Source organism: Kitasatospora sp. NPDC088861 (genome assembly GCF_044750105.1).
GTDB lineage: Bacteria > Actinomycetota > Actinomycetes > Streptomycetales > Streptomycetaceae > Kitasatospora.
This window is the reverse complement of the sequence record NZ_JBIVJF010000002.1, coordinates 649018-703194: the sequence shown is the minus strand read 5'-3', so window position 1 is coordinate 703194 and position 54177 is coordinate 649018. Positions and strand designations below refer to the sequence as shown.

49 protein-coding genes (1 of these 49 only partly in view) are annotated in these 54177 nt (G+C 73.8%); 19 read left to right on the top strand and 30 right to left on the bottom strand.

Going from position 1 to position 54177, the window contains the following annotated elements; all coding sequences use genetic code 11:
• The 3 genes from ACIP37_RS06800 to ACIP37_RS06790 all read left to right on the top strand — a co-directional run.
• Positions 1-408: ABC transporter ATP-binding protein (locus ACIP37_RS06800; protein WP_400843460.1), on the top strand; the 408-nt coding region annotated here is incomplete at its 5' end.
• 59 nt (positions 409-467) lie between these two features.
• Positions 468-3032, top strand: coding sequence for an ABC transporter permease (locus ACIP37_RS06795; RefSeq protein ID WP_400802640.1), 2565 nt, complete (start codon positions 468-470; stop codon positions 3030-3032).
• A gap of 145 nt (positions 3033-3177) precedes the next feature.
• Entirely contained in the window at positions 3178-3450 is a 273-nt protein-coding gene (locus ACIP37_RS06790) for a hypothetical protein (protein WP_363629893.1), read from the top strand.
• A gap of 94 nt (positions 3451-3544) precedes the next feature.
• Here the strand turns inward: ACIP37_RS06790 and efeU are convergent, their stop codons facing one another.
• From efeU to ACIP37_RS06770, 4 genes are all read right to left on the bottom strand, one after another.
• Complete coding sequence (gene efeU / locus ACIP37_RS06785) at positions 3545-4378, bottom strand: iron uptake transporter permease EfeU (protein ID WP_363629891.1); 834 nt, start codon at positions 4376-4378, stop codon at positions 3545-3547.
• Between the two features lie 35 nt (positions 4379-4413).
• Positions 4414-5736 carry an iron uptake transporter deferrochelatase/peroxidase subunit gene (gene efeB, locus ACIP37_RS06780; RefSeq protein ID WP_363589518.1) on the bottom strand — a complete coding sequence of 441 codons (1323 nt, stop codon included), beginning with the start codon at positions 5734-5736 and terminating at the stop codon, positions 4414-4416.
• 107 nt (positions 5737-5843) lie between these two features.
• Complete coding sequence (gene efeO, locus ACIP37_RS06775) at positions 5844-6992, bottom strand: iron uptake system protein EfeO (protein WP_400802645.1); 1149 nt, start codon at positions 6990-6992, stop codon at positions 5844-5846.
• A 190-nt stretch (positions 6993-7182) separates the two neighbouring features.
• A complete protein-coding gene (locus ACIP37_RS06770; protein WP_363589514.1) occupies positions 7183-8007 on the bottom strand; it encodes an ATP-binding cassette domain-containing protein in 825 nt (274 codons plus the stop codon).
• Positions 8008-8213: 206 nt separating this feature from the next.
• Between ACIP37_RS06770 and ACIP37_RS06765 the strand changes: the two genes are divergently transcribed.
• A complete protein-coding gene (locus ACIP37_RS06765; RefSeq protein ID WP_400802649.1) occupies positions 8214-8930 on the top strand; it encodes an AMP-binding protein in 717 nt (238 codons plus the stop codon).
• Between the two features lie 37 nt (positions 8931-8967).
• On the opposite strand, the gene ACIP37_RS06760 is transcribed toward ACIP37_RS06765, so the two are convergent.
• A complete protein-coding gene (locus ACIP37_RS06760) occupies positions 8968-10296 on the bottom strand; it encodes a hypothetical protein (RefSeq protein WP_400802652.1) in 1329 nt (442 codons plus the stop codon).
• A gap of 209 nt (positions 10297-10505) precedes the next feature.
• On the opposite strand from ACIP37_RS06760, the gene ACIP37_RS06755 reads away from it, so the two are divergent.
• Entirely contained in the window at positions 10506-12101 is a 1596-nt protein-coding gene (locus ACIP37_RS06755; protein WP_363589508.1) for a M4 family metallopeptidase, read from the top strand.
• A gap of 74 nt (positions 12102-12175) precedes the next feature.
• Here ACIP37_RS06755 and ACIP37_RS06750 read toward each other — a convergent pair whose 3' ends face one another.
• Positions 12176-15199 carry an FAD-binding and (Fe-S)-binding domain-containing protein gene (locus ACIP37_RS06750; RefSeq protein ID WP_400843457.1) on the bottom strand — a complete coding sequence of 1008 codons (3024 nt, stop codon included), beginning with the start codon at positions 15197-15199 and terminating at the stop codon, positions 12176-12178.
• Positions 15200-15236: 37 nt separating this feature from the next.
• Positions 15237-16403 carry a pyridoxal-phosphate-dependent aminotransferase family protein gene (locus ACIP37_RS06745; protein ID WP_400843454.1) on the bottom strand — a complete coding sequence of 389 codons (1167 nt, stop codon included), beginning with the start codon at positions 16401-16403 and terminating at the stop codon, positions 15237-15239.
• 98 nt (positions 16404-16501) lie between these two features.
• Between ACIP37_RS06745 and ACIP37_RS06740 the strand changes: the two genes are divergently transcribed.
• Together ACIP37_RS06740 and ACIP37_RS06735 are read left to right on the top strand one after the other, a co-directional pair.
• Positions 16502-17248: an IclR family transcriptional regulator gene (locus ACIP37_RS06740; protein WP_400843451.1), complete on the top strand. Its 747-nt coding sequence runs from the start codon at positions 16502-16504 to the stop codon at positions 17246-17248.
• A gap of 234 nt (positions 17249-17482) precedes the next feature.
• Positions 17483-19078 carry an L-lactate permease gene (locus tag ACIP37_RS06735; protein ID WP_400843448.1) on the top strand — a complete coding sequence of 532 codons (1596 nt, stop codon included), beginning with the start codon at positions 17483-17485 and terminating at the stop codon, positions 19076-19078.
• 105 nt (positions 19079-19183) lie between these two features.
• On the opposite strand, the gene ACIP37_RS06730 is transcribed toward ACIP37_RS06735, so the two are convergent.
• Both ACIP37_RS06730 and ACIP37_RS06725 read right to left on the bottom strand, forming a co-directional pair.
• Complete coding sequence (locus tag ACIP37_RS06730; protein WP_400802668.1) at positions 19184-20152, bottom strand: D-2-hydroxyacid dehydrogenase family protein; 969 nt, start codon at positions 20150-20152, stop codon at positions 19184-19186.
• Between the two features lie 132 nt (positions 20153-20284).
• On the bottom strand, positions 20285-21031 hold the full coding sequence (locus ACIP37_RS06725; protein WP_363584848.1) for a rhomboid family intramembrane serine protease: 747 nt from the start codon (positions 21029-21031) through the stop codon (positions 20285-20287).
• Between the two features lie 225 nt (positions 21032-21256).
• Between ACIP37_RS06725 and ACIP37_RS06720 the strand changes: the two genes are divergently transcribed.
• The 4 genes from ACIP37_RS06720 to ACIP37_RS06705 all read left to right on the top strand — a co-directional run bounded on the left by ACIP37_RS06720 (position 21257) and on the right by ACIP37_RS06705 (position 24878).
• Positions 21257-22189 (top strand): aldo/keto reductase, encoded by a 933-nt coding sequence (locus ACIP37_RS06720; RefSeq protein ID WP_400843444.1) that lies wholly within the window; start codon positions 21257-21259, stop codon positions 22187-22189.
• A 104-nt stretch (positions 22190-22293) separates the two neighbouring features.
• The gene (locus tag ACIP37_RS06715) at positions 22294-22947 is read left to right on the top strand and encodes a histidine phosphatase family protein (protein ID WP_400843440.1); all 654 of its coding nucleotides are present in this window, start codon (positions 22294-22296) and stop codon (positions 22945-22947) included.
• A gap of 95 nt (positions 22948-23042) precedes the next feature.
• Positions 23043-23636 carry a TetR/AcrR family transcriptional regulator gene (locus ACIP37_RS06710; protein WP_400843437.1) on the top strand — a complete coding sequence of 198 codons (594 nt, stop codon included), beginning with the start codon at positions 23043-23045 and terminating at the stop codon, positions 23634-23636.
• A gap of 153 nt (positions 23637-23789) precedes the next feature.
• Complete coding sequence (locus ACIP37_RS06705) at positions 23790-24878, top strand: SDR family oxidoreductase (RefSeq protein WP_400843434.1); 1089 nt, start codon at positions 23790-23792, stop codon at positions 24876-24878.
• A gap of 135 nt (positions 24879-25013) precedes the next feature.
• On the opposite strand, the gene ACIP37_RS06700 is transcribed toward ACIP37_RS06705, so the two are convergent.
• A complete protein-coding gene (locus ACIP37_RS06700; RefSeq protein WP_400843431.1) occupies positions 25014-25844 on the bottom strand; it encodes an alpha/beta fold hydrolase in 831 nt (276 codons plus the stop codon).
• A 57-nt stretch (positions 25845-25901) separates the two neighbouring features.
• On the opposite strand from ACIP37_RS06700, the gene ACIP37_RS06695 reads away from it, so the two are divergent.
• Positions 25902-26375, top strand: a complete 474-nt coding sequence (locus ACIP37_RS06695; protein WP_363584836.1) for a MarR family winged helix-turn-helix transcriptional regulator — start codon at positions 25902-25904, stop codon at positions 26373-26375.
• Between the two features lie 43 nt (positions 26376-26418).
• On the opposite strand, the gene ACIP37_RS06690 is transcribed toward ACIP37_RS06695, so the two are convergent.
• The 3 genes from ACIP37_RS06690 to ACIP37_RS06680 are packed head-to-tail and all read right to left on the bottom strand — an operon-like array spanning position 26419 to position 27846.
• On the bottom strand, positions 26419-27087 hold the full coding sequence (locus ACIP37_RS06690) for a class I SAM-dependent methyltransferase (protein ID WP_400843428.1): 669 nt from the start codon (positions 27085-27087) through the stop codon (positions 26419-26421).
• On the bottom strand, positions 27084-27590 hold the full coding sequence (locus tag ACIP37_RS06685) for a hypothetical protein (RefSeq protein WP_400843425.1): 507 nt from the start codon (positions 27588-27590) through the stop codon (positions 27084-27086). Before ACIP37_RS06685 ends, ACIP37_RS06690 begins: the two co-directional genes overlap by 4 nt.
• 25 nt (positions 27591-27615) lie before the next feature.
• Positions 27616-27846: a hypothetical protein gene (locus ACIP37_RS06680; protein WP_063350865.1), complete on the bottom strand. Its 231-nt coding sequence runs from the start codon at positions 27844-27846 to the stop codon at positions 27616-27618.
• Between the two features lie 143 nt (positions 27847-27989).
• On the opposite strand from ACIP37_RS06680, the gene ACIP37_RS06675 reads away from it, so the two are divergent.
• Positions 27990-28613 carry a hypothetical protein gene (locus ACIP37_RS06675; protein ID WP_400802684.1) on the top strand — a complete coding sequence of 208 codons (624 nt, stop codon included), beginning with the start codon at positions 27990-27992 and terminating at the stop codon, positions 28611-28613.
• Between the two features lie 91 nt (positions 28614-28704).
• Here the strand turns inward: ACIP37_RS06675 and ACIP37_RS06670 are convergent, their stop codons facing one another.
• The 5 genes from ACIP37_RS06670 to ACIP37_RS06650 all read right to left on the bottom strand — a co-directional run bounded on the left by ACIP37_RS06670 (position 28705) and on the right by ACIP37_RS06650 (position 35158).
• A complete protein-coding gene (locus ACIP37_RS06670) occupies positions 28705-30852 on the bottom strand; it encodes an acyltransferase family protein (protein WP_400802687.1) in 2148 nt (715 codons plus the stop codon).
• Positions 30853-31049: 197 nt separating this feature from the next.
• On the bottom strand, positions 31050-32777 hold the full coding sequence (locus ACIP37_RS06665; RefSeq protein WP_363584825.1) for a cellulose synthase catalytic subunit: 1728 nt from the start codon (positions 32775-32777) through the stop codon (positions 31050-31052).
• Positions 32778-32976: 199 nt separating this feature from the next.
• Positions 32977-33567: a GNAT family N-acetyltransferase gene (locus ACIP37_RS06660; protein ID WP_363584823.1), complete on the bottom strand. Its 591-nt coding sequence runs from the start codon at positions 33565-33567 to the stop codon at positions 32977-32979.
• 233 nt (positions 33568-33800) lie between these two features.
• Positions 33801-34430: a maleylpyruvate isomerase N-terminal domain-containing protein gene (locus ACIP37_RS06655; RefSeq protein WP_400843421.1), complete on the bottom strand. Its 630-nt coding sequence runs from the start codon at positions 34428-34430 to the stop codon at positions 33801-33803.
• Between the two features lie 98 nt (positions 34431-34528).
• Positions 34529-35158 (bottom strand): TetR/AcrR family transcriptional regulator, encoded by a 630-nt coding sequence (locus ACIP37_RS06650; RefSeq protein ID WP_363584819.1) that lies wholly within the window; start codon positions 35156-35158, stop codon positions 34529-34531.
• A 207-nt stretch (positions 35159-35365) separates the two neighbouring features.
• Between ACIP37_RS06650 and ACIP37_RS06645 the strand changes: the two genes are divergently transcribed.
• From ACIP37_RS06645 to ACIP37_RS06635, 3 genes are all read left to right on the top strand, one after another.
• Positions 35366-36124, top strand: coding sequence for an SDR family oxidoreductase (locus tag ACIP37_RS06645; protein ID WP_400802694.1), 759 nt, complete (start codon positions 35366-35368; stop codon positions 36122-36124).
• A 95-nt stretch (positions 36125-36219) separates the two neighbouring features.
• Complete coding sequence (locus ACIP37_RS06640; protein WP_400843479.1) at positions 36220-36978, top strand: SDR family oxidoreductase; 759 nt, start codon at positions 36220-36222, stop codon at positions 36976-36978.
• The gene (locus tag ACIP37_RS06635) at positions 36975-37946 is read left to right on the top strand and encodes an NADPH:quinone oxidoreductase family protein (RefSeq protein WP_363629873.1); all 972 of its coding nucleotides are present in this window, start codon (positions 36975-36977) and stop codon (positions 37944-37946) included. The genes ACIP37_RS06640 and ACIP37_RS06635 overlap by 4 nt, the downstream gene beginning before the upstream one ends.
• Positions 37947-37992: 46 nt before the next feature.
• Here the strand turns inward: ACIP37_RS06635 and ACIP37_RS06630 are convergent, their stop codons facing one another.
• From ACIP37_RS06630 to ACIP37_RS06620, 3 genes are all read right to left on the bottom strand, one after another.
• Positions 37993-39282 (bottom strand): alpha/beta hydrolase family protein, encoded by a 1290-nt coding sequence (locus ACIP37_RS06630; RefSeq protein ID WP_400843417.1) that lies wholly within the window; start codon positions 39280-39282, stop codon positions 37993-37995.
• Between the two features lie 137 nt (positions 39283-39419).
• Positions 39420-40631: an acyl-CoA dehydrogenase family protein gene (locus ACIP37_RS06625; RefSeq protein ID WP_400843414.1), complete on the bottom strand. Its 1212-nt coding sequence runs from the start codon at positions 40629-40631 to the stop codon at positions 39420-39422.
• A 3-nt stretch (positions 40632-40634) separates the two neighbouring features.
• A complete protein-coding gene (locus ACIP37_RS06620; RefSeq protein ID WP_363629869.1) occupies positions 40635-41663 on the bottom strand; it encodes a phosphotransferase family protein in 1029 nt (342 codons plus the stop codon).
• A gap of 286 nt (positions 41664-41949) precedes the next feature.
• Between ACIP37_RS06620 and ACIP37_RS06615 the strand changes: the two genes are divergently transcribed.
• Positions 41950-43059 carry a hypothetical protein gene (locus tag ACIP37_RS06615; protein WP_363629865.1) on the top strand — a complete coding sequence of 370 codons (1110 nt, stop codon included), beginning with the start codon at positions 41950-41952 and terminating at the stop codon, positions 43057-43059.
• Positions 43060-43075: 16 nt separating this feature from the next.
• On the opposite strand, the gene ACIP37_RS06610 is transcribed toward ACIP37_RS06615, so the two are convergent.
• From ACIP37_RS06610 to ACIP37_RS06585, 6 genes are all read right to left on the bottom strand, one after another.
• Positions 43076-43975 (bottom strand): Gfo/Idh/MocA family protein, encoded by a 900-nt coding sequence (locus ACIP37_RS06610; RefSeq protein ID WP_400843409.1) that lies wholly within the window; start codon positions 43973-43975, stop codon positions 43076-43078.
• A gap of 34 nt (positions 43976-44009) precedes the next feature.
• Positions 44010-44678: an O-methyltransferase gene (locus ACIP37_RS06605; RefSeq protein ID WP_363629861.1), complete on the bottom strand. Its 669-nt coding sequence runs from the start codon at positions 44676-44678 to the stop codon at positions 44010-44012.
• A gap of 108 nt (positions 44679-44786) precedes the next feature.
• Positions 44787-45452 (bottom strand): DedA family protein, encoded by a 666-nt coding sequence (locus tag ACIP37_RS06600; RefSeq protein WP_363584801.1) that lies wholly within the window; start codon positions 45450-45452, stop codon positions 44787-44789.
• 202 nt (positions 45453-45654) lie between these two features.
• Positions 45655-46467 carry a class I SAM-dependent methyltransferase gene (locus ACIP37_RS06595; RefSeq protein WP_400843405.1) on the bottom strand — a complete coding sequence of 271 codons (813 nt, stop codon included), beginning with the start codon at positions 46465-46467 and terminating at the stop codon, positions 45655-45657.
• Between the two features lie 155 nt (positions 46468-46622).
• Complete coding sequence (locus ACIP37_RS06590) at positions 46623-47417, bottom strand: spermidine synthase (RefSeq protein ID WP_400843476.1); 795 nt, start codon at positions 47415-47417, stop codon at positions 46623-46625.
• 83 nt (positions 47418-47500) lie between these two features.
• Positions 47501-48502 (bottom strand): alpha/beta hydrolase, encoded by a 1002-nt coding sequence (locus ACIP37_RS06585; RefSeq protein ID WP_363629859.1) that lies wholly within the window; start codon positions 48500-48502, stop codon positions 47501-47503.
• 247 nt (positions 48503-48749) lie between these two features.
• Between ACIP37_RS06585 and ACIP37_RS06580 the strand changes: the two genes are divergently transcribed.
• Positions 48750-50156 (top strand): selenium-binding protein SBP56-related protein, encoded by a 1407-nt coding sequence (locus ACIP37_RS06580; protein WP_363584795.1) that lies wholly within the window; start codon positions 48750-48752, stop codon positions 50154-50156.
• 60 nt (positions 50157-50216) lie between these two features.
• On the opposite strand, the gene ACIP37_RS06575 is transcribed toward ACIP37_RS06580, so the two are convergent.
• The gene (locus ACIP37_RS06575; protein ID WP_400843402.1) at positions 50217-51458 is read right to left on the bottom strand and encodes a globin domain-containing protein; all 1242 of its coding nucleotides are present in this window, start codon (positions 51456-51458) and stop codon (positions 50217-50219) included.
• A gap of 178 nt (positions 51459-51636) precedes the next feature.
• Positions 51637-52524: a helix-turn-helix transcriptional regulator gene (locus tag ACIP37_RS06570; protein ID WP_363584791.1), complete on the bottom strand. Its 888-nt coding sequence runs from the start codon at positions 52522-52524 to the stop codon at positions 51637-51639.
• A gap of 158 nt (positions 52525-52682) precedes the next feature.
• On the opposite strand from ACIP37_RS06570, the gene ACIP37_RS06565 reads away from it, so the two are divergent.
• The gene (locus tag ACIP37_RS06565; protein WP_400843399.1) at positions 52683-53777 is read left to right on the top strand and encodes an NAD(P)-dependent alcohol dehydrogenase; all 1095 of its coding nucleotides are present in this window, start codon (positions 52683-52685) and stop codon (positions 53775-53777) included.
• Positions 53778-53874: 97 nt separating this feature from the next.
• Here the strand turns inward: ACIP37_RS06565 and ACIP37_RS06560 are convergent, their stop codons facing one another.
• On the bottom strand, positions 53875-54177 hold the 3' portion of the coding sequence (locus ACIP37_RS06560; protein WP_244293257.1) for a DUF6114 domain-containing protein. 228 nt of this gene lie beyond the right edge of the window; 303 of the gene's 531 nt are visible here — the last part of the coding sequence; its start codon lies off the right edge, out of view; its stop codon occupies positions 53875-53877.

The following is a 54177-nucleotide window of genomic DNA, read 5'->3' as shown; positions in this document are numbered from 1 at the left end:
GACATCGCCGGCCGCAAGGTCGACAAGGCCTGGCTCGACCGCGTCGTCGACACCGTCGGCCTCTCCGGCCGCCTCAGCCACCGCCCCTCCCAGCTTTCCGGCGGCCAGCAGCAACGCGTCGCCTGCGCCCGCGCCCTCGCCGGCAAGCCCGACATCATCTTCGCCGACGAACCCACCGGAAACCTCGACTCCCGCTCCGGCGCCGAAATCCTCTCCTTCCTGCGCAACTCCGTCCGCGAACTCGGCCAGACCGTCGTCATGGTCACCCACGACCCCGTCGCCGCCTCCTACGCCGACCGCGTCGTCTTCCTCGCCGACGGCCGCATCGTCGACGAACTCCACCACCCCACCGCCGACACCGTCCTGGACCGCATGCGCCGCTTCGACGCCAAGGGCCGCACCAGCTAGAGCGTCCCGCTGGCCCCGGCGCCCCCGACCTTCGAGAACCCCAGGACTGACACCCCCTCATGTACCGCACCGCTTTGCGCAACGTGCTGGCCCACAAGGGCCGACTCCTCATGACGATGCTCGCCGTGCTGCTCGGCACCGCCTTCGTCTCCGGCGCGCTCGTCTTCACCGACACCCTCGGCGACGCGCTCAGGACCCAGAGCTCCAAGAGCTACACCGACATCGCCGTCACGGTCAGCGACCGCGACGCCGTCGGCCGGGGCTACGACCACACCGGCCGGACCTCCTCCGGCGCGGCCCTCACCGAGGACACCCGCAAGGCGGTCGCGGCGCTGCCCGGCGCCGCCGAGGCGCGCGGCGTGGTCAGCGGCTTCGCCGGCATCGCCGACAAGAAGGGCGCGCTGATCGGCGACGGCTTCTCCACCACCGGCACCAACTACGTGCCGGGCGCCGACGGCACCGACCCGCGCTACCCGCTGGTCGACGGGCGCGGCCCGCGCACCTCGGGTGAGATCGCGCTGGACGCCAAGACCGCCGAGAAGGGCGGCTACAAGGTCGGCGACACCGTCCGGGTGGCCGTCAACGGCCCGGTGATGGAGCTCAAGCTCACCGGCACCCTGCACACCAACGACCCGCGCGTGCTGGCCGGCGGCTCGCTCGCCGCCTTCGACACCGCCACCGCCCAGCAGCTCTACCTCAACCCGGGCCGCTTCGCCGAGCTCGACGTCAAGGGCAAGCCGGGCGCGGACGACACCGCGCTCCTCGCCGCCGTCAAGCAGGCCGTCCCGCAGGACGACTCGATCGAGGCCAAGACCGGACGCGCGCTCGCCGAAGAGCAGGACCGGATGATCGCCCAGGGCACCAGGGTCCTGAGCACCTTCCTGATGGGCTTCGCGGCCATCGCGCTGTTCGTCGGGATCTTCATCATCGCCAACACCTTCACCATGCTGGTCGCGCAGCGCACCAAGGAGCTCGCCCTGCTGCGCGCCGTCGGTGCCAGCCGCAAGCAGATCACCCGCTCGGTGCTGGTCGAGGCGCTGCTCGTCGGCCTGACCGCCTCGGTGGCCGGTCTGCTCGCCGGCATCGGCATCGCCGCCGGGCTCCAGGCGCTGCTGAACGGCCCGGTGGACGCCAACCTCCCGGACGGCCCGCTGGTGGTCAGCCCCTCCACGGTGATCGCCTCGATCAGCGTCGGTGTCCTGGTGACCGTGCTGGCGGCCTGGCTGCCCGCCCGCCGGGCCTCCCGGATCGCGCCGGTGGCCGCGATGAGCTCGGTCGAACAGCCGGCCACCCAGAAGAGCCTGCGGATCCGCAACACGATCGGCCTGCTGTTCACGCTGGCCGGCGCGGGCGCCCTGGCCGCCGGTGCGGGCGGCAAGGAGGTCAAGCTGGTCGGCCTCGGCGCGGGCGTCCTGCTGATCGGCGTGTTCGTGCTGACCCCGCTGCTGGCCCGGCCGCTGATCGCGCTGTTCGCCCCGCTGCTGCGCAAGCTCTACGGCACGCCGGGCAAGCTGGCCCAGGAGAACGCGATCCGCAACCCGCGCCGGACGGCGGCCACCGCCTCGGCGCTGACCATCGGCGTCACCCTGATCACCGCGCTGACCGTGGTCGGCGCCTCGGTGAACAAGGCCGTCGACGCGGCGACCGCGAACGACCTCAAGGCCGACTTCACGGTCGCCATGCAGAACGGCTCGATGCTCTCCCCCGACGTCGCCGGCCAGATCGCCAAGGCGCCCGGCGTCAGCGCGATGAGCGTGACGCGCAGCGTCCCGGTGGAGACCGGCCGGGGAGAGTCCGACCGCGAGTGGCTGACGGCCGTCGACGCCGCGACCATCGACCAGCTGGCCACCATCAAGGTCAAGGACGGTTCGGCGGACGCCCTCAAGCAGGGCCGGCTGATGGTCAGCTCGGGCACCGCCGAGCGCAACGGCTACAAGGTCGGCGACGCCGTCACGGTCACCTACCCGGACAAGACCAAGGGCTCGCTCACCGTCGGCGCCGTGCTGGAGGCCAACACCGCACTGGCCGGCATCGTCGCCCCGGACAACGTGGTGGGCCCGCACGCGCTGCCCGGCGCCGGACCGGACAAGGTCCTGGTGAAGGGCGTCCACGGCGCGGACGAGAAGCTGAAGCAGGCGCTGCGCGACGCGACCGGCGGCAACCCGCTGATCGCGGTCAAGGGCGAGAAGGACATCAAGGCGGAGAGCCGCAAGCTGGTCACCGACATGCTGAACATGATGTACGGGCTGCTCGGGATGTCCGTGGTGATCGCGGTGCTCGGCGTGGTCAACACCATGGCGATGTCGGTGTTCGAGCGGCGCCGGGAGATCGGCATGCTGCGGGCGATCGGCCTGGACCGGATCGGCATCCGCCGGATGGTCCGGCTGGAGTCGCTGCTGATCGCGCTGTTCGGCGGCGCGGTCGGGATCGGGCTCGGGATCCTGGTGGCCTGGGCGGGCAACCGCACGATGGCGGACTCGTTCAAGAACATGACCACCGTGGTGCCGCCGCTGCAGATCGTCGGCTTCCTGGTCGCGGCCGCGGTGATCGGCCTGCTGGCCGCCCTCTGGCCGGCCCACCGGGCCGCCCGGATGGACATCCTGGGCGCGATCAAGAGCGAGTAGACGCCCCCCCGCAAGCGCGCCGGAGCCCCGGACGGTCGAGGACCGTCCGGGGCTCCGGCGTATCCCGGTCCCACCGGGGTACGGCTGTCGGTGGTGCGTGCAAGGATGCTCGCGCGCACAGGGGCGAGGCGAAGGGGGCCAAGGCATGGAGACCAGCCGGTTCACGGGCGAGGACCCGCACGGGCACCAGCACGCGGTGAAGGTCGTCTCGGGGCGGAACAACACCCGGCGCGTGGTCTGCGAGAGCTGCGGCTACCGCAGGTCGGCGACGTTCGGCGCGCAGGCGAAGGCCTCCGAGCACCTGTCGCAGACGCACGACGCCGGGTACGTCCGACAGGAGTTCGCGCCGGGCCCGTGGATCGCCGCGGCCGTCGGGCTGGTCGCCTTCATCGTCTTCCTCTGCGTGTACGGGATATAGCGCCGCGTGCCTGTGCGGGACATAGCGCCGCACACGACACCGCCCCGCCCGGCGGGGTGCCGGACGGGGCGGGGCGGTTCGCCGAACGGAGGGGTCAGGCGGCCGGCTTGGCGGCGACGGGCTTCGCCTTGCCGCCGAACAGGCCGAAGAACACGGCGAGGGTCGGCACCAGGTAGAGCAGCCAGACCACGAGCTGCAGCACGGTCGGGTCCGGCTGGAAGTTGAACACGCCCTTGAGCAGGGTGCCGTACCAGCTGTCCTTGGGAATGGTGCTGCTGATGTCGAAGGCCACGCTGTGCAGGCCCGGCAGCCAGCCGGCCTCCTGGAGGTCGTGCACGCCGTAGGCGAGCACGCCGGCCGCGACGACCACCAGCATCGCGCCGGTCCAGGTGAAGAACTTGGCCAGGTTGATCTTCAGCGCGCCGCGGTAGAACAGCCAGCCGAGCACCACCGAGGTGAGCAGGCCGAGCGCGGCGCCGATCAGCGGGTTGTAGCCGTCGTTGGTGGCCTGCACCGCCGACCAGATGAACAGCGCGGTCTCCAGGCCCTCGCGGCCGACCGCCAGGAAGCAGGTGACCACCAGGGCCGTGGTGCCCATGGCGATGGCCGCGTCCAGCTTGCCGTGCAGTTCGGTCTTCAGGTGCCGGGCGGTGCGGCGCATCCAGAACACCATCCAGGTGACCAGCCCGACCGAGATGATCGACAGCGAGCCGCCCAGCGCCTCCTGGGCCTCGAAGGTGAGCTGCGAGGAGCCGAACTGCAGCACGGCGCCGAAGACCATGCTGAGCACCACGGCGGATGCGACGCCGATCCACACCGGCGGCAGCTTGTCCCTGCGGCCGGTCTTGACCAGGTAGGCGATCAGGATGCAGACGACCAGGCTGGCTTCGAGGCCTTCGCGCAGGCCGATCAGGTAGTTGCCGAACACGGCACTCTCCTCGGGGGGTTGAACGGGGCGGGGGATCAGCCGAAGAGCGCTTGGCCCCACCACTCCCCGGGCTTGCGGACGCCCGCCGGGCAGGCGAAGTGGGCGGAACCGACGTGCTGGATGTACTCGTTGAGCTTGTCGCCGGCCGCGAGCCGCTGCTGGAGCGGCACGAAGGCCTTGCGGGTGTCGCGCTGGTAGGCGAGGAAGAACAGGCCGGCGTCCAGGCGGCCGAGGCCGTCGGTGCCGTCGGTGAAGGAGAAGCCGCGGCGCAGGATCATCAGGCCGTTGTTGGCGTCCGGGTGGGCCAGGGCGACGTGCGAGCCGGCGGGCATCGCCTTGAGGTCCGGCGCGTCGTGCTCCTTGGCCTTGCCGTAGGGGGCGCCCTCGCCCTTGGTGCGGCCGAAGGTGTCCTCCTGGTCCTTGAGCGAGGCGCGGTCCCAGGTCTCGATGTGCATCCGGATCCGCCGGGCGACCAGGTAGGAGCCGCCGGTCATCCACTCGGGGCCGTCGCCGGGGGCGGCCCAGACGTGCTCGGCCAGCCCGGCGCCGTCGGTGCCCGCGATGTTGTGGGTGCCGTCCTTGAAGCCGAGCAGGTTGCGCGGGGTCTGGGCGTCCGGCGTGGTGGAGGACGTCTTGCCGAAGCCGAGCTGGGACCAGCGGATGTTCACGGTGCCCATGCCGATCCGGGCCAGGTTGCGGATCGCGTGCACGGCGACCTGCGGGTCGTCGGCGCAGGCCTGGACGCAGAGGTCGCCGCCGCTGCGCAGCGGGTCGAGCTTGTCGCCCTTGAAGTTCGGCAGGTCGATCAGGGCCTCGGGGCGCTTGGCACGGAGGCCGAAGCGGTCGACGCCGTCCTGGTCGAACAGGGTGGGGCCGAAGCCGATGGTGAGGGTGAGCCGGGAGGCGGGCAGGCCGAGGGCCTCACCGGTGTCGTCCGGCGGCGCCTCGGGCAGGCCGTCGGCGGCGCCGGTGCCGACCTCGCGGCCACCGGTCATCGCGGCGGCGGCCTTGGTCCACTCCTTGAGCATCTTGACCAGCGACTCGCGGGTCGCCTTCTCGGAGACGTCGAAGGCGGCGAAGTGCAGGCGGTCCTGGACCGGGGTGGCGATGCCGGACTGGTTCTCGCCGTAGAAGGGCACCTCGGCGCCGGTCTGGGCGGCCGCCGCCGGGGCGGGGTCGTCCTGCCGGGTGGCGGCGGCGACCGAGCCGACGGCGGCGGCGCCGAGCGCGACGCCCGCGCCGGCCCAGCCGATCACGGCCCGTCGGCTGACGGCGCCCCCGGCGGCAGCGGCGGGGGCGTTCGCGGTGCCCTCGGGGTTCTCGGGGTTCTCGGTGCCCTTGGCGTTCTCGGCGTCCATCGGCGGGCGGATCCTTCTCTGTGCTGACTCGCCGATGCCGTGGCGGCCGCTTCGGGCCGCCACGGCGTCGGTGGGGTGGGGACGGTGCTCGGGTGGGGCCGCGGTCGTTACTTGACGACCACGGCGGCGGCCAGCTTCGACAGCGGCTCGCCCAGCGAGTTGACCGCGTCGGAGAAGGTCTTGCGCTCGGCCTCGGTGACCTTGTCGTAGGAGGTGAAGGTGCCGTCGGCCTGCTTGTACTTGGCGAGCAGGGCCTGGATCGCGGTGAACTCGGAGTCCAGGGTCTTGGCCAGCTCCGGGTCCTTCTCGGCGGCGACCGGCTTCAGCAGCTCGTAGGCCTTCTGCGCGCCCTCGACGTTGGCCTGGAAGTCGGCCAGGTCGGTGTGGCTGTAGCGGTCCTCCTCGCCGGTGATCTTGTTGGTGGCGACCTCGTCCAGCAGCTCCTTGGCGCCGTTGGCCATGCTGGTCGCGGTGATCTCGGCCTCGGGGATCTTCTTCTGCCAGTCCTTGAGGTCGTTGACCAGCTGGTCGGCGAGCTTCTTCTCGTCGTCGCCGATCTTGGCGTCGGCCCAGAGCGACTTCTCCAGCTTGTGCCAGCCGGTCCACTCCTGGCCGGCCTCCAGCTTGTCCTCGCGGGTGTCGGTCTTGGGGTCGACGTCGCCGAAGCTCTCGGCGACCGGCTCGGTGCGCTCCCAGCCGGTGCGCGACGGCGCGTACAGCGACTTGGCCTTCTCCACGTCGCCGGCCTTGATCGCGGCGGCGAAGGCCTCGACGGCCGGGATGGTGGCGTCGGCCTGCTGCTGGGCGTACGTGCGGTACGCGTCGACGGCGGCGGTCAGGCGCGGGTCGGCGGCGGCGGCAGTGGCGCCCTCGCCGGTCACGGTGATCTTCTGGCGGATACCGTCGCCGACCATGCCGGGCTTGCAGGCGATCTCGTAGGAGCCGGCCTTGATCTCGGCGTTGATGGTGGCCTTGGTGCCGGGGCCGATGTTCTCGCGCTCGGTGATGATCTTGTCGCCGGCGCCGTAGACGTAGACCTCGGTGGTCTTGGCGCCCTTGTTGCTGATGTCCAGGACGACGTGGCCGGCCGGGAAGCTGGTCTTGGAGACCTCGCAGGCGGTGTCGGTCGCGTTGATCTTGACCGCGTCCGCGCCGCCCGCCTTGTCGTCCTTCTTCGCCGCACAGCCCGCCAGGGCGGCGGTCGCCACGGCGAGGGTGAGCAGCACGGCTGCGGTGGAACGGCGACGGGCGGACATGCGGGCTCCAACGGAAAAGGGCATGGGTGTGCCAGGGCGGGGCAGGGCTGAGCACCGGTGGGGGCGTCGAACCAGCGACAACCCCGCCTTAGCTAAGGCATACCTTACGTAAAAACTTTTTTACGTCCATACCCGCCCCCGTCGGAAGCGGGCCGACCGCCCAGCCTGCCCACGCCCCGACCGGGACCCGTCAGCGCCCCGGCGTACGCCGCGCGGCCGCCCGGGCCGTCCACCGGCCCTCGTGCCGGCTGATCCGGATCGGGTGGCCGAAGGTCACGCTGATCAGCTCGGTGGTCATCACCTCGTCCACCGGCCCGGCCGCCACGCACTCCCCGTCCCGCAGCAGCAGGGCGTGGGTGGTGCTCTCCGGCAGCTCCTCCAGGTGGTGGGTGACCAGCACACTGGCCAGCTCCGGGTGCTGGTGGCGCAGCAGGTCCAGACTGTCCAGCAGCAGCTCGCGGGCGGTCAGGTCCAGCCCGGTGGCGGGCTCGTCGAGCAGCAGCAGGCGGGGGCTCGGCATCAGCGCGCGGGCGATCAGGGCCCGGCCGCGCTCGCCCTGGGACAGGGTGGTCCACGCCGACTCGGCGATCGCGCCCATGCCGAGCGTCTCGATCAGCTGCTCGGCCCGCTCCAGCACCTCGGGGCCGGGCTTGCGGTGCAACTCCGGCTCGATGGTGTTGGTGTGCCCGGTGAGCACCACCTCGCGCACGCTCAGCGGCGAGCGCAGCGGGTGCCGGGGGTTGACGTGTCCGAGGTGGGCGCGCAGCTCGCGGATGTCCACCCGGCCGAGCCGGCGGCCGAGCACGTCCACCTCGCCCCGGGTGGGGTGGGAGACCGCGCCGAGCAGGGCGAGCAGGGTCGACTTCCCGGCGCCGTTGGGGCCGAGCAGCGCCCAGTGCTCGCCCGGCTCGATGGCGAGGGTGATCCCGCGCAGCAGGTGGCGGCCGTCGCGTACGACGTCCACGTCCTGGGTGCGCAGCAGCGGGCCGTCGAAGGACGGGACGGACGAGCTCATGGGGGCGGACCTCCGAGGTGCGGCGCCGGACAGGGCGCGGGCGAAGCGCCGTACCTGACGGGCCGGCGCCGACCGTCTGCGTGCAGAGTACAACCGTCACCGCACGCGGGTCCGGGCCGTCCGAGGAGTGGACGCTCCAGAACCCTGTCACCCTGCGGGAGTTGGGAGGATGATCTGGGCATTCGGAGGGGACGAGGGGAGCGCCGATGCCGACCGACGGGGAAGCGGCCGAGGACCGGGCGGCCGACACGCTGCACGGGCTGGTCGAACTGCGGGCCGGGCAGGCACCGCAGGCGGTGGCCGTCCGCTGCGGCGATGCCGAGCTGACGTACGGGGAACTGGACGCGCGGGCCGACGCCCTGGCCCGCCACCTGGCGGCGCGCGGCCTGGCCCCCGGCGGCCGGGCGGCGGTGGCCCTGGGCCGCGGCACGCAGGTGTACGTCGCGCTGCTCGCGGTGCTGAAGGCGGGCGCCGCGTACGTGCCGCTGGAGCCGAGCGCGCCGGACGCGCTGCTGCGGCACATCCTGACCGACGCCGCCCCGAACCTGGTGGTGACCGAGGAGAGCCACCGGGTGCGGCTCGCCGACGCGGGCCCGGCGCGGATCGTCTGCCTGGACACGGCCGACCTCACCGAAGAGCCGTCCGACCCACCGGGGGCGCCCGCCGGCCCGACGGACCTCGCCTGCGTCCTCTACACCTCGGGCTCCACCGGCCTGCCCGCCGGGGCCCTGGTCGAGCACCGCAACCTGCTGTCCGCGTACCGGGGTTGGCACGAGGTGTACGGGCTGTCCCCGGCGGACCGGATCCTGCAGACGTCGAGCCTGGAGTTCGACGTCTTCACCGCCGACTGGGTCCGCGCGCTGGGCTCCGGCGCCACCCTGGTGGTCGCCCCGCGCAACCTCACCCTGGACCGCCGGCGGTGACGGCCGCTCGGCGGTGACGGCCTGCGCTGACGACCGGTCAGCGCAGCGCCTCGAACATCCCGGCCAGCCCGTGGTGCGCGGCCGTGAGCAGCGCCTGCGCGGCGTCCAGCGCCTCGGTGCTCGGCCCGGCGAGAGCGAGGCCGACGGCGGGCTCCGGGTCGTGGCCCGCCGTCGGGATCAGCGGCAGGAGGGTGACGTCGAGCCGGGCGCAGCGCGGCCGCAGCCGGTCGAGGTGGTCGTGCAGCGCGCCCGGGGCGAGCCGGGCGCCGAGCGGCATCGTGTCCAGGGTGCGGACGAGGTGGCCCGGGCCCCGCACCTGGTCGAGGCGGGCCCGCAGCATGAAGGCCACGGCCGGGCCGGTGAGCCGCAGGTTGATCTCGGTGGGGGCGAGCCGGCGCCGCCGGTCGGTGACGAAGTCCACGTCGTACCAGCCTCGGTAGCCCTCGGCGGCCAGCCGCTCCCCCACCGCGAGGGCGAACCGGCGGGCCGTCGCGGCGGCGCCCCGGGGCACCGCGTCGGGGCCGACGGTGACGCCCTGGTAGCGGGTGCCGGTGACGCGCATGTCGCCGGCGCCCACCGGGTGCACGGCTCCGTCGGGGCCGACCAGCGCGTCGTAGGTGAGGTCGCGCAGCCGGGCGGCCGGGCCCGGGTCGACGTGCTCCTCCAGCAGCAGGCCGCCCTGGGCGGGCAGGAGTTCGGAGCGGACCAGGCGCCGCAGCAGAGCCCGGCCGCCGCCGGCGGCGAACAGGTCGGCCGGCTCCACCACGACGGTGCCGTAGCCGCCGACGCCGTGCGGGCTCTTCAGCACGGTGGTCAGCCCCCGGGCGGCGCGGGCGGTCAGCCGGCGGGCCGCCCGGCCCCGGCCGGCCGGGCGTTCCTGCCGGGGGACGACGACGCCCGGGTGGTCGGGGGCGAGTTCGGCGAACAGGTCGTGGGCCGCCGCCTTGGACTCGTAGCGGTGCACCGCGGCCAGTTCGGGGCCCTCGCCCTGGGCGGCGGTGCGGCCCCAGGTGACCACCGGCCGGCCGAGGGCGGCGATCCGCGCGGCCAGGGCCGGCCGTTCGGCGAGCGCCCGGGCGACCGTCCGCTCGGGCGCGACGCCGCCGTGCACCTCGACCGGGCCCCACTCCAGCTCCCGGGCCAGCCAGTCGGTCCACTCCGGGCCGACCTCGGCGGGCAGCACCAGCAGTGCCGGTTCGGGGCTGTAGCAGGTGGCCAGGCAGGCGTAGTGGTGTGCCTGCCGCAGCCGTCGGGCGCGCTGGGCGGCGTCCATGCCCGGGGCGAAGAACTGCTCGTTGAAGTCCGCGACGTTGCCCACGTGGACAGCCGCCCGACCGCCGGTCCAGGCCCCCACCCATCCGTCCATGGGGGCGAGCCTAGGGCCTCGTCAGGTCGTGCGTCATGCGTCGGAACGCGATCGGCCATATGCGGCACGGGTGTTGATTTCTGCTCACTTTTGATTTGAACAGGACACAACTTGGCAAAGATATGACCATTCCTCTAGCTCTACCTGACTGATCGCCGTCAATGTCGGTCGCAGCTCTTTTCCCTGCAGCTACCCCGACTGGAGTCCGAGTGAGCCCCACCTCCTCCTCCCGCCGCCCCCTCGCGGCCGGAGCCATCGCGGTCGTCGCCGCCCTCGTCGCCGTCGCCGTCCCCACCGGCACGGCCTCCGCCGCCCCCGGCATGCGCGAGGCCGCGATATCCCAGGCCCGCGCCAACGTCACCCACAACGCGGGGGTGTTCGGCTTCGGCGCCGGCCAGGACCTCGTGGTCAAGGACGTCGTCCTCGACGCCGACGGCACCCAGCACGTCCGCTTCGACCGCACCTACCAGGGCCTGCCGGTGGTCGGCGGTGACCTGGTCGTCCACCAGGACGCCCGCGGCCGGCTCAAGGACTCCTCCCGCGCGGCCGCCCACGACGCCGCCGTCGGGTCCACCGTCCCGAAGGTGCCCGCGCAGGCCGGCGCCTCCGCCGCGCTCACGGCCGCCCCCGGCGTCCAGGACGCCACCAGCACGCCCGAACTGGTCGTCTGGGCCGCCGACGGCACGCCCCGGCTCGCCTGGCGCACCACCGTCGAGGGCACCGGCGAGCACGGCCAGCCGGCCGGCAAGGTGGTCGTCACCGACGCCACCACCGGCGAGCAGATCGAGACCTACGACGCCGAGCACCAGGCCTCCGGCACCGGCCACTCCGAGTACACCGGCGACATCACGATCGACACCACCGCCCAGAGCGGCGGCGGCTACACCCTCAAGGACTCGGTCCGCGGCCACGTCACCAAGGACGCCAACAACGTCGCGGCGAGCGCGCTCAAGGCCGGCTCCGGCACCGCGTTCACCAGCACCACCAACGTCTGGGGCGACGGGAAGAAGTTCTCCACCGACCGCTCCACCGCCGCCGTCGACGCCCACGCCAACACCGCCTGGACGTACGACTACTACAAGAACACCTTCGGCCGGAACGGCATCAAGAACGACGGCAAGGGCGCCACCGTCTTCGTCCACGTCGGCACCAACTGGGACAACGCCCAGTGGTCCGACAGCTGCTTCTGCATGATGACCGGCGACGGCGACGGCAGCACCGACCCCGAGCAGGTCGACCTCGACACCATGGGCCACGAGATGACCCACGGCGTCACCAGCGCCACCGCCAACCTGCGCTACAGCGGCGAGTCCGGCGGCCTCAACGAGTCCACCAGCGACATCTTCGGCACCATGGTGGAGTGGTACGCCAACAACAAGGTGGACACCCCCGACTACCTGTTCAGCGACCAGTCCACCCCGCCGTGGCTGCGCCGCTTCGACAAGCCCTCGCTCGACGGCCGGTCGGCGGACTGCTGGAGCAGCTCGGTCGGCAAGCTCGACGTGCACAACTCCTCGGGCGTCGGCAACCACTGGTTCTACCTGGCCAGCGAGGGCAGCGGCAGCAAGACCATCAACGGCTACACCTACAACAGCCCCACCTGCAACAACTCCACGGTGGCCGGCATCGGCAACCAGAAGGTCGCCAAGATCTGGTACCGCGCGCTGACCGTCTACATGACCTCCACCACCACCTACAAGGGCGCCCGCACCGCCTCCCTGAGCGCGGCCAAGGACCTGTACGGCCTCAACAGCACCGAGTACAAGGCCGTCGCGGCGGCCTGGAGCGGCGTCAACGTCAACTGACGCGCACGGTCCGGCGCGGCGGCCCAGGCGACCTGGGCCGCCGCGCCCCCGGACCTCGCGCCCCCGGACCCCGCTCAGCCGGACGGGGCGGGGGCGGTGCCGGTCAGCAGGGCCTCGCGGACGAGTTGGACGGGGTGCCAGGCGTGGCGCTCCGTCCCGTGGAAGATCTGCTGGCGGCAGGACGCGCCGGTGGCGACGATCACGGTGTCCTCGGGTTCGGCGTTGACGGCGGGGAAGAGCCGGTCGTTCCCCACCGTCATGGACACCTCGTAGTGCTCGCTCTCGAAACCGAAGGAGCCCGCCATCCCGCAGCAGCCGGCGTCCAGTTCGACCACCTCGACGCCGGGGATCCGGTTCAGCAGGGCGATGGTGGCGGCCGTACCGACCTCGGCCTTCTGGTGGCAGTGGCCGTGGTAGAGCAGTCGGCGACCGGCCGGCCAGGCCTCGGGGCTCAGGCGGAGGCGTCCGGCGTCGATCGCCTCGGTGAGCAGTTCCTCCACCTGCCGGACCCGGCCCGCGAGATCCTTGACCACCGGGTCGTCCGGGTGCAGGGCCAGGTGCTCGTCCCGCAGCGTCATCAGGCAGGACGGCTCGCAGCCGGTGACCGGTGAGTCCGGGGCCGCCGTCGCGGCGATGGCCCGGGCGAAGTCGGCCGACTGCCGCTTGGCGTCGTCCAGCAGTCCCTTGGACAGGCTCGCGCGACCGCAGCAGCCCTGCGCCGCCAGCCGGACCCGCCAGCCGGCCAGTTCCAGCAGTTCGACGGCGGCGCGGCCGATGGCCGGCTCGGTGAAGGTGGTGAAGGAGTCGGCCAGGAAGGTCACCTCACCGAGGGGGGCCGACGGGGCCGCGCCCTCGTGCTGCCGGAACCACCGCAGCAGGTTGTCCCGCGCGAAGGCCGGCAGCGGCCTGGCAGCGGTGATCCCCAACCTCCGTTCCAGCAGTCGGCGGACGAGCCGGCTGCGCCCCGGGAGGTTGGAGAGCGGCGCGGTGGCCGAGCCGAGCCGGTTGAGCAGGCGGATGGCGCCGAACACCCGGGATCTGAGCGGCACCCCGTGCAGGTCGTGGTGGTGGGAGAGGGTTTCGGCCTTGAGCGTGGCCATGTCGACGCCGAGCGGGCACTCGCTCTTGCACGCCTTGCACATCAGGCAGAGGTCGAGGATCCCGTGCAGGCGCTCGTCTCCCAGCGCCTGCCGGGGGTCCGGCTCGGAGAGCGCCTTCACCAGGGCGTTGGCGCGGCCGCGGGTGGAGTGCTCCTCCTCCCGGGTGGCCATGTAGGAGGGGCACATCGTGCCGGTGGCGCTCTTGCGGCACAGCCCGATGTTCATGCACCGGTCGGCCGCCCCGCGCATGCCGCCGAGGACCTCGAAGGCGAGCCGGGTGCGCAGTTCGGGCGCGGGCGGCAGGGCCCGGTCCCGCAGGTGGTCCGTCATCGCGGGGGCGTCGACGATCTTGCCGGGATTGAAGAGGTTCCGGGGGTCGAAGAGCCGCTTCGTACCGCGCATCGCCTCGTAGAGGTCCCGCCCGAAGAGCAGCGGATTGAACTCGCTGCGGGCCAGGCCGTCGCCGTGCTCGCTGGAGTTGACACCGCCGTACTCGGTGACCAGGTCCCGGATCTCCTCCGCGACCGCCCGCATGGTCGTCACCTGGGCGGGGTCGGTCAGGTCCACGAAGGGGCGGATGTGCAGGCAGCCGACCGAGCAGTGCCCGTAGAAGCCGGCCGACAGGCCGTGCCGGTCCAGCACCTCCTGGAAGCGGCGGGTGTAGTCGACGAGGTGGACCGGGTCGACGGCGGTGTCCTCGACGAAGGCGAGCGGACGGCGGGTGCCCTCGCCGGCGGCCATCAGCAGGCCCAGGCCGGCCGAGCGGACCTTGAGCAGGGCCTCCTGCTGCTTCGCGGTCACCGCGTGCAGGGTGTGGTAGCCGTGGCCGTGCCGGGCCCACCGGGCGGTGAGCCGCTGGAGCCGGCCGCGCAGTTCGCCCTCGTCGTCCCCGCTGAAGCTGACGAACAGCAGCGCCCCGGGATCGCCGGCCAGGATGCCGCCGAGCGGGGCGTACTCGATCTTCCGCCGGGAGAGTTCGAGGATCGTCCGGTCCATCAGCTCCACCGCGGCGGGTTCGCAGGCGAGGGCGTCCGCGGTCGCGTCGACGGCCCCGGCGACGGAGGTGAAGTGGCCGACGGCGATGACCGTGTGCGCGGGCCTGGGCACCAGGTCGACCAGGGCCCTGGTGGCGATGACGAGGGTGCCCTCCGAGCCGACGACGAACTTCGCGAGGTCGAAGGGGGCGTCCACCGCGCCCTCCGCGCCCTCGGCGCCCTCGCGGACGAGCCGTTCCAGGCGGTACCCGCCGGAGCGGCGCCAGAACTCCGGTGTTCCCTCGGCGATGGCCCGGGCGTTGGCCCGGACGATCCGCGGGAGTTCGCGGTAGACGGCACCTTCGAGGGTCGGCAGGGCGGCCCGGCGGCGGTGCTCCGCCGCGTCGACCGGGGCGAGGTGGGCCCGACTGGCGTCGGAGAGCACGACGTCGAGCTCCCGGACGTGGTCGATGGTCATCCCGTGGCGCAGCGACCCGCTGCCGCCCGAGTTGTTGCCGATCATGCCACCGATGGTGGCCCGGTTGGCGGTGGAGGTGTCGGGGCCGAACACCAGGCCCGACGGCGCCGCCGCACGGTTCAGTTGGGCCTGGACGACGCCGGGTTCCACCAGGGCGGTGCGGGCCTCGGGGTCCAGTTCCACGATGCGGTTCAGGTGGCGGGACAGGTCCAGGACCAGCCCGGGCCCCACAGTCTGCCCCGCCAGGCTGGTGCCCGCGCCGCGCGGCACCAGCGGTACGCCGTGTTCGGCCGCCGCGGCGACCGCGGCCTGGACGTCGTCGGCGTGCCGGGGCAGGACCACGCCGACCGGGGTGATCGCGTACATGCTCGCGTCCCGGGAGTACAGGTGCCGGGTGTAGTCGTCGAAGCGGACCTCGCCGTCGAGGTCGCGGCGGAGCCGGTGCTCCAGCGCGCGGGTGTCGCCGTGGCGGGTGCCGCTCTCGGGTCGGGCGGCGCGCTCGGGGCCGCGGCCGGCCGTCGAGGCGTCGGAACTGCTCGCTGTCATGTCCGGTTGACTCCTGTGTCTGGGGGTGCCGGGGCGTTCACGGGCGGCGGAGCACGTCGAGCGCCGCACCGAGGCCGGCCGGGTCGATCGGCACCCCGGCGAGTTCCAGGCCCAGCTGCACCCCGGCGAGGGTGCCGATGAGGGTCAGGTCGTTGAGGTGGCCGAGGTGGCCGATCCGGAAGACCCGGCCGGCGAGCCTGCCCAGACCGGCGCCGAGCGACATGTCGAAGCGCTCCAGGACGAGTTCGCGGAACCGGTCGGCGTCGTGGCCCTCCGGCAGCAGGACCGCAGTGAGCGAGCCGGAGTACTCGCGTTCGTCCGCGCACAGGACCTCCAGGCCCCAGCCGTGGACGGCGGCCCGGGTGGCGGCGGCGTGCCGGGCGTGCCGGGCGTGGACGTTGTCGTGGCCCTCGGCGTCGAGGATCCGCAGGGCCTCGTCCAGGCCGTAGAGCAGGTTGATGGCGGGGGTGTAGGGGAAGGCACCGTTCCGGTTCGCCTCGATGACCGGCGCCCAGCTCCAGAACGACTTGGGCAGCCCGGCGGTGCGCGAAGCGACCAGCGCCTTGCGGCTGACCGCGTTGAACCCCAGCCCGGGCGGCAGCATCAGGCCCTTCTGCGAGCCGGACACCGTGACGTCGACGCCCCACTCGTCGTGGCGGTAGTCGAGGCAGCCGAGCGAGGACACCGCGTCGACCAGCAGCAGCGCCGGGTGGCCCGCCTCGTCCAGGGCCCGGCGCAGTTCCGCGATCCGGCTGGTCACGCCGGTGGAGGTCTCGTTGTGGACGACGCACACCGCCTTGATCGTCCGGTCGGCGTCCTCGGCGAGTCGCTGCGCGAGCACCTCGGGATCGGCACCGTGGCGCCAGTCCCCGGGGACCAGATCCACCTGGAGGCCGAGGTCCTGGGCCATCTCCCGCCAGAGCGCGGCGAACTGTCCGGTCTCGAAGCAGAGCACCCGGTCGCCGGGGCTGAGGGTGTTGACCAGGGCGGCCTCCCAGGCGCCGGTCCCCGAGGCGGGGTAGATCACGACCGGGCCCGAGGTGCCGAACACCGGCCCGATCGACTTGAGCAGACGCAGCGTCAGTGCCGCGAACTCGGGCCCCCGGTGGTCGGTCGTGGGCGCCGCGATCGCCCGCAGCACGGGGTCGGGGACGTTGGTGGGGCCCGGGATCTGGAGGAAGTGGCGGCCGGTACGGAAGGACATACGCGTCGAACCCCCTTAAGGGTTGTGCCGTCTGACGGCACGTCGTATCGTGGAGCGGCATAGTGGAGCGTAGGCGCCACCTTCGAAGGGGGTCAAGGATGCAGAACGTGCTCAACGCGCTGCGGGTACTGGAGGAGGTCGCCGCGCGCCAGCCGATCGGCGTCGCGGAGCTGGCGCGGGCCATGGACCTACCGAAGAGCTCCGTGCAGCGGGCGCTGCTCACCCTGCACACGGCGGGGTGGCTGCGCCAGGCCGGCGGGGCACCCACCCGGTGGCTGGTCACCGCCAAGGCGCTGCAGGTCGGCCGGCAGGCCACCGGTGAACTGGGCCTGCGCGACGCCGCCGTGCCGGTGATGGAGGAACTGCGCCGGCAGACCGGCGAAACGGTCCACCTGGCCGTGCCGGAGGGCGGCCGGGTGATCCTGGTGGAGCGGCTGGAGACCAGCCAGCCGGTGCGGATCGTCCTTCCGCTCGGGCAGGACCTGCCCGCCCACGCCTCCGCCAACGGCAAGGCGGTGCTCGCCGCGAGCCCCGCCGAGGCGCTGGAGAGCTATCTCGCCGAGGGGCTGGCCCGGTACACCGACACGACGATCGTCGAACCACGGCGGCTGCTGGACGAGTTGGCGGAGGTCCGGCGCCGGGGCTACGCGACCAACAGCGGCGAGTGGCGCTCCGACGTCTCAGCGGTCGCCGCGGCGGTCATCGGGGGCCTCGGGCTGCCGGTAGCGAGCATCAGCGTCAACGTCCCCGCCAGCCGGGCCACCGACGAGTCGCGGGCGGAGCACGGAACCCTGGTCAACGCGGCGGCGAAGCGGCTCGGCGTCGTGCTCGGAGCGCGCGGGTGACGGCGAACTCGGCTTCCCCCACGCCTTCCTGACGATACGTCAGAACCGGCACTCCCGATCCTGAGCCCGCACCCCGCCCCCTTGACGGCGGTATCGGCGCATCCCATGCTTGGCGCCTGATGGAACTCGGGTTCCATGATGCGAAAACGTGCGTGCGCCGATCGTCCGTACCCGGGTGGATCGAGCGTTCTCGCCGTCGCGGTCATCGCCGACTGGAGAAAGCGAGACCCACCCGTGTATCGCCAAGTCCCAGACCCGCTCGGACACCCCGCTCTCGCCGCCCTGCTCGCGGCGACCCCCCTCCTCGTCCTCCTGGTCCTGCTCGGCCTGGTGCGACTGAAGTCGCACTGGGCCGCCCTCGCCGGGCTCGCCACCGCCTTCCTGATCGCCACCGCCGGCTACGGCATGCCGCTCGGCCAGGCCGCCGACGGCGCACTGGAGGGAGCCGCCTTCGGACTGTTCCCGATCGTGTGGATCATCCTCGGCGCGGTGTGGATCAACCGCCTCCAACGCGCCTCCGGACACTTCGACGTCATCGGAAGGACCTTCTCGTCCCTCTCCGGCGACATCCGGATCCAGGCCGTGCTGATCGCCTTCTGCTTCGGGGCGATGATCGAGTCCCTCTCGGGATTCGGCACCCCCATCGCGGTCACCTCGCTCATCCTGCTCGGCCTGGGACTGGACCCCCTGAAGGCCGCCGCCGTCGCGGCCTTCGCCAACACGGCGCCGGCGGCCTTCGGTTCGGTGGGCAATCCGATCCAGACCCTGGCCAAGGTCACCTCCCTCCCCGGGGCCGACCTCGGCGCCATGGTCGGCCGCCAGTCCGCCGTCATCGCGGCCCTGGTGCCGTTCGTCCTGCTGCTCCTCCTCGACGGGCGCCGGGGGCTCCGGGAGGTGTGGCCGGTGGCCCTGGCCGCCGGAACCGGCTTCGCCGTCGGCCAGTTCCTCTGCTCGAACTACCTCACCTACCAACTCACCGACCTGGTGGCCTCGCTCACCTCGCTCGCCTCGGTCATCGTGCTGCTCAGGATCCGGGCGCGACGGAACGGCCCTGCCGCCGAAACGCGGCCCCGCGTGGAGCGCGCCCCCCGCCGGGACACCCTGCTGGCCTTCCTCCCGTACGCGATCATCACCGCGCTGTTCGCCCTGGTGTCCTACGGCGGGCCCGTCGCCGGCTTCGTGAAGGACCAGGACGTCTCCTTCCCCTGGCCCGGGCTCCACGTGACCAGCCCGAGCGGCCGACCCGTGGCGGTCACCACCTTCGACTTCGGCTGGCTCGGCGCGGCCGGGACCCTGCTCCTCGCCACCGGCGTCCTGACCGCGCTCATCCTGCGGGTGCCGGTACGGCGGGCACTGCGCTGTTACCTGGACGCGCTGCACCAGATCCGCTGGGCGGCCCTGACCATCGCCTGCGTCCTCGCCCTCTCCTACCTGATGAACCTCTCCGGGATGGCCGTCTCCATCGGCACCTGGCTGGCGGGCCTCGGCGGTGCCTTCGCCCTGTTCTCCGGCTTCACCGGCTGGTTCGGCGTGGCCCTCACCGGATCCGACACCTCCTCCAACGCGCTCTTCGGTGCGATGCAGGTCTCCGCCGCCCAGCACATCGGACTGTCCCCCCTCCTGGCCGCCGCGACCACCAGCACCGGCGGCGTCCAGGGCAAGGCCGTCGCGATGCAGAACCTGGTCATCGCCGCCAGCGCGGTCGGGACGTACGGGCGGGAGGGGGAGGTCCTCCGCAAGATCATCGGCTGGAGCCTGGCCGTCCTGGCCGTCCTCTGCCTCCTCGCCTGGCTCCAGTCCACCCCGGTCCTCGGCTGGATGGTGCCGTGAACGAGTCGCCGCCGCGCCGACCGGGCCGGTCGGCGCGGTGGCCCGGCTCGGCGGATCGGCCCAGGCCAGGGGTCAGCCCAGCCCGGGGTCAGCCCAGGCCGGGGGTCAGCCCAGGCGGCGGATCGGCTCGCCGGCCAGGTAGGCCGCGATGTCCTCGACCGCCTCGCCGTAGTAGCGGCGGTAGTTGTCGCGCGACACGTACCCCAGGTGCGGGGTGGCCAGCAGCCGGGGCGCGGTGCGCAGCGGGTGCTCGGCGGGCAGCGGCTCGACGTCGAAGACGTCCACGGCGGCGCCCGCGATCCAGCTCCCGGTGAGCGCGGCCAGCAGTGCGTCCTGGTCGACGATCGCCGCCCGGGAGGTGTTCACCAGGTACGCCTCGGGCTTCATCAGCGCGAGTTCGGCCTCGCCGAGCAGCCCCCGGGTGCGCTCGCCCAGGGCGAGGTGGATCGAGACGAAGTCGGCGCCGCTCAACAGCTCCTCCTTGCCGGCGGCCCGGCGCACGCCGACCTCGGCGGCCCGCTCGTCCGTGAGGTTCTGGCTCCAGGCCAGCACGTCCATGCCGAAGGCCAGTCCGACCCGGGCGACCAGGCCGCCGATCCTCCCCAGGCCCAGCAGCCCGAGCACCCGCCCGTGCAGGTCGGCGCCGACGGTGCTCTGCCAGGGACCGCCCTCGCGCAGCGCCGTGCTCTCCGGCACGATGCCGCGGGCCAGGCCGAGCAGCAGCGCCCAGGTCAGCTCGACCGGCGGGGTGGAGGAGCTGGCCGTCCCGCAGACCGTCACGCCGTGCGCCTCGGCGGCCGCGTAGTCGATCACCGAGTTCCGCATGCCCGAGGCGACCAGCAGCCTGAGCCTCGGCAGCCGGGCGAACAGCGAGGCCGGGAACGGCACCCGCTCGCGCAGGGTCACGACGAAGTCGAAGTCGGCCAGCGCGGCGGCGAGTTCGTCCTCCGACCCGAAGTGCTCGGAGAAGGCGGTCACCGCCACCCGGTCGGAGACCGGCGACCAGTCGACGATGCTGGTGGCGACGCCCTGGAAGTCGTCGAGGACGGCGCAGCGAAGGGTCCGAAGTGTCATGCCCGCACTCTCCCAGACGCCGACCGGCGCCCGGCGTGCCAGGCCCGGTCCGAGCCGCGGGTCTGCGAGCTTGGCCCCGGGGGTGGACCACCGGCACCGGAGCACGGGGAGGCGCGCGATGGCCAAGCCCCGTCACGCCACGGCGGGCTGCCCGGTCGGCCTGGCCCTCGTCCCGGCGGCGAGCGCCAGGCCGAGCAGGCAGCCCGCCACCAGACCGGCGCCGTGGTTGTTCCGCAGCGCGCACAGGAACAGACCGGCCGCGGGGATGAGCAGCAGGTACCAGGTGCCCTTGAAGGTGAGGCCCAGGGTGTTCCCGCGCAGCAGGCAGGTGACGGCCAGGGCGCCGAGCAGGCCGCAGACGGCCACGGAGTCGCCGCCGCCGCGCGGCGACCAGCCGGCCAGGCTCACCACGTGGGCGAGGACGCCGCTGACGAGGAAGACGGCCAGGGTCCGCCACCACCCGAGGACCGACTCGGCGACGGCGCCGACCACGAGCAGGGCCGGCAGGTTCATCGCGATCTGCGTGATCCCGGAGGACTGCACCAGCAGGGCCGTCCCGGCCCGCCACCACTGCCCGTCGGACAGCGCTCCCGGCTGCCGCATCAGATCCTCGACCAGGGCGGGCACCGCGTACTGGAGCACGGCCATCACCGCCATCACCGCGAACAGTGTGAGGGTGGCCCGGGGCCGGCGCGCCAGGGCGCCCCGGACCACGGCGAGCACCTCGCCCGGCCCGGCGCCCGCCGGGGCTCCTGCTCCCGGGCCGGCTGCGGAGCCGACTCCCTGACCGACGTTGGAGCCGGCCAGTACCAGCGCCTGAAGTCCCACGCTGACCACCACGGCGGCGCTCGCGTACAACCCGATCTCGTGCGGCGACATCGCCGACCCCCGTTCACCCGACCCTGGGCGCTCCCGCCCCGTCGACGCGCCCCATCATCCCGGTCGGGCGGGGCCCCGGACCAGGGAAGGCGATCATGGACTCGGCATGACGGTTGTCACAGTCCCGCCAGGTCCGCCGTCATCTCCGCCCCCGTGGATTCCCCGGGGATTCACACATTCCCGAATCGCTGGCGGTCGGGGCAGTGCAGTGGCGATCATGACGGCATGACCTCCGACACCACCCCCGCCGCCGTCACCGCTGCCGCCGTCACCGCTGCCGCCTCCGGCAGTTGGACGCTCGGCGACCGCACCGTCCACCGGATCGGCCTCGGCACGATGCGCCTGCCGCAGACCGGCCGGGCGCTCGTCCCCGACGCCGTACCGCGCGACCGCGAGCAGGCCGTCCGGGTGCTGCGGCGCGCCGTCGAACTGGGCGTCAACCACCTCGACACCGCCGCCTTCTACTTCTCCCCGCTGCGCTCCGCCAACGAGCTGATCAACCGGGCGCTCGCGCCGTACGCCGACGACCTGGTGATCGCCACCAAGGTCGGCCCGGGCCGCGGGCTCGACGGCGAGTGGGTGGAGCACGCCCGCACCCCGGAGCGGCTGCGCGGCCAGGTCGAGCAGAACCTGCGCCAACTCGGCCGCGACCACCTCGACCTGGTGAACCTGCGGATCGTCGGCACCGACTCGATCGCCGAACGCTTCGGCGCCCTCGCCGAGTTGCGGCAGGCCGGGCTGATCCGCCACCTCGGCCTCTCCAACATCCACCCGCACCAGCTCGCCGAGGCGCAGGCCGTGGCGCCCGTCGTGTGCGTGCAGAACCCGTACGGCATCGGCGCCTCGCCCGAACAGGACGCCGTGCTGCGGCTCTGCGGCGAGCAGGGCATCGCCTTCGTCCCGTTCTACGCGATCGCCGGAGCCGGGCGGGAGTCCGGCACGGGCGGCGCCGAACCCGCCCAGGTCCGGGCGGTGGCGCAGGCGCGCGGGGTCGGCCCGGCCCAGGTCCGCCTCGCCTGGACGCTCCACCAGGGCCCGCACGTCCTGGCCATCCCCGGCACCGGCGACCTGGCGCACCTGGAGGACAACATCGCCGCCGGGGCGCTGCGCCTCTCCCTGGAGGAGTTGGCACTGCTCCAGGAGGCGCACACGGGCTGATCCGGAACCGGGCAGGGCCGCGACGGCGTCGATCCGGGACGAGCCCAGGATCACCGGCGAGCACGAGAGCACGCACGCCGACACGAACGAAGGAGTCCCGGAGCATGGCCGAGTCCGCCACCCGCTACCTCTACCTGACCCGCCACGGCGAGGCCGCGCCGGACGGCAGCGGGCTCACGGCCGACGGACGCCGACAGGCCGTCCTGCTCGGACGGCGGCTGGCGGACCGCCCCATCGCAGCCGTGCACCACGGACCGCTGCCCCGGGCCGCGCAGAGCGCCCGGCTGATCGCCGAGCAGTTGGGCGGCGGGCAGTTGGGCGGCGGCTGGCAGGCCGGCGCGGTCCCGACGGTCTGCGAGGAGGCCGGCGACTACGTGCCGTACGTCCCGGAGCGGCACGAACTGCCCGCCGACAGCGCCGACTACCTGCTGGACTTCCTCGCGCAGTCCACGGCGGAGGAGCGCGCCCGCGGCCCGGAGCTGGCGCGCCGGGCCGTCCAGCGGTTCACCGGTCCGGTGGCGGGCGGCGAGGACCGGCACGAACTGGTCGTCACCCACGCGTTCCTGATCGGCTGGCTGCTCCGGCACGCCCTCAGCGCCCCTGCCTGGCGCTGGCTCGGCCTCAACTCCTGCAACGCGGCGCTGACCGTCATCCGCTACACACCCGGCCGCCCCTCCTACGTGCTGCTCCACAACGACATGCGCCACCTGCCCGACGAGCTGTGCTGGACCGGCTTCCCGTCCGAGGCCCGGTGCTGAGGCCCGGCTTTGAGACGCGGTACTGAGGCCCGGTACTGAGGCCAGGCGCTGAGGCCCGTCGACAGGAATATGCAGACCGGTCTATTGTTTTCCGCATGGGAGTCAAGGGTGAGGAAACCCGGGCCCGGCTGATCGCCGGCACCCGGACGCTGATCGAGGCACAGGGCTACTTCGGGACCGGCCTCAACCAGATCGTGGCCGCGACGGGCGCACCGCGCGGCTCGCTCTACTTCCACTTCCCCGAGGGCAAGGACCAACTGGTCGCCGCCTCCCTCGTCCAGGCCGGACAGGAGGTCGAGGACCTGCTCGCCGCGCTGGCCGCCGAGGGCGCCGACAGCGGAGCGCTCACCGAGCGGCTCACGGAGGTCTTCGCCGAGCGACTGGCGGGCTCCGACTACACCAAGGGCTGCCCGATCGCGACCGTCGCCCTGGAGGTCGCCGGCACCAACGAGCCGCTGCGCGCCGTCTGCGCGGAGGTGTACGAGAGCTGGCAGCGCGTGCTGGCCGGCCGGCTGGAGGCCGAGGGCTTCCAGCCGGCCGAGGCCGCGACGGCGGCCGGGCAGGCACTGGCGCTGATGGAGGGCGCGGTCCTGCTCGCGTCGGTCCGGCGCAGCCGCGAGCCGCTGGACCACGCGCTGCACGCCGTCCGCCACCTGCTCTGCGCCAAGCCGGCCGCCCGCACCGCGTAGGGCGTCGCGGGCGGAGCCGCCGCCGACCGGTGCGCGGCTCCGCCCCTTCCGACCCTCCCGATTCCTTGTGCCCGAATCTCCCGTGCCCGAAGTCTCCTCGCGCCCAAAAAATATGCAGACCGGTCTACAGATTCCAGCTCCAGGAGTTGCCCCATGCCGCCCCTCCCGCCATCGCCCCGCACCCTCGTCCTCGGCGCCACCGGCTTCCTCGGCCGCTGGCTCGTCCTCGAACTCCTCACCCGCGGCGAGCCCGTGGCCGCCGCCGTGCGCGGCGTCGGCCGCGACACCGAACTACGCCGCTGGCTGCGCACCCACGACGCCGACGACACCGCGCTGACCACCGTCGCCGCCGACCTCACCCGCCCCGGCCTCGGCCTCTCCCCCGAGGACGACGCCCGGCTCACCGAGGTCCGCGACGTCCACAACCTCGCCGCCCGCTACCAGTTCGGCCTCACCCGCGCCCAGGCCGAACCCGCCAACGTCCACGGCGCCCTGCACGCCCTCCACTGGTCCGCCACCCGGCCCCGGCTGCGCCGCCTGGTCCACCTCTCCGGCTACCGCGTCGGCCGCGACCCGCAGCCGCTGTACCCGCCCAGTCCCCGCGCCACCACCGCCGCCTACGCGTGCCTCGGCGCGTACGAGGCCTCCAAGCTGCTCGGCGACGCCGCCGTCCGGGTCACCGCACCCCGACTCGGCGTCCCGCTCACCACCGTCAACCCCAGCAGCGTCATCGGCCACTCGCGGACCGGCGAGGCCGGCCAGTACCTCGGCCTGGCCCAGCTCGTCCGCCAGTTGCACCGCGGCCGCCTGCCGCTGCTGCCCGGCACCCGCCGCACCTTCCTGCCCGTGGTCACCGTCGACCACCTGGCCCGCTTCCTCGCCGCCGTCCCCGCGCACGACAGCGCCACCACCCCCGCCCCCGACGGCTCCGCCCTGATGGCCCACACCGTCCTCGACCCCGCCACCCCCGTGCTCCCGGACCTGATCGCGCTCATCGCCGCCCACCTCGGCGTCCGCCCGCCCCGCGGCCTGGTCCCCGTCGCCATCGTCCGCCGCCTCCCCCGCGCCCTCACCGGCGCCGACCCGGAGACCCTCGGCTTCCTCTCCGAGGACCGCTACGACACCACCTCCGCCGACCACCTCGCCACCGCCGCCGGCCTCGTCCACCCGCCCCTCGCCCCGGCCCTCCGGCGCTGGGCCGACCGGCTGGTCGCCGAGGACTTCGGCGCCCCGCCCCGGTGAACCACGGCGCGCCGTGCGGGTCCATGACGAGCGCGAAGCGGCCCGGCTGGCCGTCCGGCCAGCCGGTGGCGAACTGCCGCTGTCAGCCTTGGGGTGAGACTCCATCCGGAAGGCGCCCGTGAGCAGGATCCACCGTCAGCCCCCGTGCACCGGCAGGGTCCGAAGGAAGTCGTCGAGGAGCTCGTTGAAGGCGTCCGGGCGTTCCATGTTGGGGTAGTGGCCGGTGCCGTCGACCGTCGCCGTACGGCCGTCGGCGACGCTGCGGACGAGGCGTTCGGCCATGCCGAGGTGGTCGTCGGAGTCGATCCCGCCGTTGATGGCCAGCACCGGGACGCCGATCTTCGCCGCCCGCGCCCAAGTGTCGGTGACGGGCACCTGGTGGTCGGGTTCGGTGGGGGTGTGCTTGGCGAGGGTTCGCCGGGTCATGTCCTTCAACGTGCGCACGATGTCCGGGTCGACGTCGTCGAGGGTGCGGTGCGGGCCGGCCGCGAGCCGGGTGAACGCCGTGATCCAGCCTTCGAGGTCGCCCGCGGCCATGGCGCGGGCCTCCTCGGCCTCGATCTCGCCGAGCCACGGGTCCTTGAACTCGGGTTCGCTGGTGCCGACGCCGCTGACGACCAACGCCTCGACCACGTCCGGGTGTTCGAGCGCGGTGTCGACGGCGATGGCGCCGCCCATCGACAGCCCGACGAGGATCGCGGGGCCGGTGCCGAGGTGGCGCAGCAGGGCCGCGAGGTCGTCGGTGTGCCGGAACGGGCCGGTCGCGTTGGAGGATTCGCCGTGGCCGCGGGCGTCCGGCGCGATCACCCGGTAGTCGGCCGCGAAGGCGGCGATCTGGTCGCTCCACATGCGGTGGTCGAGCAGGCCGCCGTGCACCAGCACCAGGGGTCGGCCCGACCCGATGTCACGGTAGGCGAGGTGGCTGCGGCCGTCGTCGAACGAGAACACGTCGGATGCGTCAGTCATGACAACCAAGTTGTCATCCCCCGCGAGGATTGGCAACCCAGGTGCCATGATGACGGGGTGACCGATACCGATGCCCCGCTCCCGCCCGACGTCCTCGCCCACCGGCTCATGGACGTGTTCGACCTGGTCGGCCCGCTGTACCGGCGGGTGCTCCGCAAGGTGGAACTCGCGGCTCCCATCGAGGGGCTGTCCGTCGGCGTGCGCGCCGTGCTGCTCCTGCTCGCGGAGCACGGGCCCATGACCGTCCCTCAGATGGGCCGCGCACAAGCGCTGAGCAGGCAGTTCGTGCAACGCATGGTCAACGACGCGGTAGCCCTGGACCTGGTCGAGATCACCCCGAACCCCGCCCACCAGCGGTCCTCGCTGATCCGGCTGACCGACCACGGCAGGGCCGCCGTCTCCGCCGCGAGCGCCCGCGAGCACGCCCTGCTCCGCCAGGTCGGCGGCGAGCTGACCGACGCCGACCTGACCGCCTGCGTACACGTCCTCACGCAGATGCTCGAACTCTTCGACAACGTCGACGTGAACTGACCCCCGTACCGCGTAGGCGCGGCCCGGACCGCAGGAGAGCGGCCTACCCGAAGACCAGGCTCGTCCAGCGGACCCCGGACCGGCCGTGCAGGTCGCCGCGTTCGGCGCGGTGGAGCAGTCGCAGGCCCCGGGCGGCGGCGAGCGCGACGGTCTCCTCGGGCGGGACGTCGAACATCCGGCGGCCCGGCGGGACGGGGCCGTGGCGCAGGGTCAGGGCGAGGCGCCCGCCCGGGGCCAGCAGCCGACCGAGGGCGGCCATCGCCAACGGCCGCTCGGCGGGGGCGAGATGCATCCAGACGGCGGTCAGCAGGACCAGGTCGAAGCGTTCGGCGCCGGCGCTCAGCCGCGGCAGCTCGGGCAGCGCGTCGGCGACCCAGCGCACGCCGGAGCCCACGTGCAACCGCTCGGCGACGGAACGGAGTTCGGCGGTCGGCTCGACGGCCACCACCGGATGGCCGAGGGCGGCGAGGGCGGCCGCGTCGCGCCCGGTGCCGGCCCCCACGTCGAGGACGGCGGCGGGCGGGGGCGGGTAGCTGTGCAGCAGGTCCGCGTGGACCTCGGCGAAGGTCACGCTCTCGTACTGGACGGCGAGTTCCTCCGCCGCCTCGGCGTAACCGGCGGTGCTCGAAAGCCCGTCCATCCCTTTCACGTCCTCCACCCCGCCCACCCCTTTCACGTCCTCCACCCCGCCCAACTCGTCCACCCCGATCATGCCTTCCGGTCCCGGACGGCCACCGCGTCACCGGCCGCCGCCGCGTGGGCGAAGAAGTCCCGCAGCTCCCGCAGGTCGGCGACCACCCGGGACGCCCAGGTCTCGGACCACGGCGTCGGGTACCCGAGGCGCGCGACCGTCCGGGCCAGCACGGTGTCCTGCTGGCGCACGAGTTCGCCGAGCGCCGAGTCGCGCAGGAAGGTGAAGGCGGCCGCGACCTGCGCGGGGCTCAGCACCAGCGGATCGGTCTGCGCGGCGTCGGGTTCACGGCGCTCGCCGCCGTACACGGGCAGGCGGGCGGCCGGGTCGGGGTGCAGGCCGTTCTCGGTGAGGGCCAGTTCCATCAGCCGGGCGGTGCTCCGCACGCCCAGGAGGAGCCCGGCGGAGGCCAGCTGGTCGTAGCGGACGTCCTGCCGGTCGGGGACGAGCTCGCCGAGTTCCGTCGGCGAGCAGGTGTCGACCTCCTGGCCGGGCAGGCGGCGCCAGAAATGATCCACGCTCACCCGGACAGCGTAACGAAAGCGCGGCTCACGCCTCGCCGGGGTGCCAGAGGGGCCACTCCCAGGGGCGATCCGCCCAGTGGACGCGGACCGGATCTCGCGGGTCGAGGTCCGGGAAGAGCTGGTGGATCCGGGGCTCGAACTCCTCGGGGGCGAGCGGCTCCCAGCCGTGGCCCTCGAAGTGGACCAGGCGGTAGCGGCTGTCGGTCCGGAAGTCGGCCACCTCGACCAGGTGCTTGGACGTGCTGTTGGTCTCCATGCCCCCAGCATGTGGCGCGGTGGCAATCGGCGCCCCTCCAGACCCCTCTTCCGGGTCATGTCCCGGCGTCGGCGCGCTCGTTGAGCACGGGGAAGGCATGACGGGGGATTCGGTGGGGGGTTCGGCGCTGGAAGGACGACAAGATGACTGGGCAGCCCACCGGAGGACAGTGGCAGTGGCCGCAGGACGCGTGGCAGCCACCCCCGGTACCCACCGGGTTCGCGCCGGCCCCCGTTCCGGCGCCCGCACCGGCGTCGCGGCGGTCGCGGAAGGTGTGGGCCGCCGCGACCGTCGGGACCGTCGCCGTCCTCGCCGCCGTCCTGGCGATGTGCGGGCCGGGGTCGGGAGACGAGCTGGACGTGGTGGCCCTGCCGCACGCCTCCCCCTCCGCGTCCGACCCGGCGGCTCCGGACCCGCCCGCGTTCTCCCCGCTCCCCACCACGCCCGCGCCGTCCCCGCTGCCGCCGCCCACGCCACAGGGCGCCGGACCGGCCCTGGCCACGGCCACCGCGGCGGCCGCGCCGAACGAGGACGAGCCGGCCGACGCGCAGCACGCGGCGACCGCGCACCCGAAGCCCGGCCGCACCGCGCACCCCTCGCCGTCGGCCCACGGCACCGCCCCCGCCGGCGCCACCCCGGCGGCTCCGGCCCCCGGCACGGCGCTGCCCACCCTCGGCGCGGGCGGCATCTGCGACCAGGCCGAACGCGTCGGCCGCTGGCCCGCGGGCTCGGAGCAGGCCCGCCTCTGCCACAGCATCTACGGCTGAAAAAACGCCTGCGGCGGCCGCACCCGCACCCGCACGACGAGGGCGCCCCGCCGGACCGATCCGGCGGGGCGCCCCAGGCGGTGGAGCCGCGCTACCCGGCCGCCTCCAGGATTCCCTTGTCCAGGCGCGGCGCCAGGACGCGGGCCAGGGTGTCGGTGATGTGGCCGGTGTCGCGGTACAGCACCACGCCTTCCAGCACCGCCGGGCAGTCCGGTCCGCTGCCGGGGCACAGCAGCGGGCCCAGGTCCAGGGTGCGGACGCCGTAGCGGGCGGCGAGGCCGCCGTCGAGCATCGGGTCCGGCTCGAAGGCGGTGTCGCGCGGGAAGAAGCAGGCGTCCGAGCGGCCGTCGGATGCGGCGAGGCAGGTCGGGATGTCCTTGCCGGGCATCGGGGTGTCGCCGAGGTAGGCGAGCGGGGCGCCGACGGCGGCGAGGCGGTCCAGGGTGCGGGTCCAGCCCTGGGTGCGTTCCTCCTGGCTGCCGTAGCGGTTGAGGCCGGCCATCAGGACGAGGCGCGGCCTGGGCCCGGAGGTGAGCCGGGTGAGGGTGTTCTCGCGCCAGCGGTCGCACTCCTCGAAGGTGCGGCCGAGGACGTTGTTGCGCACGGTGAGGGTGGCGAGCGGGCAGCCGGGCTTGACCAGGACCTCCAGGGCCCAGTGTCGCTGCTCGGCCATCGCGAGTGCGGAGGATATCCACTGGCCGGCGTGCGAGTCGCCGAGCAGCACGATCCGGTCGGGGCTGTCCTCGGCGCCGAACAGGCAGCGCGGGCTGCTGTCGGCGTTCAGCGGGATCTCGCAGCCCTTGCCGGGCGGGAAGTCCTCCCGGGCGCGGGCCAGCGAGGGGGTCAGGCCGAGCACCCGCGCGCCGGGGGCGAGCAGGGTGGGGCCGGTCGGGGCCCCGGCCGGGGCGGCGGAGGGGGTGTCGGCGGTGCCACCGAGGGCGCGGACCGTGCCGCCACCCAGGGTGAGGGCGGCGATCAGCGGGATGACGAGCGCGCTGGCGCCGACCGCGAGGCCCCGGCGCGGCGCCGGGCTGCTGCCGTAGCGCAGCGGCTGTTCGACGAGCCGCATGGTGAGCCAGGCGGGCAGCGCGCTGGCTGCGGCGAGGGCGGCCAGGGTGGTCCAGGGCAGGGCGCCGTAGCGGGCCTGGGCGATGGTCAGCACCGGCCAGTGCCAGAGGTACCAGGCGTACGACAGGCGTCCGGCGGCGCGCAGCGGGCGGCTGTCGAGGAGGCGCCCGGCGTCGGTGGCGCCGAGCGCGCGGTGGGCGGGGCCGGCGAGCAGGACGGCGGCGGCGCCGAGGACGGGCACCAGCGCGGCGGTGCCGGGGAAGGGGGTGTTCCGGTCGTAGAGCAGGATCGACGCGAGGACGGCGGCGGCGCCGGCCCAGCCGAGCAGTCGCAGCGACCAGGCCGTTCCGCGCCGCTGCGTGCGGCCGGCCAGCGCGCCGGCGAGCAGCGCCGCGCACGCGCCGGCCGCGAACTCCCAGAGCCGGCTGCCGGTGGAGAAGTAGGCGAGCGGCGCCGAGGTCGCCGTCCACCGGACGCACAGCAGCAACGAGACCGCGCCGATGGCCGTGGTGGCCAGGGTGATCGCGACGGTGCGGCGGCGGCCGTGCAGGAAGCGGGCGAGGCCGAGCAGCAGAACGCCCCACAGCAGGTAGAACTGGTTCTCCACGCCGAGCGACCAGAAGTGCTGGAGCGGGCTCGGGGCGTGTTCGGCGGCCAGGTAGTCGGTCTGCTGGCCGACGAAGCGCCAGTTGACGAACTGTCCGGCGGAGGCCATCAGGTCGCGGGCGAGGTCGGTGCCGCGCAGCGGGTCGAGCAGCGCGCCACCGGCGACGGCGGTGGCGACCAGGACGGTGGCGGCGGCGGGCAGGATGCGGCGGGCGCGGCGGGCGGCGAAGTCCCACAGGCCGATCGGGCGGCCGAGCAGCAGTCCGGTGATGAGGAAGCCGGAGATGACGAAGAAGACGTCGACGCCGACGTAGCCGCCGGCGAAGCCGGGAACGGCGGCGTGGTAGGCGAGGACGGAGAGGACGGCGACGCCGCGCAGGCCCTCGATGTCGGGGCGGAAGCCGGTGCGCCGCTGGGCCTGCGGCGGTGCGACGGCTTCTGCGGAGGGGCGCCGCTCGGGCGCGGCCTGCCGGTCCATTCGGACGACGCCGGGCAGCAGCTCGGCCGAGGCGGTGGCGGCAGGGGAGGAAGGGGACGACGACGGTGGTGGTACGGCCGTTGACACGGCGGTGCTCCTCGCAGGGGCAGGCAGCGGGTGGTCGGGACCGCCGGGCCGATGGGGCGGCCGGGCGGCGCATCCGCGCCGGTGGGGCGACGCGCTGGGAAACGCGGTGGATCCGAACGAAGTTGATGGGTCGTCAGACATCGACTTTGACGTCAGGAGTTGATGGAGCGGAATCGACGAGCGGAGTTGACGGATCGTCAGAAGATCAGCGGATCGGCCCAGCCGGAGGCCAGCAGCCCGCAGAGCAGCAGCACGGCGGTGACGGCGACGGCCTCCGCGTGGCCGAATCCCAGGTCGGACCGGCGCCGCACGGGCGGGGCGACCTCTCCGACGGCGGCCCCGTTGCCACCGCGCAGGAGCGGCCACAGGGACCGGATCAGCGGGATCATGGTGTACGCGGTGAGCGCGAGCAGCGCGGTGAGCGCCCAGTAGGGCTGCCAGCCGTACAGCACGGCCGCGCGCACGAGTCCGGCGATGCCCGCGAGGACGACGAACCCCAGCCAGCCGACGCCGATCCGGGCGACCGCCTTGGCCAGTGAACTGCCGCCCGACACGGCGCCGGTGGGCACCCAGTCGGCACTGCGGCGGCGCAGCGCGTGCGCGATGGCGACCACGTGGCAGAGTCCGCCGAGGAGTTGGACCCGGGTGACCTCGAAGCGCCAGCGGGTGCGGGACATCGCGGGCAGCAGGACGAGCGAGACCCAGATCGGCGGCAGGAACGGCAGCACCTGCCACGGCTGGATCTCACCGGGGGCGAAGAACAGCATGATCAGGGCCGGCAGCGGGACGGCGAAGACGTTCACCGCGCTGGTGACGTAGCCGAGGATGCCGTTCCAGAAGCAGAGCCGGGCGGAGCGAGGGAGCGGTCCGCGGCGGAAGTCCGGGTCGCGGACGAGCGCCAGGGAGCCGAGGCACCAGCGGTACTGCTGGCTGATGAAGGCCGGGAGGCCGGTGGGCGACATGCCCTTGGCGACCAGGGCGGGCACGTACCGGGTGGTCCACCCGGCGCGGGCGAGCGAGAGGCCGGTGTAGAGGTCCTCGCTGTGGTCGATCTCGGCGAAGCCGCCGACGCGCATGAGTGCGGCGCGGCGGTAGAGGGCGTTGGTGCCGCAGCAGACGGTGCCGTCCTGCGCGTCCCGGGAGGGCTGGATCCAGCGGTAGAAGATCTCCTGGGTGGCTCCCGCGGCGCGTTCGAGCCAGGACATGTCGGCGTCCGTGTCGAAGCACTGCGGGCTCTGCACGATGCCGACCTCGGGGTTGTCGAGGTAGGGCACCAGGTGGTGCAGGAAGTCGGGGCGGGGGCAGAAGTCGGCGTCCAGGACGGCGACGATCTCGCCGTTGCCCTCGGCCAGGCCGTGGTTGAGGTTGCCGGCCTTCTTGAACCGGCCGCGGTCGGGGCGGGCCCGGTACTGGAAGCCGTAGGACTCGGCGAGTTCGCGCACCTCGGGGCGGGCGGCGTCGTCGAGGACGATGACGGTCAGCGCGCCGGCCCACTGGACGGCGGCGGTGTGGCGGTAGGCGTTCTCCAGGACGGCCAGCGGCTCGCCGGCGGTCGGCAGCAGCAGGTCGACGCTCGGGTGGCGGGCGGGCTGCCAGGCGCGCATCAGCAGGTCGTGCGAGTCGCGGGTGTAGCGGCGGGCGCGCTGGCCGTCGGTGAGCGAGAGCAGCCAGGTGGCCGCGTTGAGCACGGTGAGCACCAGGAAGGGCCAGAGCAGCGGCCGGCTGAGGGCGAACAGGCCGAGGGTGGCGGTGGCTCCCGCGTAGGAGAGGGTGGCGCAGAGCAGCACCCAGCGGCGCTGCGGGCCGAAGTACCAGTAGAGCTCCTCGTCGTCGGGCGGGCTGGGCAGGCGGAGGTCGGGGTCCGCGGGGATCCGGCGCGGGCCGGCCTCGGGCGCGGGCATGGCGGTGCCATGGAGTACGGGCATGCGGAAGTGGCCCCCCTGGGCATGGGACGGAACGTGGCCGTTCGCCCTCAGCCTCTCACATTGGCCTAGACCAATCATGAACGAGGTGTGACATCTCCGCATCGCCCCTGGTCAGTGACTTGACATGGCATCACGTACCGACGAACCGTCAAGCGATCATGGATTCGACCCCGAGCACCGCCGGCCCGCGCCCCGTCGGTCAGGCCTCCTCCAGCGACCCGTTCAGCGCCTTCGTCAGCTCCTTCGTCAGCTTCTCGAACCGCAGATCAGGGCGCAGCGGGACACCGAAACGCTCGTCGCCGTACGGGAACGGGGTGAAGACCCCGGTCCGGCGGAAGCCGCGCCGCTCGTACCACGCGATCAGGTCGGCGCGCTGCTCGATCACGGTCATCTCCAGCTCGCCCACGCCCCACTCCTCGCCGGCCAGCCGCTCGGCCTCGGCGAGCACGGCCCGGCCGAGGCCGCCGCCCTGGAGCCCGGGGCGCACCGAGAACATGCCGAAGTACGCACGGTCCCCGCGGTGCTCCAGCTGGCAGCAGGCGACCAACTGGCCGTCCCGCTCGGCGACCAGCAGCACCCCGTCGGAGCGGCCGATGACCTCGGCGACGCCCTCGGCGTCGGTGCGCTGGCCCTCCAGCAGGTCCGCCTCGGTGGTCCAGCCGGCCCGGCTGGCGTCGCCGCGGTAGGCGGACTCGACCAGCTCGACCAGCGCCGGTACGTCGGCGAGGGTGGCGGGGCGGAAGGCGGGCTGCCCGGTGGGCCGGGCATGGCTGGGGATGGTCTCGGACATGGCGGGTCCTCATTCTGCGTGCGGTGGAACCGCCCGCCGCTCGTGCCTGCGGCGTGGCGCGGGCCGTCCCTGGTGACCGGCCTGCGGGCATCGTGCCACAGCCCGCGAACCGGCCCCGAGACCCGGGACCTGCGGCGACGGCCCCCACAGGCCCGGCCGACGGGGCGCGGGCCCGGCCGCCGTCCACCCCGGGCACAGCTCCGCCGTCGCGGCCTACGCGCCGCGCCCCGGCGTCAGCGGATGACGGGCAGGACCGCCGTGGTGCCGCGACCGGCCGCCCCCTCGATGAAGGCCACCGGGTCGGCGACCTCGGCGAGCAGGGTGCGGGTGAAGTGCAGGGCGCCGTCGGACGGTGGCGGGCCGCCGATCGCCGCGATCAGGTCGAGCAGGTGGACGGTCGCCTCCATCAGCGCCACCTCGCCGAGCGCGCCGACCGTCACCGAGCCGAGCAGCGGGTGGGCCCCCGCGGCGGTGGGCGACAGGTCGGCGATGCCGGCCAGGGCCGCCGGGCCCTCGGCCCCGAACCGGGCGACCAGCTCGGCCGGTTCGGCCGCCGCGGCGGTCTGCTTCGCCGCCTCGGCGACCTGCTCGGCGGCGGTGTGCGCGATCCCGCCCGGCCGGTTGTAGGCCCGCAGGATGCCGACCCCGGTGGTCACCTCGGCTGGGCCGTCCACCAGGGCCCCGCGCAGCCCGGCGAACATCTCCGGCACCGGCGCCACGTGCGCGTACAGATCCCGGACGGTCCAGCCGGGCAACCGGGTGGCGAGCCCCCACGACGCCTCGTCCAGGGCCGCGCCGCGTTCCGCCCAGGAGGCCCAGGCCTCGGCCAGCAGGGCGGGAACATCGTCGGTCTGACGCGTCATCGGTCCTCCTCGGAGCACATGGCAACTGAGTTGTCATCCTACCGACCGCCGGCCGAGGACGTCCGGAAAGTCGAGGACTGGCCGGTCGGCCCGGCGGATCAGATCCGGGCGCCGAGCATCCGCAGCACCAACTCGCCGTAGCGACCACCGAGTTCATCCGGCGTCTCGGTGGAGCGGTCGGTGAACCAGCGGGAGACGTCGATGCCCAGCGAGGTGACCGCGCGGGCCGCCGTCCGAACCTCGGACACCTGGAAGACACCGGCCCTCACGCCCGCCTCGATCAGCGCGCTGACCTCGCGCTCGATGTCCAGCCGCAGCGCCGCGACCACCGCGTAGGCGTCCTCGGGCAGCGCGTGCAGTTCGTAGTTGACCACCCGGCCGACCGTACGGGCCCGGGCGTGCCAGGCGGTGAACTCCTCGACCAGCCGGCGCATCCGGTCCACCGGGCCGCCCTCGCCGGACGCCGCCGCCCGGACCAGCTCCAGCGTGGCCGCGTGCCCGGCCTGGCTGATCTCCGCCAGCAGCGCGGCCTTGGACTGGTAGTGGATGTACAGCGCCGCCGGGCTCATCCCGGCGGCGGTGGCGATGTCCCGGGTGGTGGTGGCGTGGAAACCGCGCTCCGCGAAGGACTCGACGGCCGCCTGGAGCAGCCGGTACGCCGCCTCGGGGCGGGAGTCGGCGCCGCCGGGCAGGGTGCGCCAGAGGTCGGCGATGGGCGTGCTGGTCATGGCGCCATCCTCCCAGAGAACTCGTACACACATTCCCGCCGCCCGGTCGACGGACTGTTGACAGGCTCCCGCACCGACACCATGCTGAGCAAGCGCTTAGTCAGCCGATGGGCCGGCACACCCGCCGACCAGGCACCCCCGCCGAACCGGCGTCTCCGTCCACCCGGCACCCCCGTCGAACGTTCCGTGCGAAAGGCAGGACCCTCCGTGGCGCACTCCTTCAAGGGCCGGGTGGCCGTCGTCACCGGATCGAGCCGGGGCATCGGCCTCGGCATCGCACGCGAGCTGGTCGCCCGCGGCGCCAAGGTCTGCCTGACCGCCCGCAACCCCGAGCCGCTCGCCGAGGCCGTCCACGACCTGGGCGGGCCGGAGAACGCCATCGCCGTCGCCGGGAAGACCGACGACCCGGTCCACCAGGAGGAGGCCGTCGCCCGCACCCTGGAGGCCTTCGGCCGGCTCGACCACCTGGTCAACAACACCGGCATCAACCCCCTCTACGGCCCGGTCCTCGACACCGACGAGGCCGCCGCCGCCAAGATCCTCGCCGTCAACGTGCTGGCCCCGCTGGCCTGGACCCGCCGCGCGCACGCCGCCTGGATGGGCGAGCACGGCGGCTCGGTGGTCAACGTGGCCTCCGTCGCGGGCATCCGCTCCTCGCTCGGGATCGGCATGTACGGGGTCAGCAAGGCCGCACTGATCCGGCTCACCACCGAACTCGCCGCCGAGCTGGGCGGCCAGGGCATCCGGGTCAACGCCGTCGCCCCCGCCGTGGTCAAGACCAGGTTCGCCGAGGCCCTGTACGAGGGCCGGGAGGATCAGGTCGCCGCCGCCTACCCGCTCGGCCGGCTCGGCGTGCCCGAGGACGTCGCGGGCGCGGTCGCCTTCCTGCTCTCCGCGGACGCCGCCTGGATCACCGGCCAGACCCTGGTCGTCGACGGCGGCGTCACCCTCGGCGGCGGCCTGTGAGCGGCGCGGCGGACGCGGAGGCAGAGGGCCAGGAGGCCCCGGCAACGGACACAGCGGACACGGACGCTCCGGCGACGGACTTCGCCGGCCAGGGCGTGGTCGTGACCGGCGGCGGGCGCGGCATCGGCGCCGCCCTGGCCCGGGCCTTCGCCGCGGCCGGCGCCCGGGTGGTGGTCAACGACCTGGACGCCGGCGCCGCCCGCGCCGTCGCCGGGGACTGCGGCGGCACCGCCGCCCCCGGGGACGCCGCCTCCCCAGAGGGGCTGGCCGCCCTGGTCGGGCAGGCCCGGGCCGCGCTCGGCGAGATCGACGTGTGGTGCGCCAACGCGGGCGTCGCCCCGGTCGGCGGGGCCGACGCGCCCGCCGCGGCCTGGGCGAGCGCCTGGGAGGTCAACGTCCTCGCCCACGTCCGGGCCGCCGACCTGCTGCTCCCCCGCTGGCTGGAGCGCGGCGGCGGTCGCTTCCTCGCCACGGTCTCCGCCGCCGGGCTGCTCACCATGTTGGGATCGGCCCCGTACGCGGTCACGAAGCACGGCGCGCTCGCCTTCGCCGAATGGCTCTCCGCGACGTACCGCCACCGCGGCGTCCGGGTGCACGCGCTCTGCCCGCAGGGCGTGCGCACCGACATGCTCACCTCGACCGGTGCGGTCGGCGAGGCACTGCTCGCGCCCACCGCGCTGGACCCGGAGGACGTCGCCGACGCGGCGCTGGCCGGGCTGCGCGAGGGCCGCTTCCTGATCCTGCCGCACCCCGAGGTCGCCGAGTACTACCGGGTCCGGGCCACCGAACCGGACCGCTGGATCAACGGGATGAACCGGCTCCAGCAGGGGCTGGAGAGGAGCGAGGCGCTGTGAGGGCCTGGCAGGTGGAGCGGCTCGGCGAGCCGGGCGAGGTGATGCGGCTGGCCGAGGATGTGCCGCGGCCGGTGGCCGGGCCGGGGCAGCTGCTGGTCCGGGTGCGGGCCGCGGCGGTCAACTTCCCGGACGCGCTGATGGTGCGCGGCCAGTACCAGGTCCGCCCGCCGCTGCCGTTCACGCCCGGCGTGGAGCTGTGCGGCGAGGTGGCGGACGGCGCGCGGCGGGGCGAGCGGCTGATCGGCAACCCGGTGCTGCCGCACGGCGCCTTCGCCGAGTACGCGCTGCTGGACGCGGCCTCCGCCTTCCCCGCGCCCGGGGCGCTGGACGACGCCGAGGCGGCCGCGCTGCACATCGGCTACCAGACCGCGTGGTTCGCCCTGCACCGCCGGGCCCGGCTGGCGGCCGGCGAGACGCTGCTGGTGCACGCGGCGGCGGGCGGCGTGGGCAGCGCGGCGGTCCAACTGGGCCGGGCCGCCGGGGCCCGGGTGGTCGCCGTGGTCGGCGGCCCCGCCAAGGCGCAGGCGGCCCGGGCGCTCGGCGCCGACCTGGTGGTGGACCGGAAGGCCGGGGACTTCGTCGCCGCCGTCAAGGAGTTCACCGGCGGGCGCGGCGCGGACGTGGTCTTCGACCCGGTCGGCGGGGACGCCTACACCGGCTCCGCCAAGTGCGTCGCCTTCGAGGGCCGGATCGTGGTGGTCGGCTTCGCCGCCGGCCGGATCCCGGCACCGGCGCTCAACCACGCGCTGGTGAAGAACTACGCCATCCTCGGCCTGCACTGGGGCCTCTACAACACCCACGACCCGCAGGCCGTCCGCGCCGCCCACGACGAACTGACCCGGCTCGCCGCCCAAGGGGTGGTCCGCCCCCTGGTGAGCGCCCGGGTGCCGCTCACCGGGGCCGCCGACGCCGTCCAGCTCGTCGCCGACGGGCGCAGCACCGGCCGGATCGCCGTCCTCGGGGACTGACGGCAGGCTCGACGGGAGCGCGGTGCGGTGGTCGGCGGATGTTGCCCTACCGCGCGTACTCCATCTCCGGGAAGCGCGCCGAGGGCCCGTCCAGCAGGTGGTCGTCGTGTCCGCGCAGCCAGCGGTCGAGGAAGGACGCGACGTAGGAGCGGGTGGCGAGCACCGCCCGGTCGGGGCGGATGTCGCCGACGTCGGCGCTCAGCCGCTCCGGGGTGATCGCGCCCTGCCGGGCGAGCTGGGGCAGCAGGGACTGCGCGTCGGTGTAGGAGCCGTGCCGGGAGCCGTTCAGCGTGACGTCGGCGTGCCAGCCGGTGCTGTGCTGCCAGAGGGCGTCCCAGCCGGGCTGCCGGTGGTGGTCCCCGGAGTCCTCGTTGCGGGTGCCCATCAGCAGGAACGGGCGGTCCAGGCCGTCCTGGGCGACGCTGGGCAGGTACACCCCGGTGTGACCGTCGGGGCCGGGGAAGTGCAGTTGGCCGTCCAGGTTGACGCCGGCCGCGATGCGCGGGTCGTCGTGCATGGCCTGGAGGGCGGTGAAGCCGCCCGCCGAGTGGCCGACCATGCCGATCCGGTCGAGGTCCAGCGAGGCGGCGAGACCGGCCGGCAGCCGTGGGTCCAGGCGCAGACCGCCGAGTTCGTCCAGTACGAAGCGGGTGTCGTCGACCCTGGTCCGCATCGACTCGCGCAGCACCGCGCCGATGTCCAGGCCGGGCTGTCCGACCAGCGCGGGGAACACGGAGGTGGCCAGCTCCCCGTCGGGGAAGGCGACTTCGGAGGCCTCGTAGGTGTGGTCCAGCGTGACCACGACGTAGCCGCGCGAGGCCAGGTCCTCGACCAGCCCGGTGCCCCAGGTGCGCGGGTCGCCGAGGCCGGCCGAGTACAGCACCACCGGACGCGGGCCGCCGGGCAGGGCGGGGGCGTCGGTCCGGGCGTGGGTGCGGATGCCCGCCCAGTCGGTGCGGCCGGGCGTGGCGCCGTAGTTCGCCTGGCCGATGCTGCCCTCGGTGCCGAAGTGTTCGCCGGCGGCGGGCGCCATGTACCGGGCGCGGTCGGCGCCGGCGGCCGGGCGGGCGGTCGGGTACCAGAGGCTGATCATCAGCTCGCGGCGCTGCCCGGGCTTCCAGGGGTCCTCCCGCCCGGCGTCGGTCAGGTGCAGCGTGGTGGTGCCGATCGGGTACGGCCCGGTGGGCTCCGGCAGCCAGGCCCGGGCCTGCCGCTCGCCGCCGCCGTCCGCCCCGGGCGCCGGTGCTGCCGCCACCGCCCCGGGGGCGCCGACCACTCCGAGCACCGCCGTCGCCGCCAGCAGTACCGCCGCCGCGGCCCGTCCCCGCCCGCCCATGATGTCTCTCCTCGTCCCCGTCGACCTGCCGGCCTTCTGATCTGCCGACCTGCTGATCAGGACAGTACGGGCGGGGGCGGGCCGCGGCCGTCATACCCAGGAGCCAACCCGCCCCTGAGTACTCCGGTATGACACCCCTACGGGTGCCGCCGCAGCTCCCGCCGGGCCAGCGAGCGCTTGTGCACCTCGTCCGGGCCGTCGGCCAGCCGCAGGGTGCGGTTGCCGGCCCAGAGCTGCGCGAGCGGGGTGTCCTGGCTGACGCCCGCGGCGCCGTGCGCCTGGACGGCCTTGTCGAGGATCCACTCGACGGTGCGCGGGGTGGCGATCTTGATCGCCTGGATCTCGGTGTGCGCGCCCCGGTTGCCGACGGTGTCCATCAGCCAGGCGGTCTTGAGTACGAGCAACCTCAACTGCTCGATCCTGACCCGGGATTCGGCGATCCAGTCCTGCACCACGCCCTGCTCGGCGAGCGGCCGGCCGAAGGCGACCCGCCCGTTCACCCGGCGGCACATCAACTCCAGGGCGCGCTCGGCGATGCCGATCGCGCGCATGCAGTGGTGGATCCGGCCGGGTCCGAGCCGGGCCTGGGCGATGGCGGAGCCCGCGCCCTCCTCCCCGATCAGGTTCCCGACCGGGACGCGGACGTCCTCGAACAGCACCTCGGCGTGGCCGCCGTGGTCCGCGTCGTCGTAGCCGAAGACCGTCATGCCGCGCCTGACGGTGACGCCGGGGGTGTCGCGCGGGACGAGCACCATGCTCTGCCGGCGATGCGGTTCGGCGGCCGGGTCGGTCTTGCCCATCACGATGAGGATCCGGCACTGCGGGTTCATCGCCCCGGTGATGTACCACTTGCGGCCGTTGACGACGTACTCGTCGCCGTCGCGCTCGATCCGGGTGGCGATGTTGGTGGCGTCCGAGGAGGCGACCTCGGGCTCGGTCATCGCGAAGGCGGAGCGGATCTCGGCGTCCAGCAGCGGGCGCAGCCAGCGCTCGCGCTGCTCGGCGGTGCCGAACTGGGCGAGCAGTTCCATGTTGCCGGTGTCGGGGGCCGCGCAGTTGAGCGCGGGCGGGGCCAAGTGCGGGCTGCGGCCGGTGATTTCGGCGAGCGGTGCGTACTGGAGGTTGGTCAGGCCGGCGCCGCCCTCCCCGGGGAGGAAGAGGTTCCACAGGCCTTGTTTGCGCGCCTCGGCCTGGAGTTCGGCGACGACGGGCGGGATGCTCCAGGCCTCGCGGGCCGGGTCGGCGAGCTGCTGCGCGAGGGCCGCCTCCGCCGGGTGCACGTGCTGGTCCATGAAGGCCAGCAGTTGCTCGCGGAGTTCGTTCGTGCGGGCGTCGTAGGCGAAGTCCATCGGTCAGTGCTCCTTGAGGGTGCTCAGGCCGTACCGGGCGAGGATCGGGGCCATCTCGCCGGCCCGCTCGAAGCCCGCGCCGAGGGTGCGGCCCTGCTGGTAGCGGTAGTGGATGCCCTCGGCGACGACGGCGAGCTTGAAGGAGGCGAAGGCGACGTACCAGTCCAGGTCGGCGGCCTGGCGGCCGGTCAACTCGGCGTAGTACGCGACTAGTTCGTCCGGCTTCGGGAAGCCGGGGGCGGTCGCGGCGGAGGGGATGATGCCGCCGCCGACGCCGGCGACCTCGGTGTACATCACCAGCAGGCCGACATCGGTGAGCGGGTCGCCGAGGGTGGACATCTCCCAGTCCAGCACGGCGGTGATCGCGTCGCCGTCGCCGACCAGCACGTTGTCCAGCCGGTAGTCGCCGTGCACCAGGGCGGGCGCCGGGGAGATCGGCCGCCGCTCGGCGAGCAGGGCGTGCAGCCGCTCCACGTCGGGCAGTTCGCGGCTGCGGGAGTTCGCCAACTGGGTGGACCAGCGCCTCAGTTGGCGCTCCAGGTAGCCGTCGGGGCGGCCGAAGTCCGCGAGGCCGACGTCGGCCGGGTCGATCCGGTGCAAGGCGGCGAGGGTGTCGACCAGCCGTCGCCCGAGCGCGTGGACGCGCTGCTCGCCGAGGGCGGCGAACGGGGCGAGGGCCCGGTGCGCGAGGCCGGGGACGAACTCCATCAGGTACCAGGGGGCGCCGAGCACCTCCGTGCCGGGATCGAGCAGCAGGGTGCGCGGGACGGGCACGTCGGTGTCGCGCAGGGCGGTCATGACGCGGTACTCGCGGCCCATGTCGTGCGCGGTGGCCAGGACGTGTCCGAGCGGCGGGCGGCGCAGCACCCAGCGGCCGGTGCCGTCGGTGAGGACGTAGGTGAGGTTGGAGCGGCCGCCCTCGATGAGGTCGGCCCGCAGCGGGCCCTGGACGAGCCCGGGCAGCTCGCGGTCCAGGTGGGCGCGGAGGCGGGCGAGGTCCAGCCCGGGCGGCTCGGCGGGGGTCTCGGGCATCGGGCAGCTCCTCGGGGTGTGGCCTCGTTGACTAAGCGCTTGCTTAGCATTCAGCCGGACGCCGCCCGCTGTCAATGCCACCCCGCACGCCACGAGCCCTGGAAAGCGCCCTGGGGCCTCTGGGACCACGAGCGCCACGAACACATCCGCGCGCCCGGCTCCTCGAACCGGATCAGGCGCTTCTGCACCATCGCCGCCGAGGCATTCCAGCGGCACCTGGCCTCCGCCACCCCATAACCCAGCGCCCCGCGCCGCAACTGCTCCGCCGGACCGCCACAATGGCGCCATGAGGATGATCCACACCCTGGCCGGCGCCCTGCTGCTCCTGCTCATCGTCGGCAGCATCCTGCGCACGCTGGTCGTCCCGCGCGGGCTGTACTCGGCGCTGGTGCAGCGCCTCTGGCGGGTGCTGCGGACCGTGCTCCGGCTCTACGCGACTCCGTTCCGCGGCTACTACGCGCAGGACCGGGCCCTGACCTGGCTGGCACCGCTGATCCTGCTCGGCATGCTCGGGGTGTGGCTCAGCGGCATGCTGCTCGCCTACACCCTGCTGCTGCACGGCACGTCCGAGCTCAGCTGGTCGGTGGCCATCCGGGAGGCCGGGTCCAGCCTCTTCACCCTCGGCTACGCCAGCGGCGAGCGCCTGCAACTCTCGGCGATCGACTTCATGGCCGCCGCCAGCGGGCCGCTGGTGATCGCCCTCCAGATCGCCTACCTGCCCACCCTCTACGCCGCCTACCAGCGGCGGGAGACCGAGGTGACGCTCCTCCAGTCCCGGGCCGGCGAGCCCGCCTGGGGCCCGGAGCTGCTGGCCCGGCAGTCCCTCGTCGACACCGAGACCGCGCTCCCCCAGCTCTACCGGGACTGGGAGCGGCTGGCCGCCGACATCGGCGAGAGCCACTCCAACTACCCGGTGCTGCTGTCGTTCCGCTCCCCGCAGCCGAACCGCAGCTGGGTGGTCGGCCTGATCGCGGTGCTGGACGCGGCCGCCCTCCACCTGTCGCTCTGCCCGCGCTCGGCCCCGCCCGAGGCCCGCCTGGTGCTGCGCGCGGGCTTCACCGCGCTGCGCGACATCGGCCGCTCCGTGCGGATCGACTTCGACCCGGACCCGGACCCGGACGTCCCGATCCGCCTGACCTACACCGAGTACATCGGCGCCGTCGCCATGATCACGTCCGCCGGTTTCCCCCGCGAGCGCCCGGTCGACGAGGCCTGGCAGCACTTCCACGGCTGGCGCGTCAACTACGAGGCGCTGGCCTACGAACTCGCCCGCCGAGGCGACGCCGTCCCCGCCCTGTGGACCGGGCCGCGCGACTTCCACGCCCCCGTCATCCCTCCGGCCCGCCCCACCGACCGCCGCCCGGGCCCGACCAACCCCACCCTGCCGCCGGTCTGACCTCCGTCGACGGGCGTCAGACCGCGACCGGTGCGCCCGTGGCCAGGGAGTGGTCGGCGCCGGCCAGGATTTCGACCACGCGCAGGCCGAACTCCGCGTCGCAGGGGTGCGGTTGGCCGGTGGCGGCCGAGGCCTGGAGGGCGTCCAGGGCGCGGTGCAGGGCGGCGGCCGGGCCCTCGCCGCGCTCGGGCAGGTGGGCGATGCCGTGCTCGCCGCGCAGTTCCAGGTCGGCGCCACCGGCGCCGACCGGCGCGGTCAGGCTCAGCGCCAGGGTGCTGGAGGCGCCGTCGGCGTGCCGCAGCACCAGGTGGACGGTGTCCAGCGGGCCGGCCACCGCCGTGACCTGCGTCGCGTCGCCGAGCACCGGCAGCAGCACCGACAGCGCGTGCGGGCCGACGTCCCACAGCGCGCCCTTCTCCTCGCGCCACGGCGAGGCCGCGTACGGGCTGGTGCTGCCGGGGGCGAACACCGAGCCGAGCCAGTCCGAGCGGCCGGTGAACCAGCCGCCCAGCGCCGCCTGCTGCTCGATCCACGGGATCTGCTCCCCGCCGAAGCGGACGGTGAAGAAGACCACGGAGGCGACCCCGTGGGCCCGGACGGCCTCGGCCACGGCCTGCGCGTCCGGCACGGTCAGCGCGACCGGCTTGTCCAGCAGCAGGTGGCAGCCCGCCTCGGCGGCCCGAACCGCGAGGCCCGCCTGCACGGTCGGCGGCAGCGCGATCGAGACCGCGTCCACCTCGGCGAGCAACTGGTCGAGGTCCGCGTAGCCGGGGACGCCGTACGTCCCGCCGAGGGCCGTGGCCGCCTCGGGCCGGCGGGCCCAGACGCCGGTGAACTCCAGCCCGGGGTGCTCGGCGAGGACGGGTGCGTGCACCCGCTCCGCCCAGGGGCCGGCGCCCAACAGTCCGATCCGCACGATGTCTCCGTTCCTCCGTGGTACTTGAAAAGGTTCAGCCCTGTACGCGGGCCAGCGTGAAGCCGTCATAGCCCTTGCTGCCGACCGTCTGCACCGACGTGGCGGTGACCCTCGGCTCGGCGGCGATCAGATCGTGCAGGGCCCGGGTGCCGACCACGGCCGGGTCGGTGCTGTCCGCGTCGGCGACGGCGCCGCCGCGCACCACGTTGTCGACGATGATCAGCGAGCCCGGCCTGGTCAGCTGGAGCGCCCGCCGGAAGTACTCGGGGTTGCTGGGCTTGTCCGCGTCGATGAAGACCAGGTCGAAGGGCTCCACGCCCTGCTCCACCAGCGCGGCCAGCGAGTCGGCGGCCCGGCCGAGCCGCACCTCGGCGACCTTCTCCAGCCCTGCGCGCGCGATGTTTCCCCGGGCGACCTCGGCGTGCTTCGGGTCGATCTCCAGGGTGATCAGGGTGCCGTCCGCGGGCAGCGCCCGGGCGAGCCAGATCGCGCTGTACCCGCCGAGCGTGCCGACCTCCAGGATCCGCCGCGCGCCCTGGGTCAGCGCCAGCAGGTGCAGCAGCTTGCCCTGGTTGGGGGCGACGGCGATCTTCGGCAGCCCGGCCGCGTCGGCGGCGGCGGCCGCGGCGTCCAGCGCCGGGTCGTGCCCCACCAGCTGCTCGGAGAAGTACGCGTCCACGGCATCCCACGTCGACTGGGTCATCGGGCCCTCCAGTTGTGCATGATCGGCAGGTACCCGCCGATGCTACTCCGGGGGCCCGACAGCCCCGCCGTGCTCAGTGCAGACGCCTCGTCACTCCGCTTACTCCGCTCACTCCGCGACGGGCGCCTTGGCGGCGGTCGCCGCGGCGGCCGCCTCCTCCGCCTCGATCTTGGCGTGGGTCTTGGCGGCCCGGCGCTTCATGAACCAGGCCGAGGCGCCGCCGATCAGCACCGCCGCGGCCAGGCCCGCCCAGGAGAACCGGGACAGCCAGGGCTCGATGCTCTTGCCGACCTTGTAGACCAGCAGTGTCGTGCCGCCGGCCCAGACGATGCCGCCCAGCACGTTGGCGATCAGGAACTTCCAGTACGGCATCTTCAGCGCGCCGGCGAGCGGCCCGGCGAAGATGCGCAGCAGGGCGATGAAGCGGCCGAAGAAGACCGCCCACATCCCCCACTTCTGGAAGGAGCGCTCGGCGGTCGCCAGGTGGGACGGCCCGAAGTGCTTGGGGAACTTCCGTCCGAGCTTCTCGAACAGCGGCTTGCCGCCCTTGCGGCCGATCGAGTAGCCGATCGAGTCGCCGATGATCGCCCCGAGGATCGCGACCACCGCGATCCACTCCGGGCTCACCACACCCTTGACCGCCATCAGGGTGGCCGTGACCAGCGCGATCTCGCCGGGCAGTGGGATGCCCAGCGACTCCAGCCCGATGATCAGGCCGACCAGGGCGTACACCGCGGTCGGTGGGACGCTCTCGATCCAGGCGTCGATGTGCAAGGCCAGTACCTCCGTGGCAGGTCGGAGCCGGCGCGGCCCTCAGCGGTGCCGCACGCCGGTTCCGGCAGTTGTCCGATGGCGGCAACGCGGCCGCTTCCCCATAAGGGCAGCCTAACGTGCCGGGCGGCCTGTCCCCCCGGCCGATCACCCGTGGTTACGACGTGCGGTGGTGCCCCATGGTTCCCGCGTGACCAGCCGTTCTTCAAGATCCGGCAAAGCGAAGTGCGACCACGGACGGCCGCGCGTTCACCCGGCGCACGAGCGGCAGCAGGGCGCGGAGCAGGCCCCGCCCGCCCTCCGGGTACACCTCGCGCACGTCGGTCACCGCCGGGTGCGCGGTGGCCAGCTTGCCGCGCTCGTCCGCGTCCATGCCGAACGGCATCGGCGGGGCCTGGTAGTGCCGGGTCCGCAGCTTGCCCTGGACGGTCCGGGCGCTGAACCAGCGCGGCACCGCGTCCAGCACCATCGACCCGCCGGGGAACCGCTCGGCGCAGGCCGCGATCAGTGCCCGCACCTCCTCCGGCCGCAGGTACATCAGCAGGCCCTCGGCGCAGATCATCACCCCGTGGGCCGGATCCACCTCGTCCATCCAGCCCGGGTCGGTGACCGGGCAGGCGAGGATCCGGCGCCGCTCGTCCGGCGGCAGCAGCCGCTCCCGCAGCGCGGCCGTCTCCGGCAGGTCCACCGACAGCCAGTCCGCCCGGCCGTTGTCGACCCGCCACGCCTGGGTCTCCAGGCCGTCCCCGAGACCGACCACGGTGCCGCGCGGGCAGCGGGTCAGGAAGTCCGCCACCTCACGGTCGAAGCAGGCCGCCCGCAGCGCCTGCAACTGGCTGACCAGCGCGCCCTCCCCGAAGCACTCCGCGAACGGGAAGTCGATCCGATCGACCAGCTCGACCGCCTTCGGGTCCTCCAGCACCGTGTCCGGCCGACGCGCCTCCACCGCGCGGTGCCACAGCGTCCACAACGCCGTCTCCGGCACCTCCGCCAACTCCGGCCGCTCCCCGCCGTTCATCGCTCACTCCTTCGGATGTGCTCCGCGCTGGACCTGCTCCGCGCCGGACGTGTTCCGCGCTCGGCGTGCTCCACGCTCCGACGTGCTCCACGCTCCGGCCCGAACCCGCCGATTCTGACACCCCGGACGCGGGGACGCTCGGGCCGCCGCGCCGCTCAGCCGATGCTGAACGCGCCGTCCGGCGGGGGCGGGGAGTCGGTGGCGTCGGCGTCCGTGACCGGGGCGGTGCGGCCGACCAGGGCGGCCAGGTCGGCGCCGTCGGTGAGGCGGGCCGGGAAGATGTCGCCGGCCAGCAGCCGGGTGAGCTCGGCGGCCGGGAGCGGCGCCGTCGAACCGGCGAGCAGGATGTTGCCGTACCGGCGGCCGCGCAGCACCGGGGCCTCGGCGACCAGGCAGGTGTACGGGAACACCGCGCCGACCGTCGCGGCCTGGGCCCGGGCGAAGGCCAGCGGCGGGCCGTCGGCCAGGTTGGCGGCGTAGCAGCCGCCGGGGCGCAGGGCGGCGGCGGCCAGCCGCAGGAACTCCACCGAGGTGAGGTGGGCGGGGGTGCGCGAGCCGTGGAAGACGTCCGCGATGACCAGGTCCCGGCTGCCGGGCGGGGTCTCGGCGAGGGCGGCGCGGGCGTCGCCGACGGTCGCGGTGATGTCCGCGCCGGGCCCCTGCCAGGGCAGGTGCTCGGCGACCAGGTCGAGCAGCGGCCCGTCCACCTCGACCACCCGCTGGCGCGAGCCGGGGCGGGTGGCGGCGAGGTAGCGGGGCAGGGTGAGCGCGCCGCCGCCGAGGTGCAGCACGTCCAGCGGCTGCCCGGCGGGGGCGAGGGCGTCGGCGAGGTGGCCGAGCCGCCGGGTGTACTCGAACTCCAGGTGGGTCGGGTCGGCGAGGTCGACGTAGGACTGCGGGGTGCCGTCCAGGATGAGCAGCCAGCCGCCGTCCCGGTCGAGGTCCGGCATGAGCTTGGCGAAGCCGAGGTCGGTGTGGCGCCCGACCGGCACCGGCTCGTCTGTCACCGGCTCGTCTGTCACCGGCTCGTCCGTCACGCGCTCTCCCCCACGGCCTGGGCGTCCACCGGCCGGACGTCCGCCAGTCGGACGTCGAGGTAGGCGGCGAGCCAGCGGTCCAGTTCGGCGAAGGCCTGGGTGCGGGCGGCCTCGCCCGAGAGCACCAGGTCGTGCATGCCGCCCTCGATCCGGACGATGGTGACGTGCCGGCCCAGTCGCGGGCCCTGGCCGGCGATGTCGTCGGCGCGCAGCACGGCGTCCGCGTGGTGCAGGGCGTTGTGCCACTTGGTGGTCGCGATCGACTTGGTCGACGCCATCAGCAGCACCGGCACGTCGATCCCGAGCCCGTGCCGCAGCTGCCGGTGGCCCTGGTGGATGGCGGCCAGCCAGCCCGCGTACAGCGGGAAGCCCTCGGCGGGCTTGAGGGCGAGGTCGAAGTCCCACTCACCCCGGTGGTCCTTGTGCAGGCTGTGCGTGTAGTGCGGGTTGAGCGTCGACGGCAGCACGCGGGTGGGCGCCAGTCGGCCGATCGCGGTGACGGCCGGGCCGCCGACGGTCCGCACGGCGGGCGCGGCCGGCATCGACAGGAACGGGCTGTTCAGGAACAGCCCCTCCACCAGGCCGCGCCCCGAGCGCCGCCCCGCCCACAGCGCGCCGATCAGCCCGCCGGTGGAGTGCCCGTTCAGCAGCAGCCTCCGGTGCCCGTCCACCTCGCGGATGATCCGCACCGCCTCGTCGATCTCCTCGTCGTACTCGGCGAGGTCGCGCACGAAGTTCGGCGACTGGTGCGGGCGCAGGGAGCGGCCGTACTTGCGCAGGTCCAGGGCGTAGAAGGAGAACCCGAGCGCGGCGAAGTGGTCGGCGAGGTTGGTCTGGAAGAAGTAGTCGTTGTACCCGTGGATGTACAGCACGGCCCGCTCCGCCCCCGGCACCAGACGGCGCACCAGCGTCGCGCAGACCTCCCCCTCGGCGTCCGGCCGCAGCGTCAGCTCGGCCGTCTCGTAGGGGGCACCCAGGATGTCTTCCCGAAACTCCATCTGCGCCGCACCCGTCCTCATGCTCGACCTGCCGTCCGTCGCAGGTGCTCTTGATCCAGGACCCCGACAATACCGGCCGGTAGCCCGGGGCTGCCTGTCGGGCGGCGCTCTGCGGGGCACCGGTGCGACCCGGCCGTCCGCGCCTCCTGATCGCTCCCCGTGCGCCTGCTGTGCGCCGGCGGTCATGTGGAACGCTACCCGGACAGATCCAACTCCGGTTGTCACGCAGGCGAGTTGAGGAGAACACATGCCGCAGGCCGGCCACACCGATCCGTCGCTGTACCGTTCGGCCGCCGAGGCGATCGCCGCGCCACCGGAGACGCTGGCGTACGTCGCCGGGTTCGACCGGGCCGGGGAGCGGCCGGACGCACTGCTCACCGTGGACACCGATCCGGCCTCGGCGAGCTACGGGAAGGTCCTCAACTTCGCCGAACTTCCGACACTGGGCGACGAGTTGCACCACTTCGGCTGGAACGCCTGCTCCAGCGCACTGGCGCACGCCTGCCACGAGAACCCCGAGCGGCGCTACCTCCTCCTCCCGGGCCTGCGCTCCTCGCGGCTGCACGTGATGGACACCCGGCCCGACCCCGTCCGGCCGCGCCTCGTCAAGACCGTCGAGGCGGCGGAACTCGCCGCCAAGGCCGGCTACTCGCGCCCGCACACCCTGCACTGCGGACCGGACGGGGTGTTCCTGTCCTGCCTGGGCAGCGGGGACGGGAACGACGGGCCCGGCGGGGTGGCGCTGCTGGACCACACCACCTTCGAGGTGCTGCGCGCCTGGGAGACGGAGCGCGGGCCGCAGCACTTCGCGTACGACGTCTGGTGGCACCTGGGGACGAACGTGGGGGTGACCAGCGAGTGGGGCACGCCCTGGATGGTGGAGGGCGGGGTCGTCCCGGAGCTGCTGCTGGGCCGCAAGTACGGGCACGCGCTGCACTTCTGGGAGCTGGACTCGGGGCGGCACCTGCAACGGGTCGACCTCGGCGACCAGTACCAGATGGTGCTGGAGCTGCGCCCGGCGCACGATCCGCAGGCGGAGTGGGGCTTCGCCGGGGTGGTGACCAACGTCGAGGACCTGTCCGCCTCGGTCTGGCTCTGGTACCGGGAGGGCCCGGCGTTCACTGCGCGCAAGGTGATCGAGATCCCCGCCGAGCCCGCCAAGACGGAGGACCTGCCGCCCGCGCTGCAACCGTTCGGCGCGGTGCCGCCGCTGATCACGGACATCAACCTGTCGGTGGACGACCGCTGGCTGTACGTGTCCGCGTGGGGCACCGGCGAACTGTTCCAGTACGACGTGTCGGATCCGTTCCACCCCAGACTCGCCGACTCGGTGCGGCTGGGCGGGGTCGTCGCCCGCACCCCGCACCCGGCCGCGCCGGGACGCCCACTGAGCGGCGCCCCGCAGATGGTCGAGATCAGCCGGGACGGGCGCCGGCTCTACCTCACCAACTCCCTCTACGGCGCCTGGGACGACCAGTTCTACCCGGACGGCATCGAGCCGTGGATCGTCAAGCTGGACGCCGACACCGAGGCGGGCGGGTTGAGCGTCGACGAGCGCTTCTTCCCGCACGGCGCCGACTTCCGGGGTCTACGGGTGCACCAGACCCACCTCGCGGGCGGCGACGCCTCCTCGGACTCCTACTGCTACCGGTAGGACGTCCAGCGGCCCGTACGGCCTACCGGTAGGACGTACCACTACCGGTAGGCCGTACGGCTAGCGGGCGAGCGCCTGGTCGTAGCGGACCTGGGCCAGGGGCAGCCCGGCGGCGAGCAGTTCGGAGCGGACGGAGGCGACCATGCCGGCCGGGCCGCTGACGCAGGCGAGGTGCTCGCGCCAGTCCCCGGTGCCCGCGACGGCGTCGGCGAGCCGGCCTGCGGTGACCGGGGTGAGCGCCAGCCAGGGCTTGTGCAGGCCGAGTTCGGAGAGCGCGGACCAGTCGTAGAGGTCGCCGCGGTCCCGGGCACCGACGAACAGGTGGACGCGGCGGCCGCGCGGGCGCCGGGCGGCCTGCTGCTCGACGATGGCCTTCATCGGGGCCAGGCCGGTGCCGCCGGCGACCAGCAGCAGGTCGCGGGTGTCGTCCTCGGGCAGCAGCCCGCCGCGCGGCGGGCCGAGGCGCAGCCGGTCGCCGACGGCGGTGCGTTCGACGAGGGCCGCGCTGACCCCGTCCGGCCCGGTGCGCCGGACGTGGAACTCCAACTCGTTGTCGGTGCGCGGCGCGCAGCCCATCGAGTACTGCCGCCAGGTGTGCGGGAGCGTCGGGTGCTCGACCGTGCCGTACTGTCCGGCCCGGTACGGGTAGGGCTCGCCGGTGCGCACGCGCAGGACGGCGAGGTCGGGGCGGCGGCGCTCGTGGCCGGTCACCACGGCGTGCCAGTACGGGGGTTCGGTGAGCGCGGAGTCGGCGCCGGCCGTCATCGCCGCGACGGCGAAGCGCAGCATCCGGACCCAGGCCGCTTCCATCTCCTCGGTCCACCGGGCGGCCGCCCGGTGCCGGATCGCCGCGCACAGGGCCTCCTCGAAGGCCTCGTAGTGGACCGGCCGGACGCCCAGTTTGCGGTGGTCGCGCCCGAGTTGGCGCAGGGTCGAGGCCAGTTCGGCCGGGTGGTGGAGGTGGTCCACCAGGTGGCGGAGGATCCGCTCCAGGTGGGCCTGCTGGAACTCCATCGAGGCGGGGAAGAGCGGACGCAGGTAGGGGCGGCGGCGGAACATCACCGCGTAGAGGTGATCGATCAGTTCGGAGAGCGGTTCGAGCAGGCCGAGGTCGCGCCGGATCAGCCGTTGGTCGGCGGCGCCGCCGTACGCGCCGACGCCGACGCCGGCCGGATCTGGACCGAACGGCGAGGTCGGGGTGAGGAGTTGGCGGCGTAGCCGCATCGCGTGGTGGCGGGCGATCAGCCGGTCGTACTCGGCGGTGGTGCCGCTGGTGGTGTTTCCGCTGGTGGTGGTGTCCATGACCCGTCCAGTCAATCGCCGCCCGGTTACCGGCGAGAAGGGCCGATGGCCCCGATCGGACCCGGGACCATCGACCCCTTGACGGGAAGACCCGGCGGGAGGGCCCGGCGGGGAGGCCTCGCGGGAGGGCCCGACGGGGAGGCCCGACGGGAAGGCCGGGCAGAGAGGCCCCGCGTCGCTACCGGGCGGGATCGGCCGGGGTCGCCTCGGCGGGCTCGGGGTGGAACTCGGTGGCCGCCCAACTGGCCAGCAGGCGCAGGGATTCGGCGGAGCTGGAGCCGGGCTCGGCGTGGTAGGTGACGAGCACCTGGTCGACGTCCCCGGCCGGGCGCAGCGTCTCGTACTGGAGGTTGAGCCGGCCGACCACCGGGTGGTGCAGCCGCTTGGTGCCGTGGCCCTTGTCCTGGATGCTGTGGGTGGCCCAGAGGCGGCGGAAGTCGGCGCTCTTGAGGGAGAGTTCGCCGATCAGCGAGGCGAGCCTGGGGTCGTCCGGATCCCGTCCGGCGTCCAGCCGCAGCATGCCGACGACGTCGGTGGCCTTGCCGTCCCAGTCCTCGTAGAGCTCGCGGGAGGCCGGTTCGAGGAAGAGCTGCCAGGCCATGTTGCGCTGCTCGGGCGGCATCGCGGCGAAGTCGCCGAGCAGGGCGGTGCCGAGCCGGTTCCAGCCGATGATGTCCAGGCGCCTGCCGAGGACGTACGCGGGCACGCAGTCCATCGCGTCTAGGAGCTGCTGGAGCGCGGGCCGGACCCGCTGCGGGCGGGCGGCGGCCCGGCCGGGGCGACGGCGGGCGGGCCTGGTGAGCCGGCCGAGGTGCTCGCGCTCGGCGGGGCTGAGCCGCAGCACGCGGGCGATGGCGTCCAGGACGGCGGCGGAGACGCTCTCGCCGTGGCCCTGTTCGAGCCGGGTGTAGTAGGCGGTGCTGACTCCGGCGAGCAGGGCCAGCTCCTCGCGGCGCAGGCCGGGCACCCGCCGCCGGGTGGTGCTGTCCGGCAGGCCCACGTCCTCGGGCCGCAGCCGGGCGCGGCGGGATCGGAGGAACTCGCTGAGTTCGGTGCGCTGGTCCATGTCTGCAGTATGCGGGGGATCCGGGCGGCGGGGGCGGGGGGAAGGGTGATACCGCCGTGCGTACGTTCCGTGGTCGTACGTCCGGGGTCCCTAGGCGTGGCGTACGTACGAAAGGCTCTGGTCTGGCTGGTCGCGCCGCACCGACGCAGGCTGGAAGCATGACGAACTCGACGAACGCAACGACGACGAGCACCACCGAGGGCACCACCCGCACGGTCGCCGCCTACGCCGCGGCGCGGCCCGACTCCCCGCTGGAGAAGACCACCGTCACCCGCAGGGCGGTGGGCGAGCACGACATCGTGATCGACATCAAGTTCTGCGGCATCTGCCACTCCGACATCCACCAGGTCGGCGAGGACTGGGGCACCGGCATCTTCCCGATGGTCCCGGGCCACGAGATCGCGGGCGTGGTCACCGAGGTCGGCCCGGGCGTCACCCGCTGGCAGGCCGGCGACCGGGTCGGAGTCGGCTGCATCGTCGACTCCTGCCGGGAGTGCGACAACTGCCGGGCCGGCCTCCAGCAGTACTGCACCGGCCAGGGCGGCACCGTCTTCACCTACAACAGCGTCGGCCACGACGGCCTGCCGACCTACGGCGGCTACTCCTCGAAGCTGGTCGTCGACGAGGCGTACGCGCTGCGCATCCCCGACAACCTGCCGCTGGACGCCGCCGCGCCGCTGCTGTGCGCCGGCATCACGCTGTACTCGCCGCTCGCGCACTGGGGCGCCGGGCCGGGCAGGAAGGTCGCGATCGTGGGCCTCGGCGGGCTCGGCCACATGGGCGTGAAGCTCGCCCACGCCATGGGCGCGGAGGTCACCGTGCTCAGCCAGTCGCTGCGCAAGCGCGAGGACGGGCTGAAGCTCGGCGCCGACCACTACCGGGCCACCTCCGACCCGGCCACCTTCACCGAGCTCGCGGGCACCTTCGACCTGATCGTCAACACGGTCTCCGCCGACCTCGACCTGAGCGCCTACCTCGGCCTGCTGCGCACCGACGGCACCATGGTGCAGGTCGGCGCGCCGGAGAAGCCGGTCACGGTGAACGCGCACGCGCTGCTCTCCGGCCGCCGTTCGCTGGCCGGTTCGATGATCGGCGGGCTGCCGGCCACCCAGGAGATGCTGGACTTCTGCGACGAGCACGGCATCACTGCGGAGATCGAGCTGATCCGCGCCGAGCAGGTCAACGAGGCCTACCAGCGGGTGCTGGCCGGCGACGTCCGGTTCCGCTTCGTGATCGACGCCGCGACGATCTGACCGTCACGGCCCGACCCCGCACTCCCCCGTGCCCCGACGCCCCGCCCCCTGGTGCTCTCCCATCACCAGGGGGCGGGCGCCGTCGGGGCGCCTCGGGCTAGACCCCGGCCGGGTCGGCCCCGGCCCCGGCCGTGCCCGCTCGGGACGACCGGCGTTCCTGGCGCCGGTCCTCCCGCCGCTGCCGCCCCCGGCGCAGCGGCTGATCGGGCAGCCAGCCGAAGGTGAGGCAGGCGCCCACCAGTCCGAGCAGCATCCCGATCACGAAGCCGCCCAGGTTGGAGGTGAGCCAGCTCGCCAGCGCGGCGAGCACGGCGAGGACGGAGTAGAACAGCCGCTGGGCCGGGTTGAACAGGATCAGCAGGCCGCACAGCACCATCACCGCCGGCACCAGGTAGCCCGC

What these genes read in the sequence shown, in the direction of transcription:
- ACIP37_RS06795 (WP_400802640.1), top strand. Translation starts at nt 468, where the DNA reads ATGTACCGCACCGCTTTGCGCAACGTGCTGGCCCACAAGGGCCGACTC.
- ACIP37_RS06790 (WP_363629893.1), top strand. Translation starts at nt 3,178, where the DNA reads ATGGAGACCAGCCGGTTCACGGGCGAGGACCCGCACGGGCACCAGCAC.
- efeB (WP_363589518.1), bottom strand. Translation starts at nt 5,736, where the DNA reads ATGGACGCCGAGAACGCCAAGGGCACCGAGAACCCCGAGAACCCCGAG.
- efeO (WP_400802645.1), bottom strand. Translation starts at nt 6,992, where the DNA reads ATGTCCGCCCGTCGCCGTTCCACCGCAGCCGTGCTGCTCACCCTCGCC.
- ACIP37_RS06770 (WP_363589514.1), bottom strand. Translation starts at nt 8,007, where the DNA reads ATGAGCTCGTCCGTCCCGTCCTTCGACGGCCCGCTGCTGCGCACCCAG.
- ACIP37_RS06765 (WP_400802649.1), top strand. Translation starts at nt 8,214, where the DNA reads ATGCCGACCGACGGGGAAGCGGCCGAGGACCGGGCGGCCGACACGCTG.
- ACIP37_RS06760 (WP_400802652.1), bottom strand. Translation starts at nt 10,296, where the DNA reads ATGGACGGATGGGTGGGGGCCTGGACCGGCGGTCGGGCGGCTGTCCAC.
- ACIP37_RS06750 (WP_400843457.1), bottom strand. Translation starts at nt 15,199, where the DNA reads ATGACAGCGAGCAGTTCCGACGCCTCGACGGCCGGCCGCGGCCCCGAG.
- ACIP37_RS06745 (WP_400843454.1), bottom strand. Translation starts at nt 16,403, where the DNA reads ATGTCCTTCCGTACCGGCCGCCACTTCCTCCAGATCCCGGGCCCCACC.
- ACIP37_RS06740 (WP_400843451.1), top strand. Translation starts at nt 16,502, where the DNA reads ATGCAGAACGTGCTCAACGCGCTGCGGGTACTGGAGGAGGTCGCCGCG.
- ACIP37_RS06730 (WP_400802668.1), bottom strand. Translation starts at nt 20,152, where the DNA reads ATGACACTTCGGACCCTTCGCTGCGCCGTCCTCGACGACTTCCAGGGC.
- ACIP37_RS06725 (WP_363584848.1), bottom strand. Translation starts at nt 21,031, where the DNA reads ATGTCGCCGCACGAGATCGGGTTGTACGCGAGCGCCGCCGTGGTGGTC.
- ACIP37_RS06720 (WP_400843444.1), top strand. Translation starts at nt 21,257, where the DNA reads ATGACCTCCGACACCACCCCCGCCGCCGTCACCGCTGCCGCCGTCACC.
- ACIP37_RS06715 (WP_400843440.1), top strand. Translation starts at nt 22,294, where the DNA reads ATGGCCGAGTCCGCCACCCGCTACCTCTACCTGACCCGCCACGGCGAG.
- ACIP37_RS06710 (WP_400843437.1), top strand. Translation starts at nt 23,043, where the DNA reads ATGGGAGTCAAGGGTGAGGAAACCCGGGCCCGGCTGATCGCCGGCACC.
- ACIP37_RS06705 (WP_400843434.1), top strand. Translation starts at nt 23,790, where the DNA reads ATGCCGCCCCTCCCGCCATCGCCCCGCACCCTCGTCCTCGGCGCCACC.
- ACIP37_RS06700 (WP_400843431.1), bottom strand. Translation starts at nt 25,844, where the DNA reads ATGACTGACGCATCCGACGTGTTCTCGTTCGACGACGGCCGCAGCCAC.
- ACIP37_RS06690 (WP_400843428.1), bottom strand. Translation starts at nt 27,087, where the DNA reads ATGATCGGGGTGGACGAGTTGGGCGGGGTGGAGGACGTGAAAGGGGTG.
- ACIP37_RS06680 (WP_063350865.1), bottom strand. Translation starts at nt 27,846, where the DNA reads ATGGAGACCAACAGCACGTCCAAGCACCTGGTCGAGGTGGCCGACTTC.
- ACIP37_RS06675 (WP_400802684.1), top strand. Translation starts at nt 27,990, where the DNA reads ATGACTGGGCAGCCCACCGGAGGACAGTGGCAGTGGCCGCAGGACGCG.
- ACIP37_RS06665 (WP_363584825.1), bottom strand. Translation starts at nt 32,777, where the DNA reads ATGCCCGTACTCCATGGCACCGCCATGCCCGCGCCCGAGGCCGGCCCG.
- ACIP37_RS06660 (WP_363584823.1), bottom strand. Translation starts at nt 33,567, where the DNA reads ATGTCCGAGACCATCCCCAGCCATGCCCGGCCCACCGGGCAGCCCGCC.
- ACIP37_RS06655 (WP_400843421.1), bottom strand. Translation starts at nt 34,430, where the DNA reads ATGACGCGTCAGACCGACGATGTTCCCGCCCTGCTGGCCGAGGCCTGG.
- ACIP37_RS06650 (WP_363584819.1), bottom strand. Translation starts at nt 35,158, where the DNA reads ATGACCAGCACGCCCATCGCCGACCTCTGGCGCACCCTGCCCGGCGGC.
- ACIP37_RS06630 (WP_400843417.1), bottom strand. Translation starts at nt 39,282, where the DNA reads ATGGGCGGGCGGGGACGGGCCGCGGCGGCGGTACTGCTGGCGGCGACG.
- ACIP37_RS06625 (WP_400843414.1), bottom strand. Translation starts at nt 40,631, where the DNA reads ATGGACTTCGCCTACGACGCCCGCACGAACGAACTCCGCGAGCAACTG.
- ACIP37_RS06620 (WP_363629869.1), bottom strand. Translation starts at nt 41,663, where the DNA reads ATGCCCGAGACCCCCGCCGAGCCGCCCGGGCTGGACCTCGCCCGCCTC.
- ACIP37_RS06615 (WP_363629865.1), top strand. Translation starts at nt 41,950, where the DNA reads ATGAGGATGATCCACACCCTGGCCGGCGCCCTGCTGCTCCTGCTCATC.
- ACIP37_RS06605 (WP_363629861.1), bottom strand. Translation starts at nt 44,678, where the DNA reads ATGACCCAGTCGACGTGGGATGCCGTGGACGCGTACTTCTCCGAGCAG.
- ACIP37_RS06595 (WP_400843405.1), bottom strand. Translation starts at nt 46,467, where the DNA reads ATGAACGGCGGGGAGCGGCCGGAGTTGGCGGAGGTGCCGGAGACGGCG.
- ACIP37_RS06590 (WP_400843476.1), bottom strand. Translation starts at nt 47,417, where the DNA reads ATGCCGGACCTCGACCGGGACGGCGGCTGGCTGCTCATCCTGGACGGC.
- ACIP37_RS06585 (WP_363629859.1), bottom strand. Translation starts at nt 48,502, where the DNA reads ATGGAGTTTCGGGAAGACATCCTGGGTGCCCCCTACGAGACGGCCGAG.
- ACIP37_RS06580 (WP_363584795.1), top strand. Translation starts at nt 48,750, where the DNA reads ATGCCGCAGGCCGGCCACACCGATCCGTCGCTGTACCGTTCGGCCGCC.
- ACIP37_RS06575 (WP_400843402.1), bottom strand. Translation starts at nt 51,458, where the DNA reads ATGGACACCACCACCAGCGGAAACACCACCAGCGGCACCACCGCCGAG.
- ACIP37_RS06570 (WP_363584791.1), bottom strand. Translation starts at nt 52,524, where the DNA reads ATGGACCAGCGCACCGAACTCAGCGAGTTCCTCCGATCCCGCCGCGCC.
- ACIP37_RS06565 (WP_400843399.1), top strand. Translation starts at nt 52,683, where the DNA reads ATGACGAACTCGACGAACGCAACGACGACGAGCACCACCGAGGGCACC.